Origin of the sequence: Streptomyces sp. NBC_01176 (assembly GCF_045039825.1) — a bacterium.
GTDB lineage: Bacteria > Actinomycetota > Actinomycetes > Streptomycetales > Streptomycetaceae > Streptomyces.
In genome coordinates this window covers 6031426-6088951 of record NZ_CP108600.1, presented here as the reverse complement: position 1 = coordinate 6088951, position 57526 = coordinate 6031426, and the positions used below count along the sequence as shown (strand labels likewise).

Sequence of the window (57526 nt, the reverse complement as noted above, 5' to 3'; positions counted from 1 at the left end):
GGTCGCCGGGGCACTACGAGCAGATGGGGGAGGGCGATCGGATGCCGCAGACCGATGCACGGCGGACCGGGACGGCACCGCGCGCCCGGCTCCGCCGGTGGACCGAGCTGCGCCCTTCCGCGCCCCGCCTCCGGCTGCGCTGGTGGACCGAGCTGCCGCTGATAGTCCTGGTGTACGCGTCGTACTCGGCGGGCCGGCTGCTCGCCCGGGGCGACACGGACAGCGCCGTCGGCCACGGCCTGGAGATCCTGCGCATCGAGAAGGCCCTCCACCTCAACGCGGAGCACCCGCTGAACCGGCTGTTCACACGCGAGGCCTGGCTCGGCGTGCCCGCCGACTTCTGGTACGCGTCACTGCACTACCTGGTGACGCCCGCCATCCTGATCTGGCTCTTCCGCTCCCGCGCCGTCGTGTACCGCGCGGCCCGCACCTGGCTGATGACGTCCACCCTGATCGGTCTGATCGGCTTCACCCTGATGCCGACCTGCCCGCCCCGGCTGCTCTCGGCGGGCCACGGCTTCGTCGACACGATGGCCCAGTACAGCTCGTACGGCTGGTGGGGCGGCGAGGCGAGCGCCCCCCGGGGTCTCGGCGGCATGACGAACCAGTACGCGGCGATGCCGAGCCTGCACGTGGGCTGGTCGCTGTGGTGCGGAGTGATGCTGTGGCGCTACGGCCGCACACGCGTCGTCCGGCTCGCGGGCATCGCCTACCCGCTGCTCACCACGATCGTCGTGATGGGCACGGCCAACCACTACTTCCTCGACGCGGTCGCCGGTGTCGCGGTGATGGGAGCGGGCCTGCTGCTCACCCCCCAGGTGACACGGCTCGCGGACCGCGTGAGGACACTCCTGACCACCCGGATCCCGTGGTTCGCGGGCGCCTCCCACGACGCGGGTTCCCCAATTGTCAGTGCCGGATGCCAGACTTCCACGGGTGAACGCATTCCCCGACAGCGCGAGTCCCGCACCGGACCGGGAGCCGACCCCGGTGCCCCACCCACGGACGCGGGGGACGGAGCTGCGGACTGGGATCTCCCCTCCTCCAGCGAAGCCGGGAGTCTGGGGAAGACTCGCTGAGCTGCGCGGCCCCGCCGTACCGCCCAAGGCCCTGGACGCGCGCGCTCTCGCGGCGCTCGCCGCGAACCCCGGATGCGAGCGGCGCGCGCTGCTCGACGGCGCGGGCGTCGACAAGGCGAAGCTGGCGGAAGGGCTGGGCTCACCGTCCTCCTTCGGCCAGTCCCAGTTCGCCTTCATGCGGGGCAACGCGTTCGAGGCGCGGGTCAAGGCGGACGGCGGCGCGGAGCTGCTGCGGCTCGTGCACGAGAAGCTGGACCCCGGCGCCGAGCCGCCCCGGGCCGGGACCGTCCCCGACCTGACCGCCGCCGGCCCCGAGGGCCGCACGGCCCGTACCGCGCTGGCGCTGCGCGACGCCACCGCCGCCGGCGGCTGGACCCTGCTCGACCACCCCATGGTCGCCCTCGACGTCGCGGGCTCCCCCGCCTTCCTCGAACCGGACGCCGTCGTCGTGCACCCCGACGGGACCTGGACGGTCGTCGAGATCAAGTCCTTCCCGATGCTGGACGGCTCGGCCGACCCGGCGAAGGTGGGCGCCGCGGCCCGCCAGTCGGCGGTGTACGTCCTCGCGCTGGAGGAGGTCGCCGCGCGTCTGGACCCGGTCCCCGAGGTCCGCCACCGCGTCCTGCTGGTCTGCCCCAAGGACTTCTCCAACCTCCCGACCGCGTCCGCCGTCGACGTCCGCAAGCAACGCGCGGTCACCCGCCGTCAGTTGGGCCGCCTCACCCGCGTCGAGGACATCGCGGCCGCCCTGCCCGAGGGCACCTGTTTCGACCCCAGCCTGCCGGCCGGCCGGCTGACCGCGGCGGTCGAGGCCGTCCCCGCGGCCTACGCCCCCGAGTGCCTGGCCGCCTGCGAGCTCGCCTTCCACTGCCGCGCCCGCTCCCGGGACGAGGGCGCGGTGACCTCGCTGGGGCGGTCACTGCGCGCGGAGCTGGGTGGTCTGACCACCGTGGACGACGTACTGGCGGCAGCCCGTGGAGACGCCGGGGACCCGCGTGATCCGGCGGTCGCCGCGCTGCGCAGAGCGGCCCGGCTGCGCGCGGAAGCCCTGCGGGGAGGGGAGTCGGCGCGCCCCACCGGCCAGGCAGCGCTTCCGGAGGTGGCCCCTTGTCGCTGATCGCCACCCTCGCCCGGCTGGAAGCCGTCGAGAGCGGCCGGGCGCAGCCCGTCGCCACCGTCCGGCACCGGCATCTCTCCGGCCGGCCGCTCGTCCTCGTACCCCTGATCACCGCCGGTGAGGCCGGCGCCCCCCTCGGCGCCCTGGTCGGTACGGACCGGGACGCGCCGCGGCTGCTGGTCGTGCCGCAGCCCCGGGACCGCGACCTGCGGTTCGCGTTCCTCGCCGAGCTCGCCGACGTCGTCCTGCCGTACCTCGACTCCTACGCGGACGTGGTCGAGGCGGCCGAGCGCAGCGAGACCGATCCGGAGACCGGGAAGCGGGTCAAGGTCGAGGTCGAGCTGTGCGCGGACGCGCCCCAGTTGATCGTGCCGAGCCGGGCCGGCGTGGAGTTCGTACGACTCCTCGGGCGCTCCATGCGGTTCCGGCGCACCGCGGAGCAGGAGCCGGAGGCCCCTCACCCGGCGCCGCCCCGGGTGCCGCTGCTCGGGCGGTGGCTGACGCACTTCGGGGAGCGGGCCCGGGTGCCCGGCTCCGCCCTGCTGCTCGCCCTCGGCGACGTGCTGTCCCGGCACTGGGCCACCGGTCAGAGCAGCCTGGAGGACCAGCACCTGGGAGCGCTGCTCGCCTGGATCGATCCCCCGGCGGGCGAGTCGGGCGCGCGGGCGGCCCTGGCGGCGGAGCTCCGGCGGGACTCCGGCGGCCAGCTCGTCCGCCCGCCCGCGGGACCGGCCACCGATCCCGCCTTCGACAACAAGCTGCTGGCCCCCGCCATCGAGCGCTACGACCGCGCGCGGACGGCACTCGCCGCCGCCGAGGACGGCCTGGAGGCGGACGACCGGCTCGGTGAACTCACCGCGGCCGAGCGGCAGATCCGCGCCCTGGTGGAGCGTGTCGCCCGGCCCACCTGGGACGCGGTGTGGCAGGGCCTCGACCTGCTGCGGACGCTGCCCGAGGGGGCGCACGCCGCCGACCGGTGGACCCGCGACCGCTGGTCGTTCACCGGTCACCGCGACCGGGTGGTCGCGGGCGAGCCACCGCAGCCGCGCCGCGACGACGCGGTCACGGCAGCGAACAAGCTGGCCACGCGCGAGCGCGAACAGGCCCGCCTGGACGCGCAGGAGGCCCTCGACGATCCGCTCGTCATGGCCGGCCGGCGCCTGGTCGGCGAGGCCTTCACGGGCGAGGTCATCGATGTCGTCATGACGTACAGCGAGAGCAGACGCCCGAGCCCCCGCCCCCTGGTGACCGTCCGCACGGACGACCGGCCGCATCTCGGTGAGCGCACGAAGGTCTACCGGTCGCTGGACGGCAAGCCGCAGGCGGCCGAGTTCGTCGGACACGCGGACGCCACGGTCCGGGCGGAGGCCCGCGGACACGCGGAGGCCCCCCGACACGCCGGAGACGGTGGCCCCGGCGGAGACGATGGCCCCGCCGGGGACGGTGGCCCCACGGGAGACGGCGAACCCGCGAGGGTCGTCGTCGGCCGGGACGGACCGGAGGAGGAGGGCGGTCTGCTCGTGCTGCGGATCGTCGACAAGATGGGCCGCGGCAAGGAGCCCGAGCCCGGATCCGTGCCGGAGAAGGGGGACCTCGTCTGCTTCACGCTCTTCGAGCACGAGCAGCGCGGCGGCGCGAAGCTGCCCGACCCGGAGGAGACACCGTGGACGCACGGCGGCCCGCCGGGCGACCCCGACGCCGTACCGCAGCCGGATCCGGTGACGGAGGAGGACATCCTGTGACCACGGACTTCGATCCCGGGGCCGCGGCCGCCCGCGCCACCGACGCGATCCTGCGCGACACCCTGCACGGCACGCACCGCGGAGTCGTCGTCGACTCCCCGCCCGGCGCCGGGAAGTCGACCCTCGTGGTGCGCGCGGCACTCGAACTCGCCTCCGCCGGACGCCCCCTGATGGTCATCGCCCAGACGAACTCCCAGGTCGACGACCTGGTGCTGCGGCTCGCCGAGAAGGATCCCGAGCTGCCGGTGGGGCGCCTGCACAGCAGTGACGCCGATCCGTACGACAAGGCGCTCGACGACCTGGGGAACGTCCGCAAGTCGGCGAAGGCCACCGATCTGGCGGGCCTCCCGGTCGTCATCTCGACCGCCGCGAAGTGGGCCCACGTCAAGAACGTCGAGCCCTGGCGGCACGCGATCGTCGACGAGGCCTACCAGATGCGCTCCGACGCGCTGCTGGCCGTGGCCGGCCTCTTCGAGCGGGCGCTGTTCGTGGGTGATCCGGGCCAGCTGGACCCGTTCGCCATCGTGGGCGCGGAGCAGTGGGCGGGACTGTCGTACGACCCTTCGGCGTCCGCCGTCACGACCCTGCTCGCGCACAACCCCGAACTGCCGCAGCACCGGCTGCCGGTGTCGTGGCGGCTCCCGGCGTCCGCCGCCCCGCTGGTCTCGAACGCGTTCTACCCCTACACGCCGTTCCGCAGCGGTACGGGACACGGTGACCGGCGGCTGGACTTCGGTGTGCCGTCGGACGGTTCCGGCCCCGACCGGGTCATCGACGAGGCGGCGGAGACGGGTTGGGGACTCCTGGAGCTGCCGGCCCGGCACACGCCGCGTACCGACCCCGAGGCGGTACGGGCGGTGGCCCAGGTCGTACGGCGGCTGTTGGAGCGCGGTGGCGCCGCGACCTCGGAGCGGTCCGCCGATCCGGTGCCGCTGACGGCCGACCGGATCGCCGTCGGCACGGCGCACCGGGACCAGGCGGCGGTGGTGCGGGCGGCGCTGGCGGAGCTCGGGGTCACGGACGTCACCGTCGACACGGCGAACCGGCTCCAGGGCCGCGAGTTCGACGTGACGGTGGTGCTCCACCCGCTCTCCGGGCGGCCGGACGCGACGGCGTTCCACCTGGAGACGGGACGGTTGTGCGTCCTCGCCTCCCGGCACCGGCACGCGTGCATCGTGGTCTGCCGGGCCGGGGTGACCGAACTGCTGGACGACCACCCCTCCACCGAGCCCGTCCAACTGGGCGTCACGGTGAAGTTCCCGGACGGCTGGGAGGCGAGCCACGCCGTGTTGTCGCACCTGGCGGAGCACCGGGTGGAATGGCGGCCCTGAACCCCGATCCGACCCGTTCCACGGGCCCCCTTGCGCGAGCGGGGGACAATGGACGGTGGCCCACCCACGAAACGGGCCCCTGAACCGTACGAGGAGGAGAAGACATGGCGGAGCCCACGCCGCGTCGGAACGAACCGCGGCTACGCCCCGCGCCCCTGCTCTTCGAGCCCGCGGAGGCGGCCGGTGACCCGGAGCACTTCTTCGATCTCGAGTCGATAGACGATCCGCGGGCTCTGCTGGCGCGGGCCACGGAGCTGACGCTCGCCTTCCGGGCGGCGGCCGACAGGGCGCTGGAGTTCCAGGCCATCGCCGCCGCACAGCTCGCCGACCCCCGCCGCTTCGACCGGCTCACGACGGCCGACATCGCCGAGCGCGCCGAGTGGACCGAGGACTACGCGAAGAAGATGGTCGAGTTCGGCCGTGGCCTGCTCCGGGGGGCGGACGGGAACGGACACGGGCACGGCGTGGGCGACCACGCCTAGCGGCACGGTGCGACGACCGGGGGACGCCCCCCGGTTTCCCGCCGGGACCTCCCCTGGCATCTCCGGCATCCCCGGCAGTCCCGGCCGTCGGCGGCCTCCTCGTGCCAGGTGGACGGCGCCCGCAGGATCTCCTGGCATACGCCAGCGGTGCGTGACATACCCCATTCGCACCCTCCCTGTCCCGATTTCCCGCAACCCTCGGAGACGGAGCGCTCACCGACGGTAGACCTTGTCCATGAGCAGCACACGGAACACCGCCGGCTCCTCCCCCCACGGCACCGGCGCCCCGCTGTCCGACCGGTCCGACGCCTCGGGCGTCACCGCGGAAGGGGCCGCCTGGCTCGCCTCGGCAGGAACGTATCCGCGCAGCACCCTCGCCCTCTGGGAGGACCGGCCGACCGCGCCGGTCGTCCTGCCCTGCGGCACCGCCTTCGATGTCGTCAACACGCCCGCGATCTTCGGTCGGCGGATGCTGGACCGGCTGTGGGAGGAGGGGCCGGGCTCCGGCCCGGTGGCCGTGTTCCGCGGGCGGATGCTGCTCTTCGGCGCGCCGGGCACCGCTCAGCGACTGCCGTCGCTCCTGGAGTGGGAGGAGTGGGGATCCCGCGGCGCCGAGGACTCATGGGGCATCCGGGACGCCGGCGCTCTCGGCGGCTTCGACGACCGCGACGACTTCGACGGCGGCATCGGCGCTCCGGCCGGTCCGGGCGGCCTGGGACGCGTCGGCGCGATCCCTCCGCTGCTCTGTCACGGCATCGGCGACGCGGTGACCGTCCCCGCCCTGAGGGACGGCGGCACGGCCGGCGGCGGCACCGGGCCGGATCCGGAGACCCGCCCCGATTCCCGCTGGCTGGTGGCCCCCGACACCCGGCATCCCTGGCTGCCCGGCGCCGAGATCCTGGTCTGGGCGGCCGTCCGTGCGGCCCGCGCGGCGGCCTCCGCCGCGGTGCGGATATCGATTTTTCCTCCCGCCGATCAGGATGCTAAGGTCTACGACGTCAGCAGGCGCCGCTAGCTCAGTTGGTTAGAGCAGCTGACTCTTAATCAGCGGGTCCGGGGTTCGAGTCCCTGGCGGCGCACGCTAGCGATGGCGAGGCTTGTTCGCAGACATGCGAACGCGCCTCGCCATCGCCATGTCCGCAGGGGTTCAGCCCGTCGTGATCTTCACCGTCCACTCCCCCGCGGCCGTCCAGTCCTCCACCTCGACGCGCACCTTCTCGCCGGGGACCGTGAAGCTCTCGCCGAGCCCTACCGGCGCGTCCGCGAGCGGCGGGTAGACCGACTCGCCCCAGCAGGACTCGGAGTGCGGGTGGGCGTCGATGACCTGGATCGGGCCGTCACCGGACGCGGCCTCGCTGCGGACGCGGTAGACGAGGATGCCCTGCGTGCAGGTCGTACCGTCGTTGCCCGCCGAGCCACGCGCCTCGAAGGCGAGCGCGCTCTCGGGCCCCGTACGGACGACCGCCAGCTTGGTGCCGCGCCCGGAGCCGAAGACCGGTAGGCCGGCGCCGACCGGCCCGGGACCGGAAGCGCCGCCGGGTGCGCCGCCGGAAGCGCCGGAGGTGTCCGCTTCCGCAGCGACCCCGGCCGCCGGAGCCCCCGCCGCGCCCACCCCGGCCGCCGGCGGCCCCGCGCCCAGCGGCTCCAGCGTCAGCCGTGTGCTCCCGTGGGCGCCCACGCACGCCACCTGCCGCGGCTCCAGCCACCCCAGCTTCCACTTGTGCCAGCCGAACAGGTCCGGCGCGAGGCCGAACTGGCTGCCCATGAGGTCCCAGTCGCCGACGTACGTGTCCCAGTCGCCCTTGTCGTCGGAGGGGCGGTGGTAGAGGTCGGGCAGGTCGAAGACGTGCCCCGTCTCATGGGCGAGGACGAGCCGGTCCGGCGGGTGCTTCTCGAAGACCGTGACGACGCGGCTGATGTCCTTGCCGTCGGCCCGCAGGGGGGTGTCGAGGTTGACGACCTTGGTCGCGTCGGAGTCGACGCCCGGCGCGTCCGGATCGGCGACGAAGTAGACGATGTCGTAGCGCGAGAAGTCGACCTGCCGGTCGGCCGCACCGATCGCGTCGCGCAGATAGGCGGCGCGGCGCGTGGCGTTCCAGTCGCGCCGCATGGCGTACGAGGTGGAGGAGTGCGGCATCCGGATCCAGTCGTGCTGGGCATGCGGACGCAGCGTGAACCTGCCGTAGGAGGCCCGCTCGAAGAAGCGGCTGGTGGAAGGGAAGTAATCGGCCGTCAGTTCGGCGGGCGTGGTGCGCGGCCGGGAGTCGGGGAAGGACAGGAAGACCAGCACCGCGTCGAGGGGACGGATGGGGCGCGGGTAGGCGGCGTTCCACGCGTCCAGGCCCTCCGAGTGGTGGGCGTCGGTCCGCTTCAGGGCGCAGGGGGCGAAGAGGGGTTCGGCGAGGGCGGGGCCCGTCACCAGGGACGTCGCGACCACCGCCGCCAGCGAGGTGAACGCGGCCGCGGTACTGCGCCAGCGGGAGGCCCCTTGGGGAGCGAGACCCAGCAGGAGCTCACGGGCGAGACTCCTCAGGGGGAGCTGACGCGGCACGTCGACCTCCGGATGCGGCTTTCGGGACACCACACCCAGCTTGGGTAGATTCGTACTACTTCGCCCTGTTTGTCTGCACCAGAAGAGTGAGGGGTCGCATGCCACCGACACCCCGGCCGACACCCCGAACACTCACGGAACGTCACATATGATCGCCTGACGAAGGATCCGGTCCAGATGCAGGCAGAAACGATCTGTCAGAACCGGTGGTTGTTCCGGGACACTGGAGAGTGGCTGCAAGGCCCCGAGACCAACCTCTATGATCGGCACACTTTCCTGCACGGACACGGCTTGTTCGGCCGTCCAGCACCGGCCGACCACTCCGAGAGACCCATACGAAGAACGAGTGCTTTGCGGGAGCGAGCGGTGAGCGGAACGTCCGAAGGGCCGGCGCCCGCGGCAGACCTCGACCGGCCGGCCGTCACAGAACGTCACACCACTACATCTCCTCGTACGTCCGCCGGATCGTCTTCCGGCGCGTCCGCCCCATCCGGCTCCCCATCCGGCTCGTACGTCCCGGCGGAACTGCTCACCGACCCGGCGGGGCCTCCCGGGACGTCCCCGCGTACGTTTCGCGCCGCCTTCGCCGCGGCGCCGCTCCCGATGGCCGTGGTCGACCGGGAGGGTCAGGTCGTCACCGCCAACGAGTCACTGGGCGCACTGCTCGGCTTCGGATCCGGCGCGCTCACCGGGCGGATCGCCGCCGATCTGGTGGACCTCGCCTCCGACGCCCGCACCTGGCACGCCTACCGGGAGGTGCTGCGCGGCCGGCAGGCCCGGCTGCGCTGCACCCGGCGGCTGAAGCACCCCGACGGGCACTCGCTGTGGGTCAAAGTGACGGTCGCTCCGCTGCCGCCGGGCGAGGAGGCGGTGCTGCTGTCCGTCACGGACCTCAGCCCCCGCCGTGAACTCCAGGCGCGGCTACGGCACTTGCAGATGCACGACCCGGTGACCCGGCTGCCCAACCGCACCCTGTTCTTCGAACGTCTGACGTCCGCGCTGGAGGCGGAGGCGTACGAGGAGGGCGGCACCGGCCGGATCGGGCTCTGCTATCTGGACCTGGACGGGTTCAAGGCGGTCAACGACACGCTCGGCCACCGGGTGGGCGACCGACTGCTCGCCGCCGTCGCCGAGCGACTGACGCGGTGCGCCGACGCGGCCGGCTCCGGCAGAGCGGCCACTCCGCTGGTGGCCCGGCTGGGCGGCGACGAGTTCGCGCTGCTCGTCGAGGACTCCACGGGCACCGACCAACTGGCGGACCTCGCCGGGTCCGTCCTGACGTCACTTCAGGCGCCGTTCGACCTCTCCGGCCGGCGACTGTCGCTCTCCGCGTCGATCGGGGTCGTCGAACGCCGCGCCGCCGGGACGACCGCGACCGGTCTGATGCAGGCCGCGGACACGACGCTGTACTGGGCGAAGGCGGACGGCAAAGGCCGCTGGACACTCTTCGACCCGGAGCGCAACGCCCACCGCATGACCCGCCAGGCACTCGCCTCCACCCTCCGGGCGGCCGTCGAGCGGGATGAATTCGCCCTGGAGTACCAGCCGTTGGTGGGCATGGAGGACGGCGGCGTACGCGGAGTCGAGGCGCTCGTGCGCTGGAACCACCCGCAGTTCGGGTTGCTGACGCCGAATCGGTTCATCGGGCTGGCCGAGGAGGACGGTTCGATCGTGCAGCTCGGCCGCTGGGTGCTGGCCACCGCCTGCCGGCAGGCGCGCCGCTGGCAGCTGGACCATCCGGACGCGCCGCCGATCTTCGTCAGCGTCAATGTCGCCGTACGGCAGGTGTGGGACTCCGACCTGGTCGCGGACGTCGGGGAGATCCTCGCGGAGACCGGCCTCGCCCCGCAGCTGCTCCAGCTGGAGCTGACCGAGTCGGCGGTGATGGGCTCGGCGGGCCGGCCGCTGCAGGCCCTGCAGTCCCTCAGCGACATGGGCGTGCGTATCGCCATCGACGACTTCGGCACCGGCTACTCGAACCTCGCCTACCTCAGCCGGCTGCCGGTCTCCGTCCTGAAGCTGGACGGTTCCTTCGTCCGCGGCTTCCAGTACGACACCCACGACGGCGGCTCCGCCCGGCCCAGTCCCGCCGACGAGGTCATCGTCGAGGCGCTCATCCAGCTCGCCCACCGGCTGGGCCTGACGGTCACCGCCGAGTGCGTGGAGACCGCCTCCCAGGCGTCCCGGCTGCGCGGCATCGGCTGCGACACCGGGCAGGGGTGGCTGTACTCCCGCCCGGTGGCGCCGGACCGTATCTCCGCGCTGCTGACGGCGGCCTGCGCTCAGGCCTGAGCGCCCTGCTCGGCCAGGCCCGCCGGGGCCTCCTGGCCGGCCCGGGCCTTCGGCAGCCCGTAGGCGTCCGCGATCAGTTCGTACGAGCGCAGGCGTACGTCGCCGCTGTGGGCGTTGCCCGTGATCATCAGCTCGTCGGCGCCGGTGCGCTTGTGGAGGTCATCGAGACCGGCGCGGACCTCGTCGGCGGTGCCGTGGATGACGTTGGCGTTCCAGGAGGTGATGAACTCCCGCTCCATCGGCGAGAAGGTGTACGCCTCCGCCTCCTCCGGGGTCGGGACCAGGCCGGGGCGTCCGGTCCGCAGGCGCACCATGTTCAGCGCGGCGGCCATCACCTGACGGCGGGCCTCGTTCTCGTCGTCCGTGGCGAGGGCGGAGACTCCGATCAGGGCGTACGGGGAGTCCAGCACCTCGCTCGGCCGGAAGGACTCTCGGTACAGGTCCAGGGCCGGGATGGTGTTCTGCGCCGAGAAGTGGTGCGCGAAGGCGAACGGGAGGCCGAGGACACCGGCCAGGCGGGCGCTGAAGCCGGAGGAACCGAGGAGCCAGATCGGGGGGCGGTGCGGGGACTGGACGCCGCCGGGCGAGGTGGCCTGCACCGGGCCGGGCACGGCGTGGATACGGCCGTAGGGGTGACCGTCGGGGAAGTCGTCGTCCAGGAAACGGGTCAGCTCCGCGAGCTGCTGGGGGAAGTCGTCTGCGCCTTCACCCGGGTGGTCGGTGCGGCGCAGGGCCGCCGCGGTGGCGCCGTCCGTGCCGGGGGCGCGGCCGAGGCCCAGGTCCACCCGGCCCGGGGCCATGGCCTCCAGGGTTCCGAACTGCTCCGCGATGACCAGGGGGGCGTGGTTCGGGAGCATGACGCCGCCGGAGCCGAGGCGGATGCGGGTGGTGTGGGCGGCCAGGTGGGCGAGGATCACGGCCGGAGAGGACGAGGCCACGCCCGGCATGGAGTGGTGCTCGGCGACCCAGTAGCGGTGGAAGCCGCGGGATTCCGCGAGGCGGGAGATGGCGACGCTGGTGCGGAGGGCATCGGTGGCGGTGCGGCCGGCGCCCACGGTGACCAGGTCCAGCACGGAGAGGGGTACGGGGGCGGTGCCCTGTGCGGTGCCTCGGATCTCGTCCGTGTCGTCCGTCGCGTCCACCGGGGTGCCTCCTGATTGCGTACGTGATGCGGTCCTTCGTGGTGGAACAGGAGACAGTCCCCGCTTATTCCCGCCCACCGGCCTTTCCTCGCCCCCGCCGCCCCTGCCCGACCCGTCCCCGGGGGCCGCGCCCCGGACCCCACCAAGGGGCAAGCGCCCCCTGGACCCCCGGATCGCCCGAAGGGCTCGTCCTCAAGCGCCGGACGGGCTGGATATGCCGGCCTGGGCTGCGGATTTTCTAGCCCGTCCGGCGATCGAGGACGAGGCCGTCCAGGCCGAACGGGGGTCTGAGGGCGCGGCCCCCAGGGACGGGGTCAGGACTGGACCAGGGGCTCCCTGGTGAAGAGGGTGCCGAGCGCGGGCGCGTTGACGCGGCGGTCCGCCAGCCGCAGTGCCTCCCAGACGCTGACCTGATTGGCGGTGAGGACCGGCTTCCCCAGCTCCTTCTCCAGTGCCGTCAGATGAGCGACCGTGTGCAGTGCCGTGTCCGGCAGAAGCACCGCATCGGCGTCGGAATGATCCCCGTCCCGGGCCAGCGCGAACACCTCCGCCTCACCCCACGTCCCGACCTCGGCCCCCGTCACGATCCCGGACGCCCGCACCGAGACCACCTCGGCCCCGGCCTTCCGGAGAAAGTCCGCGAAGAGTTCGGCCACGTCGTCCGGATACGTCGCGGCGACAGCGACCCGTCGCGCCCCGATCTCCTGCACGGCGTGCGCGAAGCCGAAGGACGTCGAGGAGGCCGGCAGGCCCGCCGCACGGGCCAGGGAGCGCACCTGTTCGTGCGCGCCCTCCCAGCCGTACACGAAACTGCCGCTGGTGCACGCCCAGACCACCGCCTCGGCCCCGGACAGCCGCAGCTCCTCGACGCCGGGCGAGAGCCGCGCCAGGGAGCCCATCTCGCGCAGGGCGTCCACCCGGTGCGCGTCCTCACCGATGTCCGTGTGGATCAACGGCAGCCGGATGTCGCTGCCCAGGAGTTGCTCCATACGCGGGTAGTCGTCCTCGGCCGAGTGGCCCGGGTAGAGGAATCCGAGTGCGGTCATGTCCAGCCTTCCTGTTCTTCCGGCAGTACGGGAGCCCGGTGCGCGGACTGTCCCCCGGAACCGGAGGGGCGGGGAAGGTGTCCCCGGACCAGCCGCTGGCGCGGGCCCACTGCCCGGGTACCCAGATGACGCAGCGCGGCCCACATCGTCACCTGGTTGGCCGAGATGACCGGGATGTTCAGTTCCGTCTCCAGCCGGGCGATGACGTCGTACGTCGGCAGATTGGTGCAGCTGATGAAGAGCGCGTCCGCCGGGCCGTTCCGGACGGCGCGGTGGGCCATGTCGACCACGTCGCGGTAGGGCACCTTCCAAATATGCCTGGTCAGGCCCATGAAGGCACGCCCGGTGACCTCCGCGCCCGCCTCGGCGAGGTACTCCTCCAGGGACTGGGTGACCGAGACCGTGTACGGCGTGACCAGCGCGATCCGGCGTGCGCCCAGCTCGGCCAGGGCCTCCAGCAGCGCCCCGGACGTGGTCAGCGAGGCCACCTCGCCCGCCCGCCTCATGGCCTCGCACATCGCCTGCTCGCCCGCGACCCCGCCCACGAAACTGCCCGAGGTGCACGCGTACGCCACGACCTCGGGCGCGACGGCGTTCAGCGCCCGGACCGCGTCGCCGAGCGTCTCGTGCTCGGAGACCAGGCGCGCCAGGTCCAGGCTGACCTCGACCGGCACGAACGGGGTGCGCGTGACGTGCAGGGAGACGTCGTCCGGGACCCAGCGCCACAGTTCCCGGTCGAGAGCGAAGTCGAAGGGGGCGACGACGCCCACCCCACGCTGCGGGCGGGGACCGCCCAGAAACGAGATGTCCAGGGAGACGTCCATGGCAGCACCGGCCTCACGAAGGCGAACGCGGACGACGAGACGAGGGGAGGAACAAGGAGGAGCGACGAAGAGCGAGGACGAGCGAGGAGGAGCGGGAACGGCGGTGGGGCAGGGCGGGGCGGAACACGGGACCCACGCGGAGGCGTCGACGGACAACAGACCGTGCGCGCGACCGTGTTGACGAAGGTAGGTTCGGGTGCGAGCGTGGTCAATCCGCGCATCTCAGACGGCTACGGCCCCGCCCGCTCCCCCGGCTTCGCCCCCCTCGGCCGCGTCTCGCGCACGCCCGGCCCCGCACGCTCGTCCCCGCAGGTTCGTCCTCTCAGGAAAGCGGACTCGCATTGCGAAACGGTTTCCCCCGCACGCCCCGCCCGGTGTCCGCGACCGCGTCCACGCCGCTGTCCGCCGCCGCGTCCGCGGACCGCGCCACGCTGCTCGTCCTGGACGCCGACCCGCTCCCCCGCCTCGGCAGGCTCACCGGCCGGGTGCGGATCGAGCACGCCGACGAGTCGACGCTCGCCGAGCGGCTGCCGCGCGCGGACGTGCTGCTGGTCTGGGACTTCACCTCGCGGGCGGTACGGCGTGCCTGGCCGGGCGAGGGCCGGCGGCCGCGCTGGGTGCACACGGCGAGCGCGGGCGTCGACCATCTGCTGTGTCCCGAACTCGCCTCGTCCGACACAGTGGTGACCAACGCGCGGGGCATCTTCGACCGGCCGATCGCCGAGTACGTCGCCGCCCTGGTGCTGGCGATGGCGAAGGACCTGCCGCGGACCTGGGACCTGCAGGGACGGCGGGAGTGGCGGCACCGGGAGTCGCAGCGGGTGGCGGGCACCCGCGCGTGCGTGGTCGGCTCCGGGCCGATCGGGCGGGCGATCGTCAAGTCGCTCAAGGCACTTGAGGTGACGACGGCGCTGGTGGGACGCACCCCGAGGACCGGGATCCACGGACCCGAGGAACTCGACCGGCTGATGGCACGCGCCGACTGGGTCATCTCGGCGGCGCCGCTCACCGAGGCCACGTACGGCATGTTCGACGCGCGGCGCTTCGGGATGATGCAGCCGTCGGCCCGCTTCGTCAACGTCGGGCGCGGGCCGCTGGTCGTCGAGGACGCGCTCGCCGAGGCCCTGTCGAAACGGTGGATCGCCGGCGCGGCCCTCGATGTCTTCCAGCACGAGCCGCTCGGTCCGGACAGCCCGCTGTGGGACGTTCCCGGCCTGATCGTGTCACCGCACATGAGCGGGGACACGGTCGGCTGGCGGGACGAACTCGGCGCGCAGTTCGTGGAGATGTACGAGCGCTGGGAGGCGGGCAGACCGCTGCCGAACGTGGTGGACAAGAAACGCGGGTACGTGCCCGGACACTGAACCGCCGAACTTCCTGGAGGGGCAGGCCGATGACCGAACTCACCGAGCTGACCGCGGTCCAACTCGTCGACGGCTATCGCAAGGGCGAGTTCGGCCCGGTGGACGCGACACGGGCCGCGCTGCGCAGGGCCGAGGAGGTGCAGCCGGCCGTGAACGCGTTCGTCCGCCTCGACGCGGACACGGCGCTCGCGCAGGCCGCGGAGTCCGCGGACCGGTGGCGGCGGGGCGAGCCCGTGGGGCTGCTGGACGGCGTTCCGGTCTCCGTCAAGGACATCCTGCTGCTGCGCGGCGGCCCGACCCTGCGGGGCTCGAAGACCGTCTCCCCGGCGGGCGACTGGGACGAGGACGCGCCGTCCGTCGCCCGGCTGCGCGAGCACGGCGCCGTCTTCCTCGGCAAGACGACGACACCCGAGTTCGGCTGGAAGGGCGTCACCGACTCACCGCTGTCGGGGATCACGCGCAACCCCTACGACGTGTCGCGCACGGCGGGCGGCTCCAGCGGCGGCAGCGCGGCGGCCGTCGCGCTGGGAGCGGGACCGCTGGCACTGGGCACGGACGGGGGCGGCAGTGTGCGCATCCCGGCCGCCTTCTGCGGGATCTTCGCGCTGAAGCCGACGTACGGGAGGGTGCCGCTGTATCCGGCGAGCCCCTTCGGGACGCTCTCGCACGTGGGGCCGATGACCCGGGACGCCGCCGACGCGGCGCTGATGATGGACGTGATCAGCGGGCCCGACGCGCGGGACTGGTCGGCGCTCGGGCCGGTCGGCGGTTCCTTCGTGGACGCGCTGGACGACGGGGTGCGCGGACTGAGGGTCGCCTACTCGCCGTCCCTCGGCGGGCAGGTCGCGGTCCGGCCGGACGTCGCGGCGGCCGTGCGGCGGGCTGTGGAACGGCTCGCGGACCTGGGCGCGTACGTCGTGGAGGCGGACCCCGACGTCAGGGACCCCATGGACGCGTTCCACGCCCTGTGGTTCGGCGGCGCGGCCCGGGTGGTCCAGCACCTCGCGCCGCGCCGGCGGGAACTGCTGGACCCCGCCCTCCGGGAGATCTGCCGGCAGGGCACACGCCTCAGCGGCCTGGACCATCTGGCCGCCGTGGACGTCCGGATGGACCTGGGCCGCCGCACGGGCCGCTTCCACGAGTCGTACGACGTGCTGGTGACGCCGACGGTGCCGATCACCGCGTTCGAGGCGGGCGCCGAGGTCCCGAAGGGTTCCGGACACCGGCGCTGGACGGGGTGGACCCCGTTCACGTACCCCTTCAACATGACGCAGCAGCCCGCGGCGTCGGTGCCGGTCGGTAGCGACGCCGCGGGGCTGCCCGTCGGCCTGCAGATCGTCGCCGCCCGCCACCGTGACGACCTGGTCCTGCGGACGGCGCACGCGCTGTACAGGGCGGGGGCGGCCGGGGTCGCCGCGCCGCCCGTCCTCGCTACGCCCGCCGGAAGCTGAGGCTCTCCCCCAGCGCGCCGGAGCGCCACAGGTCGTTGCAGGCCTCGGCCATGGTGTCGAGGCCTTCGACGATCTGGCCCCAGACGATGCCCGGCACCCAGCCCACGTCACCGTTGATCAGCAGGTTGTTGCGTTCGTAGAACAACGCGAGGTCGACGACCGTGGTGCCGGGGCGCACCTCGGTGTCGTAGCCGTACGCCTTGGTGCCCAGCTCGGTGCCCGCGAAGGCGAAGTAGCAGAGGTCGCCGGGGACGGGGGTGACCGTGGGGTTCTCCAGCGGGGGTTCGGTCGCCGCGAAGGGCGGGAACAGGGCGTAGATCTCGTTGCGCGCGTACTTGGCGTGATATACGTCACCGGCCAGGGGGAGGGCGTCCCACACCGCCGCGCAGGTGAGGGGTGCCCGCTCGTCGAGCAGTCTGGCCGTGCAGTGGACTCCCCGCTTGACCAGGGAGACTTCGATGTGCCGGTCGGTCATGCGCTCGGTCATGCGTTCCATGGTCTCGCCGGGGTCAAGGGCGCCTCGTCGACGGTCGGGGCGCACGGTGGCCGGAATGGATCGCGTGGTCCCGGGTAGCCGCGCCGCCATGGCTCCACCACTACGCAATGACGGAAGCGACGGGAACGGTGCGCGGACACGCGGCCCGAGCCGGCGTGCGCTGCTCACGGGCGTCTCGGCGCTCGGCGCGGTCGGCGCGCTGGGTGCCGCGGGCTGCAGCCGGGTGGCCACGGCCGCCGGCACGGACGGCGGCGATCTCCTCGGCCGGCTGAGGGCGCAGGGCGTCGTGCGGCTGGGCATCGCGGGCGAGATCCCGTTCGGCTACATCGACAGGAACGGTGAACTGACCGGAGAGGCGCCCGAACTCGCGAAGGCGGTCTTCAAGCGCCTGGGGGTCGACCGGGTCCAGCCGGTCCCCACCGAGTTCGGCTCGCTCATCCCCGGCCTCAACTCGCAGCAGTTCGACGTCGTGTCCGCCGGGATGTACATCAACGCCGAGCGGTGCGAGCAGGTCATCTTCGCCGACCCCGACTACCAGATGCTCGACGCGTTCATCGTGCGCAAGGGCAATCCGAAGGCCCTGCACGACTACAAGGACGTCGTGGCGAAGAAGGCCAGGTTCGCGACGGGCACCGGGTACGCCGAGATCCAGTACGCCGTCGAGGCCGGGTACAAGGAGAGCGACATCCTGATCGTGCCCGACCAGGTCGCCGGGCTGAACGCCGTCGAGGCGGGGCGCGTCGACGTCTTCGCCGGGACCGCGCTGACCGTCCGCGAGGTGGTGCGGAAGTCCCGCAAGGCGGAGAGCACGAAACCCTTCGCGCCGCTGGTCAAGGGCAAGCCGCACGTCGACGGCGGCGGCTTCGCGTTCCGTTCGGCCGAGACGCGGCTGCGGGACGCCTTCAACGGGGAGCTGCGGAAGATGAAGAAGAGCGGCGAACTGTTCCGCATTCTGCGGCCGTTCGGCTTCACCAGGGCCGAGATGACCGACATGACCGCGAAGGAGCTCTGCCGCGAATGACCCCGGGACTCTGGGAACTCGTACTCAAGGGGATCTGGGTCACCCTCCAGCTGCTGTTCCTCGGCTCGCTGGTGGCGGGGGCCGTCTCCTTCGTGGTGGGCGTCGCGCGTACCTCCCGGCGGTGGATCGTCCGCTTCCTCGCGGGCCTCTACACCGAGGTGTTCCGCGGGACCTCCGCACTGATCATGATCTTCTGGGTGTACTTCGTGCTGCCGCTCGCCTTCGGCTGGCAGCTCGTCCCGCTGTGGGCGGGCACGCTGGCGCTGGGGCTGACGTACGGGGCGTACGGCAGCGAGATCGTGCGCGGCGCCCTGAACGCCGTCGACCCCGCCCAGCGCGAGGGCGGCATCGCGCTCAGCTTCACGCCCTGGCAGCGGATGCGGCTGATCCTGCTCCCGCAGGCGATACCCGAGATGATCCCCTCCTTCTGCAACCTGCTGGTCGAGCTGCTCAAGGGCACGGCCCTGGTCTCGATCATGGGTATGGGCGATCTGGCCTTCAGCGGCAACCTGGTGCGGCTCGCGCTCCAGGAGAGCGCGGAGATCTACGCGTACATCCTGCTGATCTACTTCGTGATCGCCTTCGTGATCACCCGGCTGATGCGCGTCCTGGAGCGGCGGCTGAAGGCCGGGCTCGGCAGGGCGCCCGAGGGCCGTGTCCTCGCCCGGGAGCCGCGGCGCGCCGGGGCGAGCGGAGTGGGCGCGGCGAGCGGAGGTGCCTCATGACCCGGTACAGGACAGCCGATGACGGAGGTGTCGCATGACGTGGGACTGGAGCGCGGTCGGTGACTTCATGCCGCTCTTCCGGGACGGGCTGCTGGTCACCCTGAAGGCGCTGGCCCTCGGCTCGTTGATCTCCTTCGCCCTCGGACTGGTGTGGGCGCTGCTGATGCGGGCGCCGACCCGCTGGGTGCGCTGGCCGGTGGGGGCCGTCACGGAGTTCGTGCGCAACACCCCGCTGCTGGTGCAGCTGTTCTTCCTCTTCTACGTGCTGCCCGAGTGGAACATCACGTTCTCCGCGCTGACCACCGGGGTCGTCGCGATCGGGCTGCACTACTCGACGTACACGATGCAGGTCTACCGGGCCGGTATCGAGGGCGTACCGGCCGGCCAGTGGGAAGCGGCCACGGCACTCAACCTGCCCCTGCGGCGCACCTGGACCGCGGTGATCCTGCCGCAGGCGATCCGCCGGGTGGTGCCCGCGCTGGGCAACTACGTCATATCGATGCTCAAGGACACCCCGATGCTGATGGCGATCACGGTCCTGGAGATGCTCGGCGAGGCGCGGCTGTACTCGCAGGAGCACTTCCAGTTCACCGAGCCCCTCACGGTCATCGGGGTGGCCTTCATCCTCATTTCCTATCCGGCTTCCCTCCTTCTGCGAGCCCTGGAGCGACGTCTTGTCCGTTGACATCGACAACCAGACCCCCGACACCCCCCACCAGGAGACCCAGGAGCTGATCCGGTTCGACAAGGTCACCAAGCGCTTCGGGGACAACACCGTCCTGGACGGGCTCGACTTCCGCGTCGACCCCGGCAAGCACGTCACGCTGATCGGGCCCTCGGGCTCCGGCAAGACGACGATCCTGCGGCTGCTGATGACCCTGGCCAAGCCCGACGAGGGGACGATCACGGTGGCCGGGGAGCGGCTCTTCCCGGCCGGGGAGAAGCAGGTCCGTGAGGTCCGCAAAAAGATCGGGATGGTCTTCCAGCAGTTCAACCTGTTCCCGAACATGAAGGTGCTCCGCAACATCACCGAGGCGCCGGTCACCGTCCTCGGCCTGTCCAGGGACGAGGCCGAGGAACGGGCCCGTGAGCTGCTCGACCTGGTGGGCCTCGCGGACAAGTGCGACGCCTATCCGAGCCAGTTGTCCGGCGGTCAGCAGCAGCGGGTCGCGATCGCGCGGGCGCTGGCGATGCGGCCGCAGGTGCTGCTGCTGGACGAGGTGACGTCCGCGCTCGACCCCGAGCTGGTCGCGGGTGTCCTCGACGTCCTCCGTGACATCGCCCGCACCACCGACATCACCATGCTCTGCGTGACCCACGAGATGAATTTCGCCCGTGACATCTCGGACCAGGTGCTGATGTTCGATTCCGGCCATGTCATCGAGGCCGGGTCGCCGGAGCGGATATTCGGCGATCCGGAGCACGAGAGGACCCGGGAATTCCTCAGCGCGGTCCTGTGACTACAAGCAGTGAACGCGGGAAGGTGCGAGGTCCGGCCCCCGGGGCATGCCCGACGGGCCATGACCTTGGCATATGCCAGGGTGTCACGCCGCTGCTGAGAGCACCGCGGGGGACGAACATTCTGGTCAACAGCCCCTCCTTGTCCACCGTTTGACAGTTATCGTGGAGGAGCTCAGCTGTCCGGATCGAGGACCCAGGAAGCGCAGGGGGAAACCGTGGCGCTGATGAACGAGCCGACCGCGCCGTACCACTCGGCCCAGGACGCCCTGCGCGTCCTGGAGGCGGTGGCCCGGCACTCCGCCGGCATCACCGACGCCGAACTCGCCCGCAGGACGCGCCTCGGCCCCGACCGTCTGACCGCGCTGGTGCGGATGCTGCGCCGGGAGGGGTACGTCGAGCAGGTCACCGACGGCGTGTTCGTCGCCGGCGCCGCCCTCGGACGGCTGGACTCCGCCCACGGCCGTGACCTGGCGCTGCGCGAGAAGCTCCAGCAGACCATCGACCGGCTGCGCGACTCGGTGGGCGCCGCGATCTACATCAGCCGCTACATCGACGGCGAGGTGCAGGTCACCCAGTGCGCCGAGAGCCCGGCGACCCCCGCGGTCAACGAATGGGTCGACTTCCGCTCCTCGGCCCACGCCAGCGCCGTCGGCAAGAGCCTTCTCGGCCAGCTCGACCTCAACGCCCGCCGCGACCACCTCTCCCGTCACAGGATGGCCCGCCTCACCTCGCGCACCATCACCGACGAGCGGCTGCTGCTGTCCCGGCTCGACGCCCAGCCGCCGACGGTGCCGGTGCTCGACCTCCAGGAGTACGCGATCGGCACGGTCTGCGCCGCCGTACCCATCACCGCGGGCTCCTCGGTCGGCTGCCTCGCCCTGTCCCTCCCGGTCGAGCACGCCCACCGGCTGCGCCGGGCCGCGGACACCCTGAACCGCGGGGCGACCCCGGTGCTCGTGTCGCTCGCCCTCTAAGGGCTGTCCCGTGATCCCCGGTGGATCAGCGCGCGGCGTCAGACGCGGTGCATCGCAAGGCGGAGGGTCGTCCTCATACCGGGCGTATCCGGGCGATCCGACAACGCGGCGAGTGCCGTAGCTGTCGTCGTGCGCCCGCCGGGGATTTCGGGACAGCCCTTAGGGGCTGTCCGCGCCTTCGCGCCGCCCGACCGGTGGGCAGCGGCGGGCCCGACCCGGGTGGTCCGGAGCACCCCGCCGGACCAGGTAGTATTTCTTTCGTCGCCGACCGCGGAAGCGGAAGGCGGGAGTCATGCGCCGCTAGCTCAGTTGGTTAGAGCAGCTGACTCTTAATCAGCGGGTCCGGGGTTCGAGTCCCTGGCGGCGCACAGAATGAAGGCCCTCCACAGCTGTGGAGGGCCTTCACGCGTGTCCGGGCACCGGGGACGGTCAGCCCGCCGTGACGAACTCGGTCAGCACCCGCGCCAGCAGACCGGGGTCCTTCGCCCCGCACAGTTCGCGGGCGGAATGCATCGACAGCCCCGGTACGCCCACGTCGACGGTGGGGACCCCCAGCCGGGCCGAGGTGATCGGTCCGATCGAGGTCCCGCACGGTATGGCGTTGTGGGAGACGAACGGCTGCCAGGGCACCGACGCCCGCTCGCAGGCCGCGGCGAAGACGGCGACCCCGGTGCCGTCGGTGGCGTACCGCTGGTTGACGTTGACCTTGACGACGGGGCCGCCGTTGGGCAGCGGGTGGTGGTCCGGGTCGTGGCGCTCGGCGTAGTTGGGGTGCACGGCGTGCGACATGTCGGCGGAGACGCAGAAACCGCCGGCGAGGGCCCGGTGGAAGTCCTCGGCGCTGCCGCCCCGCGCACCGACGGACCGGCCCAGCACCCGCTCCAGCAGCGGTCCCTGGGCCCCCGACCAGGAGCCGCTGCCGACCTCCTCGTGGTCGAAGGCGGCGAGTACGGGCACGTAGGCGGGCGGCCGTACGGCGGTGGCCGCGGCGACCAGCGCGGTGATGCCCGCGTGCACGGAGATCTGGTTGTCGAGGCGGGAGGAGACCAGGAACTCCTCGTCCGCGCCGAGGTAGCCGGGCGGCTGGATGTCGTGCAGCATCAGGTCCCAGCCCAGGATGTCGGCGACGTCGGTGTCGGCCTCGTCGGCGATCCGGCCGAGCAGGGCGCCGGGCCGGGTGCCGCCGAGCCCCCACAGGGGGGTGAGGTGACGCTGCGGGTCCAGCGCGACACCTTCGTTGACGCCGCCGTCGAGATGGATGGCGAGCTGCGGCACGCGCAGCAGCGGCCGGTCGACACGGACGAGGCGACTGGAGCCGTCCCGCATCATCAGCCGTCCCGAGACGCCGAGGTCCCGGTCCAGCCAGGTGTTGAAGGGCACACCGCCGTAGACCTCCACGGCGATCTGCCGCCAGCCCGCCGTGCCGGTGTCCGGTTCCGGCTTGATCCGCAGGTTCGGGGAGTCGGTGTGGGCGCCGACGATCCGGAACGGCGTACGGGCCGGCGCACCCTCGGGGACGTACCAGGCGAGCAGCGCTCCCGCGCGGACGACGTACCGGCCGCCCTCGGCGCCGGCCACCCAGTCGTCCGTCTCGCGCAGTTCCTGGAAGCCCGCCTTCTCCAGGCGCTGGGCCGCGTTCGCGACCACGTGGTAGGGCGAGGGGCTGGCGCGGACGAAGGACAGCAGATCGTCGCTGTGACTGCGGTCATGCGTGGGGGACATGGGCGCTCATGCCTTTCGGGAAGACTGACGAGGGTGGAGGAGCGGGTCGGAGGGACCGTCCGGCCGAGTGCACGGTTCGGGGGACGGAGGCCGGTCGACGGCGGAACTCCCGGGCCGCGGCCGGGAGTTCCGCCGTCGCACGGGGAGGACCGAAGGAGGGGTCACCGCGGGACACGGGCCGGGGGCGCTCCCGCTCCCGGCGCCACCTGCCGAAGAACCCGGCGCCGTCGCGACGACTGGCGTGCACACCGCCCGGCCCCTCCCCGCCCGCGCCGTGGACCGCGGACGGCGCGGACGTCGCCCCGGTCGGCGGTCTCCCGTCCGGCACCGTGCTAGGCAGGGGCATGACAAAAGCCTGACCGGGATCCGCCCGCGGCATCACGCACGCGAGCCGTCACCGGAACCGCGCCATGAGCCGTCCGCAGCGTCCCAGCACCCCGAGTGGTCCGCGTGGCCCGCGTGGTCCGAGCGGTCCGCGTGGCCCGAACGGTCCGAACGGCCCCGGTCGTCCGGCGCCCCCGAATCCTCCGAGGGTCGCGCGGACGGCCCGTCGCGCCCGCGCGGGGCGGTGCGGCCCCGACGGCCTCCACGACCCGGATCAGGTGACGCATGTTCCCTCATTCCTCGACGCGGCGCCGTCCTCGGCACGGGCGACACGGGTGTCCGGGTGCATCCTCCCCCTGTCGGGCGGCGGCGATTCCTCCGCCGCCCGAGACCTCCGCACGACCTCCGCCCGCCTTGCGGACAGACCGGTACACACCATCGGAACGAGGCGGAACCCGAGCCGACTTCAGCCCTGCGTCACGGTCGGCAGCAGGCCCTCGCGCCCCCGCGCCCGGTACTCGGCCAGCAGTCCCCGCACATCCGCCGGCCCGAGCGGGCGGTAGACCGGCTCGCCGGCCGGCCGCCACCACACCGGGTCGGCAGTGCGAAAGCCCGCGCGCCGCAGGGCCGCCCGGTGGATCTTGTTCGTGGCGGTGACCGGCATCCGCTGCACGATCCGTACGAAGCGGGGTGCCATCTTGGTCCCCAGGTCGGGCTGCGCGGTCAGGAACGCGGCGAAGGCGCGCGGGTCGAAGGGGACACCGTCGCGCGGCGCCAGCGTCGCCATCACCTGGTCCCCCGCCACCGGGTCCGGCACCGCGTACACCGCGACGGCCGCCGCGCCCGGGTACCGGGCGAGGATGTTCTCGATCATCGCGGCGGCGAGGTTCTCGCTGTCGACGCGCAGACGGTCGTCCGTGCGACCGGCGAAGTAGAGGTAGCCGCCGGTGTCGCGGTAGAAGAGGTCGCCCGTCCAGTACCAGCCGTCGCGCCGCCGGGCCAGGTCGGCGGCCGGGTTGCGCCAGTAGCCCTCGAAGGGGCTGGCTCCGCGGTTCACCAGTTCCCCTATCGCCGCACTCCCGTTGAGCAGCCGGCCGTCCGGGCCGAAGACGGCCGCGGGGCATTCGGTGCGGGTCGCCGGGTCGATCACGGCCAGGTCGTCGCCGGGTGCCGCCCGCCCGATCGCGCCGGCCGGGGTACCGGGCGTGCGCTGGATGGCGGCCCCGCCCTCCGAGGAGCCGTACCCCTCCACCAGCCGCACTCCGAAGCGCTGTTCGAAGGCGGCCGCGTCGACCGCGCCGGCCTCCGTCCCGAATCCCGTCCGCAGGGGGTTGTCCCGGTCGTCCGGACGGGCGGGCGTGGCCAGCAGGTACTGCACGGCACGGCCCACATAGGTGAAGTACGTGGCTCCGCAGGCCCGTACGTCCGGCAGGAAGCCCGACGCGGAGAAGCGGCGCCGGAGCGCGACGCGCGCGCCGGCCGCCAGCGCGGGCGCCCAGTCGGCGATCACCGCGTTGCCGTGGAACATCGGCATGCAGATGTAGTGCGTGTCCTCCGGGCGCACCCCGAAGTGGTCGGCCAGTGAGCGTCCGGCGGCGGCCAGCCGGCCCTGGGTGCAGATCGCGGCCTTGGGGGCGCCGGTCGAGCCGGAGGTGAAGTAGAGGAGGAGACGGGAGTCCGGCGACACGGAGGGTGCCGCGTCCGGCTTCGCGCCCTCGTACGGCGCGAGGAGTTCCTCATAGGCCTCGGTGTCGGTGACCAGGACGCGTACGCCGGGCAGTTCGAGGCCGTCGAGGAGGGGCAGATGGGTCCGCCCGGTGACCAGGACACGGCATTCGGTGTGCAGGATGTCGCGGGCCAGTTCGGGGCCGCGCCGGGTCGGGTTGATCCCGGCGACGGCGGCACCGGAGAGGGCCGCCGCGCTCAGCCACAGGGGATATTCGGGGGTGTTGTCGAGCAGCACCCCGACGTGCGGCACGGCGCCGGGCGGCAGCAGATCGGCGAGGAGCGCCGCCCGCGCCGCCGCGCCCGCCGCCACCCGGTGGTGGCTGCGTACCCGCCCCTCGAACCACAGCCCCGGACGGTGGTCGCCCCACCGTTGCTGCACGAGTTCCGCGACGGTACACCTCATGGACCCCATGGAGGCGCACGGTAATTGACGTACCGTCAGAAAGGGAGCCCCGCGCCCTCGAACGCGTCCCCTCCGTTCCAGGCCGGGTCCCACATCGAGAAGAACTCGTGGACGCCCACCATGAAGCCGATGCAGACGAGGACGATCACCGTGCAGATGACCAGGGTGAAGACCGTGCCCGCCGCCAGCAGCCCCCGGCGCGGCGCGTGGGCCGTCGCCCTCTCCGGGCGATCGGCGATGTAGTGGACGGTGAGGATGTCGCCCTCGATGGTCGTCGCCGGGCCGTTCGGCTCCTCGAAGCGGATCGTACGGCCGTCGCGCGTCACGAACTCGTACACGTGGTGCAGCGTCGTGGAGACGGAGGTGTCACCACCGCCGCCGCTGGTCGTCGTGAACGACCGCACACAGCGCGCCTCCGCGGTCAGCCCGCTGTTCCACGCCCGGCTCATGTCCAGCGACCGGCGGACCACCACGACCGCCATGAAGATCACCCCGGCCATGATCACCGCCGGCACGGCATAGAAGAAGACGTCCATGACATTCCCCCGTTGTCAGGTGCAGCTCCACGCACGCCGTCATGGTCATGCCGACGTGCGTGGAACCTACCCGTGGGGGGTGGCCCGGCGCCTCAAGGGAGGCTCAGAACATCCGTGCTCGGTACCTTCAGAACGTGACGTCCGCGCACGAGTAGAACGCGTTCGCGGTGTCGGCGATCGTCCACACGCCGAGGATGACGTGGTGTCCGCTCAGACCGGTGGGCAGGGTGCCGGAGTGGGAGAGGGTGGACGGCGGGCGCTGCCCGTTGTACGGGACCGTCAGGAACGGTGTGGTGTTCAGGTCGGCCCGGGTCAGCGCGTGGTTCTGGTTCCAGCCGGGCTTGGTGACGAAGTACTTGAAATCGGTCGTGGCGTGCACGGCCGTGAACTGCCAGCGGAAGGTGTAGCTCTGGCCGCCGGTGACCTTGGTCGTGGGCCAGGCGCCGCCCGAGGGGGTCTTGGGCTGGTCGAGCTGGCCGAAGTTGGTGTGGTTCGCGGAGCAGATCCGGCCGTCCGCGGGGCCCGCCGCCGGGAAGCCCTTGGGCCCCTCGACGCTCTGGGGCTCCCACTGGATGTCACCGCAGTTGGCGACGGTGCCGCCACTGGCGCACATCTTCTGCCGGCTGAGGGGCTGGTCGGTGTAGCCGTGGGCGCCGGCACTGCCGGTGGAGAGCACGAAGGTGCCCGCGGTGGCGAGGCCGACGACGGCCGCGTACCACTTGGCGTTGTTCCTGGTCGTCCGTATGCGCATGCTGCCGCTCCTGGAGGACGTGGGGGAGGTTCTCGTGAGCCGTGCGCGCGTTTTTCAGGTCTAGACCAAGTCCCAGATTATTGCGGCTTCTTGAACATGTCCAGACCAATCACACACGTACCCCCGGACCTCTCGTCCGGATGAGGTGACGCCGGAACGCGGCGCCTCGTCAGCCGGGTCGCGTCCCCGTCCCGCCACCTGATCCGGACGACAGGGCCTACGGGGAGCCCTCCCGGCGGCCGGTGCAGAACGCCACCGTCAGATCCTTCACCAGCGCCTTGCGTTCGTAGTCGTCGAGTTCGACCAGACCGCGCAGGGTCAGCCGGGTGACCGTGTCCTCGACCGAATCGACGACGGAGTCGAGCACGGAGTCGCGGTGCTGGGCGTCCAGGGCCGCGATCCGGTGACGCTGTATCACGGCGGCGATCTCGGGTGCGTACTCGATCCGGGTCGGCTGCGCGGAGAACACCTCAAGACCGACCGGCGCCGCGTCCTCGACCACCAGCCCGGTCAGCGCCTCGCCGACGGCGTCGGAGTTGCGCAGGGTCAGGTCCTTGACCACCGAGGGCGGCAGGTCCGCCGGCAACCGCGTGAGCACCCGCGACAGCGCCGCCTCCACGCACTCGCGCAGGTACGTCTCATGGTCCTCGACCCCGAGCACGGCCCGCGCGGTGTCCTTGATCCGCCACACGACGAGCACCACCACCCGCAGCGCCACCCCGTTCGCGTCGACCACGGACATCGGCTCGCTGCGCCAGTGCCGCAGCCGTACGTCGGCCCGGCGCCGGATCACCAGCGGGTTGATCCACATCAGGCCGGTGCGCCGGACCGTGCCGCGATAGCCCCCGAAGAGACCGAGCACCCAGGCCCGCCCGGTCCGGCCGCGGGCCAGACCGCCGAAGCCGAACAGGCCGAGCGCGCCCGCTCCGGCGTACGCGCCCAACTGCGCGGGCCCGAGCCCGGCACCCGTGTGCCCGGGCAGCCCCAACGCCTGCCCCACGGCCGACGGCAGCGTCCCCGCCCACCACGTGCTGAGCACACATCCGGCCACCCCACAGGCCCCGGCCAGCACACCCGCCACCGCGGGCAGCACCCGCGCGGGCCGCTCCACCAGAGCCGGATCGACCTCCGGCACCGGGCGCGCGGGCCGGCCCGAAGCGCCCCGGCGGACCCGTGACGGTTCGCGCTCCCCGTTTCTCACCTGCGCCCGCAGGGGGACGGTGAGGTCCGGCTGCCGCTCCACGACGGCGGGCGCGAGCGGCACCGGCTCGGTCTCGTCCCGGAAGAGCAGATGGACGGGGATCTCGGTGGTCGCCTCGTTGTGGATGAGCCGGGCGGACCGGACGGCGCCGCTCTCCGCGGACTCATCGGGCTCCGGGGTGGGTGAAGTGGTCGAAGTCATTCCTGCCTCCGTGCCTGCGCGCGTGGAAGTGCGATCACGGACCGCGTCGGGACCGTGGGCCGTGCCGCCCCGTCAGAGTCCGCCGTGACGACTCGGGGACCTGCGCCGCGTCCGGGTTCCGTCCCGAGCCGCGGACCCGGTCACGAGAAGACCCGCCGCCAGGTCTCCGCGCCCGGGTAGCCGTCGGCCGCGCCGCCCCGCCAGCCCTGCGCCCGCTGGAAGGCCTCGACGGCGCGCCGGTCCGACTCGCCCCAGTCCGGCCCCGGCCCACCCGGGTAGTAGGCGCCGAAACCCTTCTTGACCAGCTGCTTTCCGAGCAGGGTGATGTACGCGTTGTGTGCGCCCGGCCGGAACATCCCGCGCCCGGGAAAGCCGGGAACGGCAGCGGACGGCGCCCCGTTGGCCCCCGTGGTGCCCACCGCCGTACCCACCGCCGTACCCACCGCTGTGCCTACCGTCGTACCCACCGCTGTGCCCACCGCGGGTGGGATGTCCCTGCCCTTCCCCTCCATCAGGTACGACCAGGTCCGCGGCCCCGGCAGCCCGTCCGCGCCGGCCCCCTTCCAGCCCTGGGCGAGCTGGAACGCCTGAGTGGCCCGTCGGTCCGCGTTCGACCAGCGCGGTCCCGGACCCGAGGTGTAGAAGCGGCGGCCGCCCCGCCCCACGAGGAGCCGGCCCAGCTGGGTGACATACGCGTTGTTCGTACCGGGGCCGAAGGCGGACGGGCCCGGGTAAGGAGTTGCCTGGGTACCCGGCGCCGAGGGCTGCGCGCCGCTCGCGCCGTCGGCCAGCCCCTTGTGACGGTAGGGCAGATAGTGGGCCGAGTTGCTCCAGTACGCGTACGGCGTGGACTGTCGGCGGGTGTGCGGGCGGGTCTGTTCGTAGGCGATGTAATACGTGTGCGTGTAGTCCGTCCAGCCGCCGAAAAGAACGACGTGCGAACCGTTCTGGGGATCCGCCGGATTGTGGAAGAGAAGAATGTCGCCGGGTTGCAGCTGATCGCGGGAAATGCGTACGCCGTACGTGCCGAGGCTGCCCGTCCATTCGTTTCCCGGCAGATTCCAGGCCATCGAGACGTATCCCGAGCAGTCCTGCCGGTATCCGTCCGACCAGTACGTGCTCATGCTGTACGGCACCTGCGCGGTGATCCACTTCTTGGCCCGGTTGATGATCTCCGCGCGGGTGGTGGCGGGCACCTCGACCCCGGTCCCCGGCTTCGCGGGACTTCCGGCCGACCCGTGCAGCGGGGCCTCGCCGCCCTGCGGCGTGTCGGGCTCGTCACCTGCGGGATCGCCCGGCCGGGCAGGTCCGTGCGCAGCGGCGACGACAGGCGCCGACGGGACCGCGACAAGGACCGCGCCCGCCGCCGCGGCGATCACGAAGGCCCGGTGCGCCGCCGGGCGGCCGACCGGTCCCGGGAGCACGGAAGGGGTCGGGAAGCGCCCGTGGCGCACGCATCCGGGGCAATCGCAGTCACTCGCGGGATCGAATTCCTCGAAGACCGGAGTCTCCATGCGTCGCCCCTCACCCTCCAGATAGAAATCTCCGCTTTTCTGCACAGTCGTCAGTTTCTCAACTGTCATCCGGTGGCGCATGTTGACGGTCCGAATGATGTACGCGGCCGACCATGGGCGGCCGGAACCGTTCCGCGGTCGGGAGCACCCGTTCGGATCGGGTAGAGTTCTCGGGTCAGCAGGCGCCGCTAGCTCAGTTGGTTAGAGCAGCTGACTCTTAATCAGCGGGTCCGGGGTTCGAGTCCCTGGCGGCGCACCGACAGAAGGGCCCCTCGCCACAGGCGAGGGGCCCTTCGTCGTACGGAGACATCCCATCTTCGCACAGACGTCCCAATTAGAGCGTATGACCGGTTAACAGCGCGTTTCGCACCTTGCGATCATGATGAGCGCCGTAGAACCCTGGGCGTCAAGGGACTGTCGGCACACGGCAGTTGGGGGCTTGGCCGGTTGCGTCCGTGGGGGGTTGGGGGCCCCGTACACGAACGGGTGTCGAGGGGGCGCCGTGCAACCGGATGGTCGCGTTTCCGCGCTCTTCACGCGTGTGGATGAAGGGCTGACGCTGCCTGCCAGCACGCGTCCGTGACGGTCGAGGGGGATCCGAGCGGGCGACAAGAACCGACGTACACGCACCCGACCGTGCGTGTGGGGGGAATGACTCATGACGTCGACGCCGACAGGCGCCCGACAGGACTTCGACGCGTCCGAGACAACCCGGCTCAGGGTGCCGGCACAACGGACCGGCTGCCCCGGCAGGATCGAGAAGACCCCGCCGAGATACGACTACGAGCACTACAGCAGGCTCGCGGGGCCTCTCACACGGCCCGATCCGAGCAAGCCGTACAAGGTGCGGTACCGCTCCCTGCTGTCCCAGGAGCCGCACCGCGTACGGGCCGCCCTCATGCTGGGCGCGGCACCACTGCTCTCACTGGTCCTGCTCGGCTGGCTGCTCCAGCCGGAGCACTGGACCGAACGCGACTACCCGGCCTACGACTTCCTGCCGGTGCTCGACATCGTGATGCTCGTCTCGATCGGCCTGATCGAGTTCTTCCGCTGCATGAACGTGCTCTCGAACGCACACGCGACCCTGGTCGCCCGCGACCCGATCCCGGTGGTGCCCGAGACCGGCACCAGAGTCGCCTTCCTCACCTCCTTCGTGCCCGGCAAGGAGCCGCTCGCGATGGTGACGAAGACCCTGGAGGCTGCCGTCAGGCTGCGCCACCGGGGCCTTCTGCACATCTGGCTCCTCGACGAGGGCGACGACCCCGAGGTCAAGGAGGTCTGCGAGCGCCTCGGCGTGCACCACTTCTCCCGCAAGGGTGTCGCGAAGTGGAACCAGGCCAAGGGGCCGCACCGCGCCAGGACCAAGCACGGCAACTACAACGCCTGGCTGGAGGCGCACGGCGACGCGTACGACTTCTTCGCCTCCGTCGACACCGACCACGTGCCGCTGCCGAACTACCTGGAGCGGATGCTCGGCTTCTTCCGCGACCCGGACATCGGTTTCGTGATCGGCCCGCAGGTGTACGGCAACTACGACAACCCCATCACCAAGGCAGCCGAGTCCCAGCAGTTCCTCTTCCACGCGCTGATCCAGCGGGCCGGCAACCGCTACGGCGCGCCGATGTTCGTGGGCACCTCCAACGCCGTACGCATCAGGGCGCTGAAACAGATCGGCGGCCTGTACGACTCGATCACCGAGGACATGGCGACCGGCTTCGAGATGCACCGCCACCGGAATCCGGCCACGGGGCGCAAGTGGCGCTCGGTCTACACCCCGGACGTGCTCGCGGTCGGCGAGGGCCCGAACGCCTGGACGGACTTCTTCACCCAGCAGCTGCGCTGGTCGCGGGGCACGTACGAGACGATCCTGAAGCAGTACTGGAAGGGCTTCTTCTCGCTGCCGCCGAGCAAGCTCTTCAACTACACCATGATGATCATCTTCTACCCGATGTCGGCCCTCAACTGGATCCTGGCCGCGCTGAGTTGCGCGCTGTTCCTGGGGCTGGGCGCCTCGGGCGTGAACATCGACCCGACGGTCTGGCTGATGCTGTACGGCAACGCCTCCGCGCTGCAGATCGGCCTGTACGTGTGGAACCGCCGGCACAACGTCTCCCCGCACGAGCCCGAGGGCTCCGGCGGCGTCGCGGGCATGATCATGTCGGCGCTCTCCGCGCCGATCTACGCCCGTTCGCTGATGGACGCCGTGCTGCGCCGCAAGAGCAGGTTCGTGGTGACCCCCAAGGGGGATTCGGCGAGCCCGGACACGCTGTTCGGGACCTTCCGGATCCATCTGTTCTTCGTCCTGGTCTTCGCCGGCTCGATCGTCGCCGGACTCCTGCTCGGGCACTCCCACCCCGCGATGATCACCTGGGCCTGCTTCGCCCTGCTGATCACGGCCTCGCCGATCCTCGCCTGGCAGTGGACGCTGCGCCGGGCCGGGAGGAAGCCCCCGGTCCCGCCCGAGGAGACCGCTCCCCTGCCCGCGCGGTCCTCCGCGCCCCGGCAGGAGCGGCACACCCCGCACGCGCCTGAGCACGAGCCCGGCCGGGCGGCGGCGCGGGGCGGCGCCGAACAGACCCTGCGGATGTCGCTCGGGGGGCGTGAGAAATGAGAGACGGTGCCCGTCGCCGCCGCGCTCGTCGTCTCGCGATGGGCGGGGCGGTGGTGCTCGCCCTGGCCGGGATGAACGGACCCTGGGTCTACCGCTTCAGCACGGAGAGGTACCACCAGTACACGATCAACAAGCCCGAGTACAAAGCCGAGAACGGCCACTGGGACGTCGTCCGGTTCCCCAAGCGGTACCGCCTGAACACCATCCACGCGGCCCTGCTGCACACCGGCAAGGTCCTGCTGGTCGCGGGCTCGGGCAACAACCAGGACAACTTCGACGCGAAGAAGTTCGACACGCGGCTCTGGGATCCGGTCAAGGGGACCGTCAAGCCGATCCCGACGCCGGCCGACCTGTTCTGCACGGGCCACACCCAGCTCGCCGATGGCAAACTGCTGATCGCCGGCGGCACCAAGCGCTACGAGACGCTGAAGGGTGACGTCACCAAGGCCGGCGGCCTGATGGTCGTCCACAACGAGAACCCCGACAAGCCGATCACGCTGCCCGCGGGCACCAGGTTCACCGGCAAGGAGAACGGCAGGACGTTCGTCTCCAAGGACCCGGTGCTCGTCCCGCGCGCGAAGAAGGTCTTCGCCAGGGCGACCGGCGCGTTCCTGCGCAACGACCCGGGCCTGGGCCGTATCTACGTCGAGGCGCAGAAGAGCGGCCCGAAGTACGAGACGGGCACCCAGGACAACTACCGGGTCCAGGGCCTGACGGGGCCGGACGCGCGCAACACGTACGGCATCGCCCAGAAACTCGCCCTGGACAAGAAGGATTTCCAGGGCATCAGGGACGCGTTCGAGTTCGATCCGGTCGCCGAGCGGTACATCGGGGTCGATCCGATGAACGAGGCCCGCTGGTACCCGACGCTGACGACCATGAGCGACGGCAGGATCCTCAGCCTCTCCGGCCTGGACGAGATCGGCCAGCTGGTCCCGGGCAAGAACGAGGTCTTCGACCCGAAGACCAGGAAGTGGACGTACACCAAGGGCATCCGTCAGTTCCCGACCTATCCGGCGATCAGCCTGATGCAGAACGGCGACATGTTCTACTCGGGCTCGAACGCGGGCTACGGACCGGACGACGTGGGCCGTGACCCCGGTATCTGGGACGTGGCGAGGAACAGGTTCACCCCCCTGCCCGGCCTGAGCGACCCCACCAGGATGGAGACGTCCGGCACGGTGCTGCTGCCGCCCGCACAGGACGAGAAGTACCTGGTGATCGGCGGCGGCGGAGTCGGCGAGTCCAGGCTCTCCAGCAAGAAGACCCGGCTCATCGACCTCAAGGACAGGAACCCGAGGTTCGTGGACGGTCCCGAGCTGGAGAAGGGCACCCGCTATCCGCAGTCCTCGATCCTGCCCGACGACACCGTCCTGGTGTCCGGCGGCTCCGAGGACTACCGCGGGCGCGGCGCCTCCGACATCCTCCAGGCACGCATCTACGACCCCCGTGCCAACACCTTCGACCGGGTCGCCGACCCCCTGGTGGGCCGCAACTACCACTCGGGGTCGATCCTGCTGCCCGACGGCCGCGTGATGTTCTTCGGCTCCAACCCGCTCTACGCGGACAAGGCCGGCACCAAGCCCGCCACGTTCGAGCAGCGCATCGAGATCTACACGCCGCCGTATCTCTACCGCGACTCGCGGCCCGGCCTGGCCGGCGGCCCGAAGACCGTCGCGCGCGGCGGCTCGGCGGCCTTCACCTCGGCGCACGCCTCGTCCATCAGGACAGCGCGCCTGATCCGGCCGAGCGCGTCCACCCATGTCACCGACGTCGACCAGCGCTCCATCGCGCTGGACTTCAGGAAGACGGCGACGGGGATCACGGTGACCGTGCCGAAGAACCGGAACCTGGTGGAGTCCGGCTGGTACATGCTGTTCGTGACGGACGACCAGGGAACCCCGTCCGAGGCCCAGTGGATCAGGGTTCCCTGATCCACCGGAGCCCGCCCCCGGTCCCGTACCGGCCGTCAGGCGCAGGCCTTCACTCGGAGGCCTTCGCCAGCTCCAGCGCGTACTCGGGCCACCAGTCGCCCGCCTTCGGACCCCCCTTGCAGGTGCCGTCCGACTCGCCGGGCCGCTTCACCCACAGATAGGCGTCGACGAGCGGATCGGCGGTCTTCGTCGTCGGGCTCTCGCCCAGCGCGCGTCCCGGCGGATTGCACCAGTTCTCGTCGGCCTCGCCCGCGGTGTACGGCCCGTTGCCGTTGCGGCTGGTGTCGATGACGAAGTGCTTGCCGCCGACCTTCGCGGACAGCTGCTTGCCGTACGCGACGGAGTCCCGGGTCGAGTAGAAGTTGGAGACGTTCACCGCGAAGCCGTCGGCCAGACCGACGCCCGCCCGTTCGAGCGGCTGGAAGATCTGGTCGGGGTGGCCCCAGCCCGCGTTGCCCGCGTCCAGGTACACCTTCGTGTTCTTCAGGGACTTGAGCCTGGTGACGGCCTCCTTCAGAAGGAAGTAGCGCTCCTCGTGCCACCGGCCCGGAGTGCACCGGTCGACCAGGTGCAGGATCGCGTCCGGCTCCAGGACCACCGTGGCGGGACGGTCACCGATCCCCCGGGCGACGCCGTCGATCCAGGTCCGGTAGGTGTCGCCGTCGGCGGCGCCGCCCTGCGAGAACTGGCCGCAGTCGCGGTGCGGGATGTTGTAGAGGACCAGTACGGCGGCCCGGTCGGCCCGCTGGGCGGCCTGTGTGAAGCCGCGCGCCTCCCGCTCCGGGTTCTCCGGCCCGATCCACTCACCGGTCGGCCGTTCCGCAATCTTGCGGATCTGCTCCGCGTCGTCCTTCCTGCCCGCCTTGGCGTACGCGGCGACCTGCTCGGCCGCGCTGCCCGCCGGGTTGACCCAGAACGGGCCGGAGTTCCTGGGCTGTCGGGTGATCCCGGATCCCGCACCGTCGCTCTCGTCCCCGCCGCCCCCCGCGGACGAACACCCCGCCAGCAGCAGCACCGCCCCCATCACCGCCATGGACGCCCGTGCCCCGGCCTCCTTGCCGCCGTACATGCAACTCCCCCTCGGATGCGCCGCATTGAGGGTCAATCGTGACATAGGCGTCTCCTCGCCCACGAGATCGCCCGAACCCTGTCGGAGAGCTGTTACAGGCCCGGACGCGCTGGGTAGGCGCCGCTGAGCGGGGGCCCGGCACAGCGGGACGGCACCGACGGGGACGACGGGGGAGCAGGGGGGACGACAACGGAATCGGGGTACGGGAGATGCATCCGAGCACCCGGGAGACACGGCTCGCGGCGGCACTGCTGGAAGCCGCGGACACCCTCTCCGACAGCTACGACACCGCGCACCATCTGCAGCGCCTGTCCGACCACTGCGTGGAGATCGTCGGCGCGCACTCCGCCGGGATCATGCTGGTCGCGGGCGCCGAGCGGGTCTCGTTCGTGGGCAGCAGCCGCCGCCAGGACATCGCGCTGGACCTGCTGACCGTCCAGGCGGCCCCGGACCGTCGCGGCCCCTTGCTGGACAGTTACGGCACGGGCAGGCCCGTCCCGCACATCCCGATCGGCGCCGCCCGGACCGCCGCCCGCTGGCCCGACTTCACCCGGCGGGCGCTGCGCCACGGCATCGCCGCGACCTTCGCGGTCCCGCTGCGCCGCCGCGAGACGCTGCTCGGCGCGCTCAACGTGTTCGTATCCCCGCCGTCCGGTCCCCCGGAGCCGCCCGGTCCGAGGGAGCCCCCCGGCCGACCGGAGCCGCCCGGCGACGAGGAGAGCGTACGGCTGGCGCAGCTGCTCGCCGAGGCGGCGGCCGCCGGACTGCACAACCAGCGGCTGCACGCGGAGTACCGCACGCTGGCGGGGCAGGCGCAGTCGGCGCTCTCCCGCCGCGTCCGTGTCGAGCAGGCGAAGGGCATACTCGCCGAGCGCTGGAACACGGGTGTGGACCAGGCCTTCCCGGCACTGCGCCGGTACGCGCGCCGGCACCGGATGCCGCTCGACGAGGTCGCGGCGCGGGTCGTGGCGGGCTCGTTGGACCGCGACGGCCTGGACGACGAACGGCCCCGGCCCGTATGACGCGGGCACAGGCCGCCCGCGGAGCGGCCGTCACCTGGGCGGATCACACAGCGCCACCAGGTGCCGTCCGACCTCCGACAGCCTCTAGGCCGGAACGCTCATCCGCTCTAGAGTTGCCTCGAACGCCCCCGGCCCCCGGCCGTTCGCGCCATGCCGGTCATCCGGATCACCGGGCTCCTGCCCGTGGTTCGCGCTGTCCGGAATGGTCTCGGAACCTCCCGCGCCGTCGCCGGGTTACTCCCGCAGCCCGTGCGCGCGCGGTCGAGGACCAGTCCGGTCGGCGGCCCCGGGGGGAGCGGGCCGCCGGCCGGGCCAGGTGCGCGGGGACCCCTGGGGCTCCGCCTGCGGGGTCCCCTCGGATTCAGAGGCCCTTTCCGGTGAGGTACGCGGACACGACCACGTTCGCGGTGTACGTACGGCGGGTCCGGTCGAAGGTGCCGCCGCAGGTGACGAGCCGCAGCTCGGCCCGCCCCGACTGCCGTGGCCCGTAGGCCTGTTGCGCGTCGAAGTGATCGCGCGGGAAGACCGCGACGTCGTCCACGGTGAACTCGGCGACCGTCCCGTCGTCGCGCATCACCCGGACCGTCTGGCCCGGCCGCATCGCGCTCAGCTTGTAGAAGACCGCGGGCCGGGTCTCGGTGTCGACGTGCCCCACGAACAGTGCGGTCCCGGCCGACCCCGGCTGCACTCCGGCGGCGTACCAGCCGACCACGCCGGGCTGCTCGTAGGGCGGCGGATCGATGGCGCCCTGGGTGTCGAGCCCGCGGGCCACGACCGGCGCCCGCACCCCCATGGACGGAATGTCGACGCGCTGGGGTCGTGCCCTGCCGAGCGGCTTCAGCGGGGGAGGCATCCGGACCTCCGGCGGCCGTCCCACCGCCGCGATGTCTCCGGTGGTCGGCGCCGACATCCCCAGCCGGACGTCGGTCACCTCCCGGCCCCACACCCACAGTCCGAGCAGCAGCAGCGCCCAGGCGACACCCGTCAGCAGCCGCCCCGCACCCGAGGAACGCTCCCTGTCCGGCATGTCACTCGGAGGTGTCTCGGCCGCGGCGGGCGCTGCGCAGCGCCACGGCCACCGCGGCGACGCCCGCGAGGACGAGACCGATCACCGCCTGCCGGGTCCCGGGACCGGTCTCCCGCGCGTCCACGGCCACCGTGTGGGTGCCGCTCCCGTCGGCGTGCGCGGTGCCGCCGCCACCCGCGTGCACCGGGGCGACGGGCGAGGCGGGGGCCGCGAGCGACTCCGGAGCGGACAGCGTGGAGAGCGGATCCGCCTGCCCGGTGACGGTCAAGGTGCCCTTGACCTGCCGCTGGCCCTGCCCGCCCTCGCAGCCGACCGTGACGTCATAGGTACCGGGCGACAGCGAGGTGCGGACCCGGGTCTCGCCGGTGAGCACCCCGCCCGAACCCGTGAGCCGCGCGTCCGAGACGAACGCGGTGGACGCGGCGGTGCCGGTGCTTCCCGCGCAGCCCTGCGCCCGCAGCCGGATGTCACTGCCGGCCGCGGGGGCCGCGGGTGTCACCGAGACGGCCGCCGCGTCACTCCGGGGAGCGGTCGGGTACGCGGCGGGGGTCAGCGCGGCCACGTACGCGGTGGGAGTCAGTGCGGCCGCGGCGACCGCACCCGCACAGAGAGTGAGTTTCCATGAACCCATCGTGAACCTCCAGATATCTGGAGACTCCCCCCGCGGACCGCCCGGCGCATCCGCTGACGCCCGCGACTGCTCCGGACGGGTTACAAATGGTTTAGGGGTGTGGTCACCCGTCAGATCCGGTCGACGAGGTCCGCGATCGAGTCGACGATCCTGGAGGGCCGGAACGGGTACTTCTCGATCTCGTCGCGCGTGGTGAGACCGGTCAGGACCAGGTAGGTCTCCATCCCCGCCTCCAGTCCGGCCAGCACGTCGGTGTCCATGCGGTCGCCGATCATCGCGCTGGTCTCGGAGTGCGCCCCGATGGCGTTCAGGCCCGTCCGCATCATCAGCGGGTTCGGCTTGCCCGCGAAGTACGGCTGCTTTCCGGTCGCCTTGGTGATCAGCGCGGCGACGGCGCCGGTCGCGGGCAGCGGGCCCTCGGTGGACGGGCCGGTCTCGTCGGGGTTGGTCGCGATGAACCGGGCGCCGCCCTTGATCAGCCGGACCGCCTGGGTCATGGCCTCGAAGGAGTAGGTGCGGGTCTCGCCGAGGACCACGTAGTCCGGCTCGTGGTCGGTCAGGACGTACCCGATGTCGTGCAGCGCGGTGGTCAGACCCGCCTCGCCGATGACGTAGGCGGTGCCGCCGGGGCGCTGGGCGTCCAGGAACTTGGCGGTGGCGAGGGCGGAGGTCCAGATGTTCTCCACCGGGACGTCCAGACCCATGCGGCGGAGCCGGGCGTGCAGGTCACGGGCGGTGTAGATGGAGTTGTTCGTGAGCACCAGGAACGGCTTCCCGGACTCCCGCAGCCTTTTGATGAAGGCGTCGGCGCCGGGGATCGGCACACCCTCGTGGATGAGCACACCGTCCATGTCGGTGAGCCACGACTCGATGGGCTTGCGCTCTGACATCTGCTGGATCTCCTGCCGTCCTGGCGTTCGTACGCACTGGATCCGGGGGCGCCGGAACGACGCTGTGCCGACGCCCCCCAGCCTAGTCAGGGCCGTACGGTCCCGACCTGGTCAGGCCTGTTCGATCCGCACCCCGTCGATCACCCAGTACCAGTTGTTGCCGCCGGTGTAGCGGAACCGGACGCGGGCCGTCCGCGCACCGGCCGGGACCTGGAGGGTGAGCGTCTCCGTGCGGGAGGGCACATCGGCGGTGTACGTCTTCACCGGGACCGGCGCGGCGTCGTCGTAGGAGACGAGCACCTCACCCTTCTGCGGCGCCTCCTGACGGTAGTACGTGGTGTACGTCAGCGTGGCCGTACGGCCGCCGGTGACCGGGTGGGCCGGGCTGATCAGGGTGGAGTCGAAGGTGCCCGAGACGCTCTTGTCGTTCCACTCGTCGCCGTCGGCGACCGCGAAGACGTCGCGGGCCCGGACGTTGGACTCGCGCTCCTGGTCGACCTGGGCCGCGGTCCAGAACTCGTCCGTGGTGAAGGACCAGCCGCGCCACTCCGTGACGCCGCCCGTGCCCATCGCGGCGTTGTCGACCGACCAGCCGGCGGGCGGGGTGTGCGTGAAGCCCAGGATGCCGGCGCCGATGCCGGTCTCGTCGACGCGCGTCCCCAACCGGGCGCGCAGCGCGTCGAAGTCGTCGGCCACCGGCTGCTGGAGAGGCCGTCCGTCCAGGCCCCACGCCGGGTCGATCGCGATGCCCAGGTGGGCGAGGGCGGAGGCCGCGACGTCGGGCATCTTGACGTCGTAGCGCACCGATCCGGCCGCTGTCCCGGTCCCGGTCGCGATCATGAAGGTCTGTCGCTCGGGCCGGCTGGAGCCGCCGTGGCCGCCCGCGTCGGTGTGTCCGTGGTCGGCGGTGATCATGATCAGCCAGTCCTCGTTCGGGTACGAGGCACGGCCCTTGACCGCGGCGACCAGCTGTCCGACCTGGGTGTCGACGCCATGGATGGCGTCCAGGTACTGGGAGCTGGCGGCGCCGTAGCTGTGGCCGGCGTGGTCGACGTTGTCGAGCTGGACGAAGACCGCGTCCGGGTTGGCGCCGCGCAGCGTCGCCACCGCGCGTGAGGTGGTACCGGTGTCGTACTCGGCGCTGGGGGTGGACACCCGGGTGTCCACCTTCGACGAGAAGACCGTGTCGGTGATCGGCGCCCAGGACGAGACGGCGTACGTGCTCAGGGACGGCTTCGCGGTCTCGATCCGGGTGAGGAAGTCCGGGTACTGCGCGAACCTGTGACCGGTGAAGGCGTTGTCCTTGACGTTGTGCTTGTCGGGCCAGACGCCGGTGATGATCGTGGACCAGCCGGGGCCGGACAGGGTGGGCGCGAAGGGGTTGGCGTAGATGCTGCTGGGCGCGGTGAGGCCCGCGGCCATCAGGGCGTCGAGGTTCGGGGCGTCGGCGTCCTTGATCCGGTTCAGCAGGGTGCCGTCCAGACCGATGACCAGGACCTTGGGCGTCCTGGCGGCGGCGCGGGCGAGGGCGGAGAGTGGCCCGGCGGAGGCCGCGAGGGCGGCCGCCGAGACGAGCAGCGAGCGACGGGACATGCGTGACGACACGTGGTCCTCCGTTGAGGGACGGTGCAGGGCACGAATGAGACGTGGAGCGCGAGAAGAGAACGAGAAGGGTGAAGCGGTGAGGACGGGTGAGGCCTCGGGCCGAAGGGCGGGCGGGCGTCAGCTGCCCGTGGCCGACTTCCAGTCCTCGACGTACGAGGTGAGGTTCTTGTCGATGTCGGACCAGTCCGGCTGGAAGACCTCGACCCCGTCCATGAGCTTGGTCAGGGCGATGGCGTTGGCGTCGGTGGCCTTGACGTCGCCCCGTGCGGAGAAGCCGCCGCCGATCTCGCTGACCTGCTGCTGCGCCTTGGCGGAGAGCATGAAGTCGAGGAGCCTGCGGCCGTTCTCCGTGTGCGGGGCCTTGGTGACGAGGCCCGCGGCGTACGGGAGCGCGAAGGTGGTCGGCTTCCCGGCGGCGTCGGCGGCCTTGTCGGTGGCCTGCGGGAACCAGATGCCGAGGTTCGGCATGTCCTTGGACTGCGCGTAGTTCATCTGGACGTCGCCGTTGGCGACCAGCAGTTCGCCCTTGTCGACCTTGGGGGCGAGCTTGCCGGTGGAGGCGGACGGGCCGACGTTGTTGGACTGGAGCTTCTTCAGGTAGGCGAGCGCCGCTTCCTTGCCGCCGAAGTCGTGGATCGCCTTGATGAGCACGGCGGTTCCGTCGCCGGCGACACCCGGGGTGGAGTACTGGAGCTTGTTCTTGTACGTCGCGTCGAGCAGTTCGTCCCAGTGGGTGGGCGCCTGCTTCAGCTCCTTCTTGTTGTAGACGAAGCCGAAGTAGTTGTTGACGACGGAGGTCCAGGTGCCGTCGGCGGCCTTGTCGGCTCCGTCGACCCGGTCGGAGCCCTTCGGGGCGTACTTCTGCAGCAGCCCCTTGCCGTCGGCCTGCTGGATGAACGGGGGGAGGGTGACGAGGACGTCGGCCTGCGGGTTGGTCTTCTCGCGCACGGCGCGCTGGACCACCTCGCCCGAGCCGCCCTCCACGTACTTGACCTTGATCCCGGTCTGCTTCTCGAAGTCCTTGAAGACCTGGTCGTACCAGCCGTCGCCGTTCTCGCCCTTGAGACCGTCGGCGCTGTAGACGGTGACGACCTTGGCGTCGGAGGCGGCGGAGTCGCCACCGCAGGCGGTGAGGGTGGAGGCGAGGGCGAGACCGCCGACGACGGCGGCGAGCGACTTGAGGAAGGTGTTTCTGGGCATGACGAGATGAACTCCTTGCGTGGTGGCGTGAGTCGGTGGGTCGGTGGATCAGTGGGGCGGCGGGGCGCCGGTGGCTCGGTGACGGGTCAGCGGTAGGTCGCCCTGGTGCGGATCCGGGAGACGGCGAACAGGACGATCACGGTGGCGGTCATGAGGACCACGGCGAGCGCGGAGCCGGTGAAGAGGGCGCCGCGGTCCGTGGCGGCGTAGATCTGGACGGGAAGCGGTGTCCAGTCCGGCGGGTAGAGCATCATGGTGGCGCTCAACTCGCCCATGGACAGGGCGAAGCAGAGGCCCGCCGCGGCGGTCAGCGAGGGCAGCAGCAGCGGCAGCCGCACCCGCCACAGCACGTACGAGGGCCGGGCGCCGAGTGAGGCGGCGGCCTGTTCGTACGCCGGGTCGAGACGCACGATGGCGGCCGACACCGACTGATGGGCGAACGCCGTGACAAGAACGGCGTGCGCGAGGATGACGATCCACCGGGTGCCGTTGAGCAGCACCGGCGGCTTGGAGAAGGCGACGAGGATCGCCAGGCCGACGACGACCGAGGGCACGGCGACCGGCAGCATGAACAGCGCGTCGAGGACGCGGGCGCCCCGTTTCCTGAGGGCGTGCGCGGCGAGCGCCGCCCAGGTGCCGACCAGCAGCGCGAGGACGCTCGCGGTGAGCGCCGTGACCAGGCTGGTGGTCAGGGCCTGGAGCGACTCGCCGCGGGTGGCGGCCGTGTAGTGCCCGGTCGTGAAGCCGGACGGGAAGACGCTCGACCAGTTGGTGGCGAACGACGCAGCCAGGACGACGAGGAGCGGCAGGGCGAACAGGGGCAGGAAGAGCAGGAAGAACACGGCCCAGGTGGCCCACCTCCCCCTGCGGCTATGCACCAGCACGACGGCTCACCACCCGGTACAGGCCGTAGAGGCCCACGGAGATCAGGACGTTGACGACAGCGACGACACAGGCGCCCGGGTAGTCGGACTCCAGGATGGCCTTGCTGTAGACGAGCATCGGCAGGGTCGTGACGCCCTTCGCCCCGGTGAACAGGACGATCCCGAACTCGTTGAGACACAGCACCAGGACGAGGCTGCCGCCGGCCGCGAGCGCGGGCAGCGCCTCGGGCAGGATCACCTGCCGCACGATCCGCGCGGGCCGCGCCCCCAGCGAGGACGCCACCTCCAGCTGGGCGGTCTCGATGCCCGAGAACGCGGCGAGCAGGGGTCGCATCACGAACGGGGTGAAGTACGTGATCTCGGCGAGCAGCACGCCCCACAGAGTGGTGAGGAACTGGAACGGCCCCTCGGCGGCACCGGTCGCGTCCGTCCACAGTCCGTTGGCGATGCCCACGCTGCCGTAGAGGAACAGCAGGGCGAGCGTGATGAGGAAGGACGGGAAGGACAGGAAGACGTCGATGAACCGGGCGACGGCCTTCCCGCCGGGGAACGGGACGAACGCGATGACCAGGGCGAGCGCGAACCCGAGGACGAGACACCCGGCCGTCGAGCCGACCGCCAGCCACACGGTGGTGCCGAGCGCGTCCCGGAAGGCGGTGGAGGCGAACACGTCGCCGTACGCCTGCGCCGAGGTGCCGCCCGTGTCCGGCTGGAAGGACTGCTGGACGACGAGGGCGAGGGGGTAGAGGAAGACGAGGCCGAGGACGGCGACGGGCGGCAGGGCCCAGGCCCACGGCGGTATCCGCCGGCGGGACCCGGCGGGCGCCGCCGTGGGGGCGGCGGCCACGGCGCTAGCCATCCGCGGTCACCCCCGCCGACAGCAGTACGGCGTCGTCGGGCGCGAAGTGCAGCGTCACCGGGTCGCCGTGGACGGGGGGTTCGCGCAGCTCGCGGAGGTCCGCCATCACCCGGTGGCCCGCGACGTCGACGTACAGCCGGTGGGTGGATCCGCGCCACTGGACCTCGCTGACGGTCCCGGCGACCTGGTTGGGTCCGGGCCCGAGGCCGACGAGGTGGGGCCGTACGCACAGGGTCGCCGAGGCGCCGGGCGCGGCGTCCGCGGTGTCGACCTTCAGCTCGGTCCCGGCGAGGGAGACCGTCCCGGATCCGACGGTCACGGGCAACAGGTTGGCGTTGCCCACGAAGGACGCCGTGAACGCGGTCCGCGGTGTCCGGTACAGCTCCTGCGGGGTCCCGCAGTCGCGCAGCCGCGCCCTGTCCATGACCGCGATCCGGTCGGCCAGGGTGAGCGCCTCGACCTGGTCGTGGGTGACGTACAGGATCGACACGTCCGGCAACTCGCGGTGCAGCCGGGCGAGTTCGGCGAGCATTCCGGAGCGCAGCTGCGCGTCGAGGGCGGACAGCGGCTCGTCGAGCAGGAGCACGCCGGGCCGGATGGCGAGCGCCCGCGCGATGGCGACGCGCTGCTGCTGTCCGCCGGACAGCTCCCGGGGGTGGCGCCGGGCGTAGGCCGCCATCCCGGTCATCTCCAGAGCCTCGGCGACCCGCCCGCGGATCTCGTTCCGGGCGACCTTCTGCGCCCTGAGCCCGAAGGCGACGTTGTCCTCGACGCGCAGGTGCGGGAAGAGCGCGTACTGCTGCACCACCATGCCGATGCCACGCCGGTGGGGCGGCAGGTCGGTCACGTCCCGGTCGCCGATGAACACCCGCCCGGCTGCGGGCCGTACGAATCCGGCGACGGCCCGCAGCGCGGTGGTCTTCCCGGATCCGGAGGGCCCGAGCAGCGCCATGACCTCGCCGGGTTCGACGGTCAGGTCGAGGGCGTCGAGGACCGTGGTGCCGTCATAGGCGACGGACACCCGGTCGAAGCGGATACCGCTGGTCATCGCCCGTCCCCGCCGGCCCGGTCGGATCCGAGGAGCAGGGCGGGCAGTTCGGCCACGGAGCCGAGCACGTGCCCGGCTCCCGCGGCGCGCAGTGCCGGGTCGTCGTGCGCCCCGGTCAGCACGCCGGCGACCAGGCCGGCCCCGGCGCGTACCCCGCTGAGCATGTCGTACGAGGTGTCGCCGACGACCGCGATCTGCTGCACACCCTCGGCGGCCCCGGTCCGCAGGAAGGCCTCCAGGACCATGTCGGGGTACGGCCGTCCCCGGCCGCCCGCGTCCGCCGGGCACAGCGTGAGCGCCACCAGGTCCCGCCAGCCCAGGGCGTCGAGGATCGCGTCCTGGGTGACGCGGGCGAACCCGGTGCTCAGTACGACGGTCCGGCCGGACTCGGTGAGCGCCTCGATCGCCTCGCGCGCTCCGGCGATCGGCGCGATGCGCCCGCCGTCGACGAGTTCCCCGTAGGCCTTCTCGAAGGCGGAGTTGGCCCGCTGGGCGAGGGGTTCCTCGCCGAACAGGTGCCGGAAGACGGAGATCTTGGACTCGCCCATGGTGGCCCGGACGTAGTCCAGCTTCTCGGCATGGTCCGCGGATCCGGGCTCGACGCCCAGTTCCCCGGCGGCCACGGCGAACGCCCGCTCCACCAGGCCGCCGTCGGCGACGGTGGTGCCGGCCATGTCGAGGACGACGAGCCGTGTGTCCGTGGTCACTTCCCTCACCATCTCTTTCACCATCCCAGTTCGTTGGCAGTGGTCTCGGCGATCGCCGGTGAACAGGTCATTCCGCGCCCGCCGGGCCCGGTGACCAGCCACACCCCGTCCCGCACCCGCTGCCGGTGCACGACCCGGCTGGTGTCCGTGCACTGCGCGTACACCCCGGCCCAGCGGCGCCGGATCTTCGGCAGCGGGCGTCCGAGGAAGGACTCGACGACCTCGGTGAGGTGGTCGTAGGGGTCTTCGAGGGTGTCGAAGGCGAAGGGGTGTTCGTACTCGTGGGTGTCGCCGATGGTCAGTCCGCCGTCCGCGCGCTGCACCATGAGCAGTTGCATCCGGTGCTCGGCGGCGGTCGGGGCCTGGGGCTGGAGCGTGTTGAGCTCGTCGAGGGCGGGGCTCCGGTAGGCGGGGTAGTACCGGAAGCTGTCGGCGTCGGCGACCGAGGTCGTGAGCGGCTCGCCGAGCGGGTCGGTCTGCATCATCTGCAGCCGTACGCGCCGCACGGGCAGCTCGGGACCGGCCAGCTCCCGGACGAGGCCGCCGAGCCAGGCGCCCGTGCACAGCACGACGACGTCACCGGTGTGCACGTCCCCGTGGTCGTCGCGCACGGCGTGCTCGCCGATCACGTCCCGGACCTCGCGACCCGGCAGGAAGGTGTAGTCCGGGGACCGCAGCAGCTCTTCACGCAGGGCGAGCTGGGCGGTGCGGGGTTCGACGGCCGCGTCGCGCTCGCAGTACAGGGCGGCGTCGAACGTCCCCCGCAGGGCCGGGTTCACCGCGCGCGCCTCGTCGGGCGTGAACAGCTTGTAGCCGCGGGCGGCGGCGTCCGTACGGGCCAGGGCGGCCTCGGCGACGGCGAGCTCGCGCTCTCCCCGCAGGGGGGTCAGCGAACCGTTGGCCCGGAAGCCGAGGCCGGGCACGCGTGCGCCGATCGACTCCCACAGTTCTCGCGCCCGCAGGGCGGTCTCGAGTTCCTCTCCTCCGGCGCGACCACTCACCCAGATCTGCCCGAAGTTGCGCAGCGAGGCCCCGCGGGCCTCCGCCTCACGCTCGATCTGGACGACCTCGTGGCCGCGCTCCACTGCGTGCCAGGCATGCAGGGTGCCCACCACTCCGGCTCCGACAACTATCACTCTCACGACGGCAACGCTCCTCGGTACGGGGGAATCGGAAGGGTCCGGACTGCAACCAGATGGTGAACTGCCCATCACGTTTGGGCTAGACCCGTTATCGTCTCGTTATAAAAAGGGGCGGGCCGGAGCCCGCCCGAACATGGCTCGAATCATCCCCCCAGGTGGGCCGTGAAGGAGAAGCGGTCCCCCCGGTACAGCGTCCGCACCCGCTCCAGCGGCCGCCGCCGGGTGTCCCGCGAGACACGGTGGATCAGGATCATCGGGAGGGCCGGCGGCGTGCCGATGAGCAGTGCCTCGCGCGGGGTGGCCAGCACGGTCTCGATGCGTTCGTCCGCGTCGCCGAACGCGATCCCGAGCCGGTCGTGGAGGTACGCGTAGAAGGACGAGTCCGGCGTGAAGTCGCGGTCGAGGTGCGGTACGCGCGCCACCGCGACATAGGTGCTCTCCAGCCCGACCCGCTCGTCGTCCGCGAGCAGCACACGCTCCATGTGCCAGACGGGCTCGCCGCGGGTGAGCCCGGCCTCCGCCGCGAGGGTCTCGGAGCAGGGGAAACGATCGAGGCTGATCAGCGTACGGCCGGGGGTGCGCCCCTGCCGCCGGACGCCCTCGGTGTAGCTCGCGAGGGAGAGCGGCTGCTCCAGTTTCGGCCCCGCGACGACCGTCCCGCGCCCCTGCCGCCGCAGCTTCCCTTCGAGCAGCAGCTCGCGCAGGGCCTGGCGTACGGTCTCGCGGGCGACCTCGTACTGTTCGGCGAGGTCCCGCTCGGTCGGCAGGAGGCCGCCTTCGCCCAACTCCTCGATCAGCAGGGCGATGTGCGCCTTCACCGCGTAGTACTTGGGGATGCGGCCGTGCTCCGGGATGCCGGAGCGGACGGGGGCGCCGGGGGCCTGGTCGTTCGGGTAGTCCACGGGTGGGATGGTCGCAGATGGGACGCGCGGCCGTGCCCGCGGGAGGGCTCAGCGGCGATCGGGCCAGGCCCGGAGGAAGCGCTCAGCGGCGTCCGGACCGGGACCGGAGTGAGGACTCAGCGGCGATCGGGCCGGGCCCGGAGGAAGCGCTCAGCGGCGTCCGGACCGGGACCGGAGTGAGGGCTCAGCGGCGATCGGGCCAGGCCCGGAGGAAGCGCTCAGCGGCGTCCGGACCGCGCTCGGCGGGCCACGACGAACAGGGCGACGCCGGTCGCGAACAGGCCGATGACGCCCGCCGCGCCGAACCCGTGCGGCGTGCCGGGCCCGGTCTCGGCGAGCTCGTCCGCGGCGGAGAATCCACCCGTACCCCCGTCGCCGCCCGTGCCCCCGTCGCCGCCGGTGCCACCGGTGCCGCCGCCGCTGTCACCACCACCGGACCCGCCCCCGCCCCCGTCCCCGCCGGTGGCGGAATCGGTACCGGCACTGGCACCCGTACCGGCACTGGCATCGCCGGTCCCGCCGCTGCCGCCGCCCTGGTCGGGGGTGGTATCGCCCCCTCCGTCGCCACCGCCGCTCCCCCCTCCTCCGGTGCCGCCGCTGTCGCCCCCGCCGGTGGCGCCGCCATCGGTGCGGCCGTGGTTCTCCGCGGTCCCGGGCACGTCGGGGTCACCGCCGGCGATCCGGAACCGGTAGTCGTTGGACTCCCCCACCCAGTCCCCGTCGTCGCCGTGCCGCTGGACCACCGCCGCGTTGGCGACGACGTCGTTCGGCACCGCGTCCGAGGTCACGGAGAGCCGGACCTTCACGGTGACCGTCCGGCCCGGCCCCACCGTGAACCCCGGGAACCCGTCGTCGAACGCCCCCACGTTCTCGTCCTCGTCGCTCTTCTCGAACACGACCGGGTGCGGCTTCTCTCCCTCGTAGAACTCCAGCCGCGCCTGCTTGGGCTGCAACGCCCGCTTGCCGTCCACCAGCACGACGACCGGATGGATGTTGCCGCAGGTGTGCGCCGTGGTGTTGGTCAGGTCGATGTACCAGGTCCCGAAGCCGCCACCGGCCTCGAAGGTGCCGGGCCCCCCGTGGATCCGGGTCTTGACGGGGAAGGCGCGGGTGTCGGAGGCGACACAGGTGGGACGGGAGTCCGCCGGGACGACGAGCGCGTGCGCGGGGGCGGGCGCGAGAACCAGGGCGAGGGCGAGGACGGGCGCGGCGGCGGTCGGGGCGAGCGGGAGGGGGTGGGGGTTCAGGACGAGCGGGAGGGACGGGCGCGGTCGCATGAAAGGCCTTTGCCGATCGAGGACGGTGGGGACCAGGAGCGTCAGGCGGTAACGGGCAACGGCACGCGAGACCCTGCCACTCCCGCCCGGCGGCCTCGCGCCGCCACGCCCGCCCGTGGCCCCGATCGGCCGCGGAAGTCCCCTCGAACAGCGGACCGCGGCGCCTCTCAGCCCTCTCCCCGGCCGAACAGCGGGGCCAGCAACAGCTGCGCCGCCCCCTCCGCCACCCCGCGCGCCCCACCGGGAGCGACCCGCACCGGAACCGTGTCCGTGCCCTCCCGCCGGGCCCGCTCCCCCAGCACCGCACCGACCCCGCGCACGAAGGCCTCCTGATGAGCCGCGACCGTACGGCCGCCGAGCAGCACCAGATCGATGTCCAGCAGCCCGACCAGATTCGCGGCCCCGGCGCCCAGCACCCGGGCCGCCTCGTCCACGGCGCCGCGTCCCACCGCCGCAAGGCACAGCGCCTCGACGCAGCCGCGGTTGCCGCAGTCGCACAGGGGGCCGTCCAGCTGAATGACCTGGTGCCCGAATTCCCCCGCCCCGGTCCGGGCGCCCCGGTGCACGGCCCCGCCGAACACGAGCCCGGCGCCGAGCCCCGTACCGAGATGCAGATAGGCGAACGCGGCCTCCCCACCCGCGTGCACACCCCCGCCGTCCCGGCCGCCCTCGCCTCCGTCGCCCCGCGCTCGGGGACGGTCGCCGGCGTGGTCCCCGGCACGGTCGCCGGCTCCGTGACGGTGACTGTGACTGTGGCTGTCGCCGTCACCGAACCCGAACCCGGCACCCGGTCCGAGCCCCGGTTCACTCCCCGGCGCGCACCCGCCCACCGCCAGCCCCAGCGCGGCCGCGTTGGTGTCCTTGTCCACCACCACCGGCACCCCGAGCCGCCCCGCCAGCGCGTCCCGCAGCGGGAACCCGTCCCACTCCGGAAACCCCGTGACCCGGTGCAGCACCCCCCGCGCGTGGTCGAGCGGTCCGGGCAGCGCGACGCCCACCCCGAGGACGGACACCCCGGCTTCCCCGATCAGCGCCTCGACCTCGCGCGCCGCCCCTTCGACGACGGCCCCCGCCCCGGCCCCCAGACCGAGCGGCACCCTCCGCTCGGCGACCACCGTGCCCGCGAGATCGCAGAGCACCGCCGTCAGCTCGTCCCGGTCGAGGTGCAGCCCGACCGCGTGCCCGGCCTCGGGGACGAGCCGCAGCACGGTACGCGGCTTGCCGCCCGTCGAGGCCCGCTGTCCCGCCTCCGCCGCCAGCCCGTCCGCCCGCAGCCGGGCGGTGATCTTGCTGACGGCCTGCGGGGTCAGCCCGGTGCGCTCGGCGAGTTCGAGACGGCTGATGCCCCTCGTGCCCGCCGTCCGCAGCAGGTCGAGCACGAGCGCCCCGTTGTGACTGCGCAGGGCGAGCAGATTCGCCCCCGCCCCCTCGAGCCGCCCCGGCAGGCTCGCTCCCGACTCCGCGCTGGTCCTGTTCACGTACGCCATTGTCCCCCGCGCTTGCACTTTGGCAACAGCGTTGCCAAAGTGGAGTCATGACAGGAAGCACGACTGACACAGGTCCTGAAGCAGGTTCCGCCCCCGGCGCCCCCCTCCGCGTGGCCCTCATCGGCTACGGGCTCGCGGGCTCCGTCTTCCACGCCCCGCTGATCGCCGCGACCGAGGGCCTGGCCCTGGACACGATCGTCACCTCGAACCCGGAGCGGCAGGAGCAGGCCCGCGCCGAGTTCCCCCAGGTGCGCTTCGCCGCCACCCCCGACGACCTCTGGGCACGCGCCGACGAGCTGGACCTGGTCGTCATCGCCTCTCCGAACAAGACCCACGTCCCGCTCGCGACCGCCGCCCTCGAGGCGAACCTCCCGGTCGTCGTCGACAAGCCGCTCGCCGGCACGGCGGCCGAGGCCCGGGAGCTCGCGGCTCTGGCCGACGAGCGCGGCCTCCTCCTCTCGGTCTTCCAGAACCGCCGCTGGGACAACGACTTCCTGACCCTCCGCAAGCTGCTCGACGAGGGCGAGCTCGGCGACGTATGGCGCTTCGAGTCCCGTTTCGAGCGCTGGCGTCCGCAGCCCAAGGGTGGCTGGCGCGAGTCCGGCGACCCGGCAGAGATCGGAGGTCTCCTCTACGACCTCGGCAGCCATGTCGTCGACCAGGCGCTCGTCCTCTTCGGCCCCGCCGCGTCGGTGTACGCCGAGGCGGTCGTCCGTCGTGACGGCGCCGCGACGGACGACGACACCTTCATCGCGATCACGCACACGAGCGGTGTCCGCTCCCACCTCTACGTATCCGCGACCACCGCGCAGCTAGGCCCGCGCTTCCGCGTCCTCGGCTCGAGGGCCGGTTACGTGAAGTACGGCCTCGACCCGCAGGAGGCGCAGCTGCGCGAGGGCGGGCGGCCCGGCACGACGGCCGAGTGGGGTGTCGAGCCCGAGTCCCTGTGGGGCCGCGTGGGTTCCGGCGAGTCCCCGCTCACCGGAGGCGGCCGGCCCGAGCCCACGCTCCCGGGCGCGTATCCCGCGTACTACGCGGCGGTGGCGGCCGCTCTGCGCGACGGCGGACCGAACCCGGTCACCGCGCTGGAGGCGGCGGCAGCGCTCCACGTGCTGGAGGCGGCGCACCGCTCGGCCCGCGAGAACACGGTGGTGGCCCTGTGAGCGCCCCGGACATCGCGGAACTGGAGGAGCAGGAGCGCCGGCTGGTGCTTCCCCGGTTCACCCACGACGACGCGTGGACGCTGGGCACGCTGCTCGTCGAGCTCGCGCGTGAGCGCCGTGCCCCTGTCGCCGTCGACATCCGGCGGGGCGGCCAGCAGCTCTTCCACGCGGCGCTGCCCGGCTCGACGCCGGACAACGACGCCTGGATCGACCGCAAGCGCCGGGTCGTCGAGCGCTACGGCTGCTCCTCGCTCCTGGTCGGCACCCGCTTCCGCGCCAAGGGCACGACCTTCGAGGAGTCCTCACGCCTCGACCCCGACACGTACGCGGCCCACGGCGGCGCGTTCCCGGTCACGGTCGAGGGCGCGGGCGTGATCGGCACCGTGGTGGTCTCGGGCCTGCCCCAACTGGACGACCACGCGATGGTGGTGGAGGCCTTGACCCACTTCCTGACCCCCTGACATGGGAGCCCGTGCCCCACGTCCGGGGCACGGGCTCTTCCGGTCAGGGGAACACACCCCACGGGAAGCCCACACGAACGCGCCTTCAGGAGCGCGGGGCGCCTTCAGGGGCGCGGGGAACTGCGCGCCCAGCCCCTACCCGCCCGCAGCTGACCCACCACCCGCAGCTCCCCGCACCCCGCCCACCTCACCTCACCTCACCCGGCGGAGCCCCTACGCCTTGCCGAAGACCTGCCGCTGCCGCCCCAGACCCTCGATCTCCAGCTCCACGACATCCCCCGCCCGCAGATACGGCTTGGGCTCCGGCTGCCCCAGCGCCACCCCCGCCGGCGTACCGGTGTTGATGACGTCACCCGGGTACAGGGTCATGAACTGGCTCACGTAGCGGACCACTTCGGCGACCGGAAAGATCTGCTCGGCCGTCGTGCCGTCCTGCTTGAGCTCGCCGTTGACCCACAGCCTCAGCGCCAGGTCCTGCGGATCCGGGACCTCGTCCGCGGTCACCAGCCACGGCCCCAGCGGGTTGAACGTCTCGCAGTTCTTGCCCTTGTCCCAGGTGCCCCCGCGCTCGATCTGGAACTCGCGCTCGGAGACGTCGTGCGCGACCGCGTACCCGGCGACGTGCGCGAGCGCCTCCTCGTGGGACGCCAGATAGCGGGCGGTACGTCCGATCACCACCGCCAGCTCCACCTCCCAGTCGGTCTTGACCGACCCGCGCGGCACGAGCACGGTGTCGTGCGGCCCGACCACCGTGTCCGCCGCCTTGAAGAAGATCACCGGCTCGGCGGGCGGCTCCGCGCCGGTCTCCCGGGCGTGGTCGTGGTAGTTCAGGCCGATGCAGACGACCTTGCCGATACGGGCGAGCGGCGGCCCGACCCGCAGCCCCGCCGCGTCCAGCACGGGCAGCTCCCCCGACTCGGCGGCCGTACGGATCCGGCCGAGCGCCGCGTCGTCGGCGAGCAACGGCCCGTCGATGTCCGGGACGACACCCGACAGGTCCCGGAGGGTTCCCTCGGTGTCGAGCAGCGCGGGCCGCTCCGATCCCGCCGTACCGACTCGCAGCAGCTTCATGATCACAATCTCCCTCGATCGCGGGCAGCCTCCCATGGGTGCAGCCATCGGAGGACTGGTCGATCCTCCAAGCTGCACGTCCAGTCCGCAAGACCCCGTTCACGGACTGGACCGCCCGCCACCGTACGTCACCCCGGCCCGACCGGCCCGCGCCCTCAGGGGTACAGCACCGCCCGCTCCACCGCGCTCCACGTCGTACTGGTCACGACGTACAGCGCGGCGGCCAGCGGCACCCACGCCACGGTGAGGAGCGTGACGTAGGAGAGGAACGGCATGACCGCGCCGACCGCGCCGAGCCCGGGGACCTGCTGCTCCCCGCCGGTCTCCGGCGCCGCGGCGGCCGTCGTCCGCTTCGTACGCCGGTAGTTGAAGGTCGCCACCGCGGCGACCACCGCGAACAGACCGAGGTAGACGAGCCCCTGGGCCCCGAACACCCCGCCGTCGCCGAGCGCGTCCCCGTACCGGTGGCCGAGTGGCGCGCCGAACAGCCGGTGGTTCAGCAGCCCGTTGGGTCCGCCGCCGATCGTCGTGCTGGAGAACAGGTGGTAGAGGAGGAAGAAGGCCGGTATCTGCAGCAGACCGGGCAGGCACCCGGCCAGCGGCGACACCTTCTCCCGCGCGTGCAGTTCCAGCAGTGCCTTCTGGTACCGCTCCGGGTTGCCGCCGTGCTTCTCGCGCAGCTCGGCGACCCGCGGGCGCAGCGCGGTGCGCGCCCGCTGCCCGCGTGCCGACGCCCGGGACAGGGGGTGCACGAGCAGTCGTACGAGCGCGGTGATCACGACGATCGCGGCGGCGGCCGCCGAGGCGTGGAACAGCGGCTCCAGCAGGTCGGCGACCTGCTGGACCAGAGTGGCGAAAGCGGACATGAGTGTGGACATGGAGGAGCCCTCCGAGGGTCTCGTCGTGCCGGAGTCGAAGCAGCTGTCGGCATGACGACCCGCGTGAGCCACGGCGGTCGCACGGAAGGTGCGGAGCGTACGGAAGGGGGGCCGTGGCCTACGCGGTGGTCGCCGGGAGGGCGGTTCCTGGTGCCCGGGGACGGCTGCGTCCGGCCGCGTCGGGATCACGCTGCGGCAGGAAGGCCGTACGGTGCTCGCGGTCACGGAGGGCCGTACGGACTCTCGTGCGCGGGACGACGGGGGCGCAGCGCGCGGCGAGTACGGCGCAGACCGCGAGGGCGGAGCCGACCGCCGTGGTGGCGGCGAAGGCGACCGCGACGGCGGCCGAGAGGCCACCGGCGTCGAGCAGGACGACCTCGGCCAGGAAGAGGAGGACGAGGGGCCGGGGATGGGGGAACGACGCGACGGCGGAGCGCACGGTCGCCCGGCGACGGATCATCGGCCACTCCCCCTCTCGCGCGTCCTCAGGTCCCGCCGGGTCGGGATCGGGTCCGGGCCCGGCACCTCTTCGACGTCCGGGAGGGGCACGATGGTTCCGCGGGCGGGGCGTTCACGTTCCCGGTGGCGGCGCTTCTCCGGGACGCCCGGGTCCCACGGGGAGTTGACAGTGCTCACCGGGGCTTCATGGACCGCAGCTTCCCCCACACCACCAGGCGGTACGTGGAGGTGTACTCGGGGGTGCAGGTGGTGAGGGTGAGGTAGTACCCCGGCTCGCTGTAGCCGTAGGACGGCCGGACGCTGCTGCGCGGCACCGGGTCGATGACACCGCCGTCCCGCGCGGAGGTCCGCGGCAGCGTCCTGTCGACCACGTAGGTGAAGACGGCGGCCGCGGTCTCGACGCGGACGGTGTCCCCGGGCCGCAGCCGGTTGATGTACCGGAACGGCTCCCCGTGGGTGTTCCGGTGCCCGGCGAGCGCGAAGTTCCCGGCCTGGCCCGGCTGTTGGGAACCCCTGTAGTGACCGACGTACCCCTTGTTGAGGACGTCCCGCTTGCTGACGCCCTCGGCGACGGGGACCCGGAGGCCGAGACGGGGGACGGTGAGGACGGCGTACGCCTGGGACCAGCGAGGCGCGGCGGCAGAGGTGCCGGCGGACCCGGCCCGCCGTTCGCGCTCCGGGGCCCCGGCGCTCCCGTCCCCGCCTCCGGTCTCCGTCTCCGCCGCACCGGCCCCTTCGGCTCCCTCGGAGGGACCGGCCTGCCCCGGCGTCCCGGGTGCGCCCCACTCCCGTTCCAACGCCCGCACCTCGCGATCGGCGTGGTGCTGGGCCTGCCGGTTGGTCCACCACAGCTGGTGGACGACGAGGAGCAGGAGGACGACACCGACGGTGACGAGAAGTTCGCCGCCGGTCCACAGGACGCGTCGGCGCAGGGCACGCCGGCGCAGAGTGCTGTGCCGCACCACGGGAACCCGCACGCGCACCCCTCTTCTGCCGGTTCGCCTCCCCGGCCCGCAGACCTCAGCCCGGTCCGCCCGTCGCCCGCGCCCGCGGCCGCACCGGGGCCCGCACCGGGGCCCGCACGATAGGGCGTACCCCCTCAAGTCACCAGTCCTGTACGCCCCTTCCCGTCCGAGCCGCTTCGTACAGCCGTTTTAGAAAGGGGTGTCGCAACCCTCGACAACCCCACGCGCCACATCCGATGCTTCCTGAGGGCACCGGCGGGACCGGTGTCATCGACCGGACAGGCCGACGCCGCGGGGACGCGCGGCGGTTGAGCGGTACGGAAAGGTGGAGAGCCGTGATCCGACGCAGAACACTGCTGGCCGCAGCGGGCGGTACGGTCCTCGGTGGCGCTCTGGCGACAGGAACCGCGCACGCCGACGCGACCATCGCCGTCAACCCCAGTGCCACGTACGGGACATGGGACGGCTGGGGCACCTCGCTCGCATGGTGGGCCAATGTGTTCGGGGCCCGGGACGACTTCGCGGACCTCTTCTTCACCACCAGGTCGGTCACCTACAACGGCGCCGCGCTGCCGGGCCTCGGTCTGAACATCGCCCGCTACAACCTCGGCGCGTGCAGCTGGAACAGCGTGGGCGGCGAGACCATGGCCGCCTCCGCCGGCATCCCCGCGTACAAGCAGATCGAGGGCTACTGGCAGGACTGGAACAACGAGGACCCGACCTCGTCGGCCTGGAAGTGGACGGCGGACGCCACCCAGCGCGCCGCCCTCACCAGGGCGACCGCGCGCGGCGCGACGAGCGAGCTGTTCGCCAACTCCCCGATGTGGTGGATGTGCCTGAACCACAACCCGTCGGGCGCGTCCGGCGGCGGCAACAACCTCCAGTCCTGGAACTACCGCCAGCACGCCTCGCACCTGGCCGCGGTGGCCCTGTACGCCCGGAACAACTGGGGTGTGGACTTCTCGACGGTGGAGGCCTTCAACGAGCCGTCCTCCAACTGGTGGACGGCCACCGGCACCCAGGAGGGCTGCCATGTGGACGCCTCCGTCCAGTCCGCCGTCCTGCCCCACCTGCGCAGCGAACTCGACCGGCGCGGCCTCACGGGCACCAGGATCTCGGCGTCCGACGAGACGAGCTACGACCTGGCGCGTACGACCTGGAACTCCTTCGGCCCGACGACGAAGGCACTGGTCGACCGCGTCAACGTGCACGGCTACCAGGGGTCGGGCGGCCGCCGTGACCTCCTCTACACGGACGCCGTGACCACCGGGGGCAAGGCCCTGTGGAACTCCGAGTACGGCGACGGCGACGGCACCGGCCTCACCCTGGCGAGCAACCTCCTCCTGGACTTCCGCTGGCTGCACCCGACCGCCTGGGTCTACTGGCAGGTCATGGACCCGACGGCGGGCTGGGGCATGATCAAGTACGACGCGAGCACCCTCACGGCCGGCGCGGTCGAGACGAAGCTCTATGTGATGGCCCAGTTCAGCCGCCACATCCGCCCCGGGATGACGATCGTGGACACGGGCGTGGACTACGCGGTGGCGGCGTACGACGCCACCGCGAAGCGCCTGGTGATCGTCGCGGCGAACAAGTCCACGTCCGCCCAGACCCTGACCTTCGACCTCACCCGCTTCACCACCGTGACCGGCTCCGCGGGCGGCCTGGTCCCCCGCTGGAACACCGTCACCGGCGGTGGCGGCGACCTCTACACCGCGCACGCGGACACGCGTCTGAACAGAAAGTCACTGAGCGTGCCGTTCGCGGCGGGGGCGGTGCAGACACTGCAGGTCGACGGCGTGGTGGCCTGAGCCGGGCGCGCGAGCGGGCGCCCGCCGGGGAGGGGCGCCCGGCCCTGTCCTCCCGTGCCCCGAGACGGTTACCGGCCGCCCGCGCTCACCCTCTGGCCAGCGGATCTCTCCATTTCGTAAGACGACGGCAGTACGGTGTCACCCATGCGCCCCGACACGCCTGCCGAGAACGTCGACCACACCGCCGAAGCCGCACGCCTGGAGCGGACCGCCGGCCTCTATCCCGAGGACGCCGAACACCTGCTCCTGCAGGCCGCGGCCCACCTCGAACTGGCCGGCGACCGCCCCGGCGCCAGCGCACTCTACGACCGTCTCCTGTCCTCCCCGACGCCCCTGGAGCGCCCCCACCTGGTCCGCGCCCTGAAGGCGTCGAACCTGTGGGAGTACGGTCACGAGGCGGAAGCGCGCGCGATCATCGACGGAGTGCGCGCCGCGTCCCCGCGCGACCCCGCCCCCTGGGTGATCGTGGCCGAGGCACTTGAGTCGCACGACGAGCTGGAGGCGGCGCAGGAGACGTTCACGGAGGGCGCGACGCTGCTCCTGACGGACGTGACGGACCCGCCGTACGCCACCCGCCCCATCCTCTTCGGCCGCCACCGCGTCCGCCGCATGCTGGGCGTCACCCACGACGACTGGGACGCCCTCGCGGACACCCTCCACTCGTCCCCGGTCTCCCTCGACGAACTCCACGACCCCAAGCGCGTGTGGTCGCTCGGCTCGGAGAACCCGGCGGAGCTCCAGGCGGAGATCAGCCGCCTCCGCGCGGAACTGGGCGCCCACCGGGAGGCCCTCTCCCGCCCGTTCCCGGTCGCGGTCCTGCACTGGCCCGCCGACGAACTGACGGAACTCCTGGCCGCGTATCCGTCCCTCGCCGCGGAGTACCCGTCGCACGAGGAACACCTGGCGACGATAGAGGCGTCCCTGCGCGAACTGTCCGCCTCCGGC

At 72.2% G+C, this 57526-nt stretch carries 50 protein-coding genes and 3 tRNA genes (1 of these 53 cut by a window edge); 24 read left to right on the top strand and 29 right to left on the bottom strand.

The window, feature by feature from the left end:
- Window positions 1-41: 41 nt before the first annotated feature.
- From OG199_RS26285 to OG199_RS26255, 7 genes are all read left to right on the top strand, one after another.
- Window positions 42-1079, top strand: coding sequence for a phosphatase PAP2 family protein (locus OG199_RS26285; RefSeq protein ID WP_405831554.1), 1038 nt, complete (start codon window positions 42-44; stop codon window positions 1077-1079).
- Entirely contained in the window at window positions 991-2196 is a 1206-nt protein-coding gene (locus OG199_RS26280) for a hypothetical protein (protein ID WP_405831553.1), read from the top strand. The genes OG199_RS26285 and OG199_RS26280 overlap by 89 nt, the downstream gene beginning before the upstream one ends.
- On the top strand, window positions 2187-3938 hold the full coding sequence (locus OG199_RS26275) for a hypothetical protein (protein ID WP_405831551.1): 1752 nt from the start codon (window positions 2187-2189) through the stop codon (window positions 3936-3938). Before OG199_RS26280 ends, OG199_RS26275 begins: the two co-directional genes overlap by 10 nt.
- The gene (locus tag OG199_RS26270; RefSeq protein ID WP_356797388.1) at window positions 3935-5269 is read left to right on the top strand and encodes an AAA domain-containing protein; all 1335 of its coding nucleotides are present in this window, start codon (window positions 3935-3937) and stop codon (window positions 5267-5269) included. Before OG199_RS26275 ends, OG199_RS26270 begins: the two co-directional genes overlap by 4 nt.
- Before the next feature lie 104 nt (window positions 5270-5373).
- The gene (locus OG199_RS26265) at window positions 5374-5751 is read left to right on the top strand and encodes a hypothetical protein (RefSeq protein WP_405831549.1); all 378 of its coding nucleotides are present in this window, start codon (window positions 5374-5376) and stop codon (window positions 5749-5751) included.
- Between the two features lie 235 nt (window positions 5752-5986).
- The gene (locus OG199_RS26260; RefSeq protein WP_356797386.1) at window positions 5987-6766 is read left to right on the top strand and encodes a bifunctional DNA primase/polymerase; all 780 of its coding nucleotides are present in this window, start codon (window positions 5987-5989) and stop codon (window positions 6764-6766) included.
- A tRNA-Lys gene (locus OG199_RS26255) sits at window positions 6757-6830 on the top strand. Before OG199_RS26260 ends, OG199_RS26255 begins: the two co-directional genes overlap by 10 nt.
- Before the next feature lie 68 nt (window positions 6831-6898).
- On the opposite strand, the gene OG199_RS26250 is transcribed toward OG199_RS26255, so the two are convergent.
- A complete protein-coding gene (locus OG199_RS26250; protein WP_405831548.1) occupies window positions 6899-8332 on the bottom strand; it encodes a M6 family metalloprotease domain-containing protein in 1434 nt (477 codons plus the stop codon).
- Window positions 8333-8668: 336 nt separating this feature from the next.
- Here OG199_RS26250 and OG199_RS26245 point away from each other — a divergent pair, with 336 nt between their 5' ends.
- Complete coding sequence (locus OG199_RS26245; protein WP_405831546.1) at window positions 8669-10594, top strand: putative bifunctional diguanylate cyclase/phosphodiesterase; 1926 nt, start codon at window positions 8669-8671, stop codon at window positions 10592-10594.
- On the opposite strand, the gene OG199_RS26240 is transcribed toward OG199_RS26245, so the two are convergent.
- From OG199_RS26240 to OG199_RS26230, 3 genes are all read right to left on the bottom strand, one after another.
- Window positions 10585-11736 carry an LLM class flavin-dependent oxidoreductase gene (locus OG199_RS26240; protein WP_405831544.1) on the bottom strand — a complete coding sequence of 384 codons (1152 nt, stop codon included), beginning with the start codon at window positions 11734-11736 and terminating at the stop codon, window positions 10585-10587. The genes OG199_RS26245 and OG199_RS26240 overlap by 10 nt on opposite strands.
- A gap of 314 nt (window positions 11737-12050) precedes the next feature.
- Complete coding sequence (locus OG199_RS26235; RefSeq protein ID WP_356797378.1) at window positions 12051-12782, bottom strand: decarboxylase; 732 nt, start codon at window positions 12780-12782, stop codon at window positions 12051-12053.
- On the bottom strand, window positions 12779-13606 hold the full coding sequence (locus tag OG199_RS26230) for an aspartate/glutamate racemase family protein (protein ID WP_405831542.1): 828 nt from the start codon (window positions 13604-13606) through the stop codon (window positions 12779-12781). Before OG199_RS26230 ends, OG199_RS26235 begins: the two co-directional genes overlap by 4 nt.
- 374 nt (window positions 13607-13980) lie before the next feature.
- Between OG199_RS26230 and OG199_RS26225 the strand changes: the two genes are divergently transcribed.
- Both OG199_RS26225 and OG199_RS26220 read left to right on the top strand, forming a co-directional pair.
- Window positions 13981-14970, top strand: coding sequence for a D-2-hydroxyacid dehydrogenase (locus tag OG199_RS26225; RefSeq protein ID WP_356797374.1), 990 nt, complete (start codon window positions 13981-13983; stop codon window positions 14968-14970).
- A 29-nt stretch (window positions 14971-14999) separates the two neighbouring features.
- Window positions 15000-16421 (top strand): amidase, encoded by a 1422-nt coding sequence (locus tag OG199_RS26220; RefSeq protein WP_405831539.1) that lies wholly within the window; start codon window positions 15000-15002, stop codon window positions 16419-16421.
- On the opposite strand, the gene OG199_RS26215 is transcribed toward OG199_RS26220, so the two are convergent.
- The gene (locus tag OG199_RS26215; protein ID WP_356797494.1) at window positions 16402-16896 is read right to left on the bottom strand and encodes a DUF3830 family protein; all 495 of its coding nucleotides are present in this window, start codon (window positions 16894-16896) and stop codon (window positions 16402-16404) included. The two genes, OG199_RS26220 and OG199_RS26215, sit on opposite strands and share 20 nt — an antisense overlap.
- Before the next feature lie 109 nt (window positions 16897-17005).
- Here OG199_RS26215 and ehuB point away from each other — a divergent pair, with 109 nt between their 5' ends.
- The 6 genes from ehuB to OG199_RS26185 all read left to right on the top strand — a co-directional run bounded on the left by ehuB (window position 17006) and on the right by OG199_RS26185 (window position 21466).
- Entirely contained in the window at window positions 17006-17938 is a 933-nt protein-coding gene (gene ehuB, locus OG199_RS26210; protein ID WP_356797370.1) for an ectoine/hydroxyectoine ABC transporter substrate-binding protein EhuB, read from the top strand.
- Window positions 17935-18663, top strand: coding sequence for an ectoine/hydroxyectoine ABC transporter permease subunit EhuC (ehuC, locus tag OG199_RS26205; RefSeq protein ID WP_356797368.1), 729 nt, complete (start codon window positions 17935-17937; stop codon window positions 18661-18663). The genes ehuB and ehuC overlap by 4 nt, the downstream gene beginning before the upstream one ends.
- Window positions 18664-18697: 34 nt before the next feature.
- Window positions 18698-19348, top strand: coding sequence for an ectoine/hydroxyectoine ABC transporter permease subunit EhuD (gene ehuD, locus OG199_RS26200; RefSeq protein ID WP_168528279.1), 651 nt, complete (start codon window positions 18698-18700; stop codon window positions 19346-19348).
- Complete coding sequence (ehuA, locus tag OG199_RS26195) at window positions 19338-20123, top strand: ectoine/hydroxyectoine ABC transporter ATP-binding protein EhuA (protein ID WP_356797366.1); 786 nt, start codon at window positions 19338-19340, stop codon at window positions 20121-20123. Before ehuD ends, ehuA begins: the two co-directional genes overlap by 11 nt.
- A gap of 216 nt (window positions 20124-20339) precedes the next feature.
- On the top strand, window positions 20340-21098 hold the full coding sequence (locus tag OG199_RS26190) for an IclR family transcriptional regulator C-terminal domain-containing protein (protein WP_356797364.1): 759 nt from the start codon (window positions 20340-20342) through the stop codon (window positions 21096-21098).
- Window positions 21099-21392: 294 nt separating this feature from the next.
- Window positions 21393-21466, top strand: a tRNA-Lys gene (locus tag OG199_RS26185).
- Window positions 21467-21527: 61 nt separating this feature from the next.
- Here OG199_RS26185 and OG199_RS26180 read toward each other — a convergent pair.
- The 6 genes from OG199_RS26180 to OG199_RS26155 all read right to left on the bottom strand — a co-directional run bounded on the left by OG199_RS26180 (window position 21528) and on the right by OG199_RS26155 (window position 29478).
- On the bottom strand, window positions 21528-22820 hold the full coding sequence (locus OG199_RS26180; RefSeq protein ID WP_401804123.1) for a M18 family aminopeptidase: 1293 nt from the start codon (window positions 22818-22820) through the stop codon (window positions 21528-21530).
- Window positions 22821-23610: 790 nt separating this feature from the next.
- The gene (locus tag OG199_RS26175; RefSeq protein WP_405831535.1) at window positions 23611-25284 is read right to left on the bottom strand and encodes an AMP-binding protein; all 1674 of its coding nucleotides are present in this window, start codon (window positions 25282-25284) and stop codon (window positions 23611-23613) included.
- A gap of 26 nt (window positions 25285-25310) precedes the next feature.
- The gene (locus tag OG199_RS26170; RefSeq protein WP_356808778.1) at window positions 25311-25811 is read right to left on the bottom strand and encodes a DUF3592 domain-containing protein; all 501 of its coding nucleotides are present in this window, start codon (window positions 25809-25811) and stop codon (window positions 25311-25313) included.
- 127 nt (window positions 25812-25938) lie between these two features.
- A complete protein-coding gene (locus OG199_RS26165; RefSeq protein ID WP_356808779.1) occupies window positions 25939-26562 on the bottom strand; it encodes a lytic polysaccharide monooxygenase in 624 nt (207 codons plus the stop codon).
- 217 nt (window positions 26563-26779) lie between these two features.
- Complete coding sequence (locus OG199_RS26160; protein WP_356808780.1) at window positions 26780-27964, bottom strand: SPFH domain-containing protein; 1185 nt, start codon at window positions 27962-27964, stop codon at window positions 26780-26782.
- Window positions 27965-28104: 140 nt separating this feature from the next.
- Window positions 28105-29478, bottom strand: coding sequence for a peptidoglycan-binding protein (locus OG199_RS26155; RefSeq protein WP_405831533.1), 1374 nt, complete (start codon window positions 29476-29478; stop codon window positions 28105-28107).
- 182 nt (window positions 29479-29660) lie between these two features.
- Between OG199_RS26155 and OG199_RS26150 the strand changes: the two genes are divergently transcribed.
- The 3 genes from OG199_RS26150 (at window position 29661) to OG199_RS26140 (ending at window position 34023) form a co-directional block, all read left to right on the top strand.
- Window positions 29661-29734, top strand: a tRNA-Lys gene (locus OG199_RS26150).
- Window positions 29735-30136: 402 nt separating this feature from the next.
- Window positions 30137-32089 (top strand): glycosyltransferase family 2 protein, encoded by a 1953-nt coding sequence (locus OG199_RS26145; protein WP_405831532.1) that lies wholly within the window; start codon window positions 30137-30139, stop codon window positions 32087-32089.
- The gene (locus tag OG199_RS26140) at window positions 32086-34023 is read left to right on the top strand and encodes a galactose oxidase-like domain-containing protein (RefSeq protein ID WP_405831531.1); all 1938 of its coding nucleotides are present in this window, start codon (window positions 32086-32088) and stop codon (window positions 34021-34023) included. The genes OG199_RS26145 and OG199_RS26140 overlap by 4 nt, the downstream gene beginning before the upstream one ends.
- A 49-nt stretch (window positions 34024-34072) precedes the next feature.
- Here the strand turns inward: OG199_RS26140 and OG199_RS26135 are convergent, their stop codons facing one another.
- Window positions 34073-35092, bottom strand: coding sequence for a glycoside hydrolase family 6 protein (locus OG199_RS26135; RefSeq protein ID WP_356798596.1), 1020 nt, complete (start codon window positions 35090-35092; stop codon window positions 34073-34075).
- A 209-nt stretch (window positions 35093-35301) separates the two neighbouring features.
- Between OG199_RS26135 and OG199_RS26130 the strand changes: the two genes are divergently transcribed.
- Window positions 35302-36114: an ANTAR domain-containing protein gene (locus OG199_RS26130; RefSeq protein ID WP_356798585.1), complete on the top strand. Its 813-nt coding sequence runs from the start codon at window positions 35302-35304 to the stop codon at window positions 36112-36114.
- Between the two features lie 361 nt (window positions 36115-36475).
- Here the strand turns inward: OG199_RS26130 and OG199_RS26125 are convergent, their stop codons facing one another.
- The 13 genes from OG199_RS26125 to OG199_RS26065 all read right to left on the bottom strand — a co-directional run bounded on the left by OG199_RS26125 (window position 36476) and on the right by OG199_RS26065 (window position 49773).
- Window positions 36476-37141 carry a class F sortase gene (locus OG199_RS26125; protein ID WP_405831530.1) on the bottom strand — a complete coding sequence of 222 codons (666 nt, stop codon included), beginning with the start codon at window positions 37139-37141 and terminating at the stop codon, window positions 36476-36478.
- A gap of 1 nt (window position 37142) precedes the next feature.
- Window positions 37143-37772, bottom strand: a complete 630-nt coding sequence (locus OG199_RS26120; RefSeq protein WP_405831528.1) for a hypothetical protein — start codon at window positions 37770-37772, stop codon at window positions 37143-37145.
- Window positions 37773-37882: 110 nt separating this feature from the next.
- On the bottom strand, window positions 37883-38662 hold the full coding sequence (locus OG199_RS26115; protein ID WP_351716562.1) for an HAD-IIA family hydrolase: 780 nt from the start codon (window positions 38660-38662) through the stop codon (window positions 37883-37885).
- A 111-nt stretch (window positions 38663-38773) separates the two neighbouring features.
- The gene (locus tag OG199_RS26110; RefSeq protein WP_405834670.1) at window positions 38774-40255 is read right to left on the bottom strand and encodes an alkaline phosphatase family protein; all 1482 of its coding nucleotides are present in this window, start codon (window positions 40253-40255) and stop codon (window positions 38774-38776) included.
- A gap of 129 nt (window positions 40256-40384) precedes the next feature.
- On the bottom strand, window positions 40385-41467 hold the full coding sequence (locus OG199_RS26105; RefSeq protein ID WP_356798579.1) for a 2-aminoethylphosphonate ABC transporter substrate-binding protein: 1083 nt from the start codon (window positions 41465-41467) through the stop codon (window positions 40385-40387).
- Between the two features lie 86 nt (window positions 41468-41553).
- Complete coding sequence (locus OG199_RS26100) at window positions 41554-42351, bottom strand: ABC transporter permease (protein ID WP_405831526.1); 798 nt, start codon at window positions 42349-42351, stop codon at window positions 41554-41556.
- Window positions 42338-43210, bottom strand: coding sequence for a 2-aminoethylphosphonate ABC transporter permease subunit (locus OG199_RS26095; RefSeq protein ID WP_405831524.1), 873 nt, complete (start codon window positions 43208-43210; stop codon window positions 42338-42340). The genes OG199_RS26100 and OG199_RS26095 overlap by 14 nt, the downstream gene beginning before the upstream one ends.
- Window positions 43203-44258: an ABC transporter ATP-binding protein gene (locus OG199_RS26090; RefSeq protein WP_405831523.1), complete on the bottom strand. Its 1056-nt coding sequence runs from the start codon at window positions 44256-44258 to the stop codon at window positions 43203-43205. The genes OG199_RS26095 and OG199_RS26090 overlap by 8 nt, the downstream gene beginning before the upstream one ends.
- Window positions 44255-44977 carry an HAD family hydrolase gene (locus OG199_RS26085; protein WP_405831521.1) on the bottom strand — a complete coding sequence of 241 codons (723 nt, stop codon included), beginning with the start codon at window positions 44975-44977 and terminating at the stop codon, window positions 44255-44257. Before OG199_RS26085 ends, OG199_RS26090 begins: the two co-directional genes overlap by 4 nt.
- Window positions 44978-44982: 5 nt before the next feature.
- A complete protein-coding gene (locus tag OG199_RS26080) occupies window positions 44983-46107 on the bottom strand; it encodes a TIGR03364 family FAD-dependent oxidoreductase (protein WP_351716568.1) in 1125 nt (374 codons plus the stop codon).
- 143 nt (window positions 46108-46250) lie between these two features.
- Window positions 46251-47009 carry a GntR family transcriptional regulator gene (locus OG199_RS26075; protein ID WP_356798569.1) on the bottom strand — a complete coding sequence of 253 codons (759 nt, stop codon included), beginning with the start codon at window positions 47007-47009 and terminating at the stop codon, window positions 46251-46253.
- A gap of 218 nt (window positions 47010-47227) precedes the next feature.
- Complete coding sequence (locus OG199_RS26070; protein WP_405831519.1) at window positions 47228-48286, bottom strand: hypothetical protein; 1059 nt, start codon at window positions 48284-48286, stop codon at window positions 47228-47230.
- Between the two features lie 167 nt (window positions 48287-48453).
- A complete protein-coding gene (locus OG199_RS26065; RefSeq protein ID WP_356798567.1) occupies window positions 48454-49773 on the bottom strand; it encodes an ROK family transcriptional regulator in 1320 nt (439 codons plus the stop codon).
- Between the two features lie 47 nt (window positions 49774-49820).
- On the opposite strand from OG199_RS26065, the gene OG199_RS26060 reads away from it, so the two are divergent.
- Together OG199_RS26060 and OG199_RS26055 are read left to right on the top strand one after the other, a co-directional pair.
- A complete protein-coding gene (locus tag OG199_RS26060) occupies window positions 49821-50936 on the top strand; it encodes a Gfo/Idh/MocA family oxidoreductase (protein WP_356798565.1) in 1116 nt (371 codons plus the stop codon).
- Entirely contained in the window at window positions 50933-51397 is a 465-nt protein-coding gene (locus OG199_RS26055; RefSeq protein WP_356798563.1) for a heme-degrading domain-containing protein, read from the top strand. The genes OG199_RS26060 and OG199_RS26055 overlap by 4 nt, the downstream gene beginning before the upstream one ends.
- 213 nt (window positions 51398-51610) lie before the next feature.
- On the opposite strand, the gene OG199_RS26050 is transcribed toward OG199_RS26055, so the two are convergent.
- The 4 genes from OG199_RS26050 to OG199_RS26035 all read right to left on the bottom strand — a co-directional run bounded on the left by OG199_RS26050 (window position 51611) and on the right by OG199_RS26035 (window position 54782).
- Window positions 51611-52468 (bottom strand): fumarylacetoacetate hydrolase family protein, encoded by an 858-nt coding sequence (locus OG199_RS26050; RefSeq protein ID WP_356798561.1) that lies wholly within the window; start codon window positions 52466-52468, stop codon window positions 51611-51613.
- Window positions 52469-52623: 155 nt separating this feature from the next.
- A complete protein-coding gene (locus OG199_RS26045; RefSeq protein ID WP_405834668.1) occupies window positions 52624-53334 on the bottom strand; it encodes a YidC/Oxa1 family membrane protein insertase in 711 nt (236 codons plus the stop codon).
- A 130-nt stretch (window positions 53335-53464) separates the two neighbouring features.
- Entirely contained in the window at window positions 53465-53806 is a 342-nt protein-coding gene (locus OG199_RS26040) for a DUF6412 domain-containing protein (RefSeq protein WP_405831516.1), read from the bottom strand.
- Between the two features lie 172 nt (window positions 53807-53978).
- Window positions 53979-54782, bottom strand: coding sequence for a class E sortase (locus tag OG199_RS26035; RefSeq protein ID WP_356798557.1), 804 nt, complete (start codon window positions 54780-54782; stop codon window positions 53979-53981).
- A 323-nt stretch (window positions 54783-55105) separates the two neighbouring features.
- Here OG199_RS26035 and OG199_RS26030 point away from each other — a divergent pair, with 323 nt between their 5' ends.
- A complete protein-coding gene (locus OG199_RS26030) occupies window positions 55106-56581 on the top strand; it encodes a beta-1,6-galactanase (protein ID WP_405831514.1) in 1476 nt (491 codons plus the stop codon).
- Between the two features lie 144 nt (window positions 56582-56725).
- A protein-coding gene (locus tag OG199_RS26025) for an SEC-C domain-containing protein (RefSeq protein ID WP_405831512.1) crosses the window boundary here: on the top strand, window positions 56726-57526 show its 5' portion. It continues 216 nt past the right edge of the window; the window shows 801 of its 1017 coding nt (coding positions 1-801); its start codon is at window positions 56726-56728; its stop codon lies off the right edge, out of view.

Coding starts and splice junctions, on each gene's coding strand:
- OG199_RS26065 (WP_356798567.1), bottom strand. CDS start 49,773: ATGGCGTACGTGAACAGGACCAGCGCGGAGTCGGGAGCGAGCCTGCCG.
- OG199_RS26170 (WP_356808778.1), bottom strand. CDS start 25,811: ATGGACGTCTTCTTCTATGCCGTGCCGGCGGTGATCATGGCCGGGGTG.
- OG199_RS26215 (WP_356797494.1), bottom strand. CDS start 16,896: ATGACCGACCGGCACATCGAAGTCTCCCTGGTCAAGCGGGGAGTCCAC.
- OG199_RS26095 (WP_405831524.1), bottom strand. CDS start 43,210: ATGGCTAGCGCCGTGGCCGCCGCCCCCACGGCGGCGCCCGCCGGGTCC.
- OG199_RS26110 (WP_405834670.1), bottom strand. CDS start 40,255: ATGTCCCGTCGCTCGCTGCTCGTCTCGGCGGCCGCCCTCGCGGCCTCC.
- OG199_RS26175 (WP_405831535.1), bottom strand. CDS start 25,284: ATGGGGTCCATGAGGTGTACCGTCGCGGAACTCGTGCAGCAACGGTGG.
- OG199_RS26145 (WP_405831532.1), top strand. CDS start 30,137: ATGACGTCGACGCCGACAGGCGCCCGACAGGACTTCGACGCGTCCGAG.
- OG199_RS26050 (WP_356798561.1), bottom strand. CDS start 52,468: ATGAAGCTGCTGCGAGTCGGTACGGCGGGATCGGAGCGGCCCGCGCTG.
- OG199_RS26220 (WP_405831539.1), top strand. CDS start 15,000: ATGACCGAACTCACCGAGCTGACCGCGGTCCAACTCGTCGACGGCTAT.
- OG199_RS26070 (WP_405831519.1), bottom strand. CDS start 48,286: ATGCGACCGCGCCCGTCCCTCCCGCTCGTCCTGAACCCCCACCCCCTC.
- ehuB (WP_356797370.1), top strand. CDS start 17,006: ATGGCTCCACCACTACGCAATGACGGAAGCGACGGGAACGGTGCGCGG.
- OG199_RS26130 (WP_356798585.1), top strand. CDS start 35,302: ATGCATCCGAGCACCCGGGAGACACGGCTCGCGGCGGCACTGCTGGAA.
- ehuC (WP_356797368.1), top strand. CDS start 17,935: ATGACCCCGGGACTCTGGGAACTCGTACTCAAGGGGATCTGGGTCACC.
- OG199_RS26165 (WP_356808779.1), bottom strand. CDS start 26,562: ATGCGCATACGGACGACCAGGAACAACGCCAAGTGGTACGCGGCCGTC.
- ehuD (WP_168528279.1), top strand. CDS start 18,698: ATGACGTGGGACTGGAGCGCGGTCGGTGACTTCATGCCGCTCTTCCGG.
- OG199_RS26230 (WP_405831542.1), bottom strand. CDS start 13,606: ATGGACGTCTCCCTGGACATCTCGTTTCTGGGCGGTCCCCGCCCGCAG.
- OG199_RS26090 (WP_405831523.1), bottom strand. CDS start 44,258: ATGACCAGCGGTATCCGCTTCGACCGGGTGTCCGTCGCCTATGACGGC.
- OG199_RS26235 (WP_356797378.1), bottom strand. CDS start 12,782: ATGACCGCACTCGGATTCCTCTACCCGGGCCACTCGGCCGAGGACGAC.
- OG199_RS26105 (WP_356798579.1), bottom strand. CDS start 41,467: ATGCCCAGAAACACCTTCCTCAAGTCGCTCGCCGCCGTCGTCGGCGGT.
- OG199_RS26265 (WP_405831549.1), top strand. CDS start 5,374: ATGGCGGAGCCCACGCCGCGTCGGAACGAACCGCGGCTACGCCCCGCG.
- OG199_RS26115 (WP_351716562.1), bottom strand. CDS start 38,662: ATGTCAGAGCGCAAGCCCATCGAGTCGTGGCTCACCGACATGGACGGT.
- OG199_RS26125 (WP_405831530.1), bottom strand. CDS start 37,141: ATGCCGGACAGGGAGCGTTCCTCGGGTGCGGGGCGGCTGCTGACGGGT.
- OG199_RS26120 (WP_405831528.1), bottom strand. CDS start 37,772: ATGGGTTCATGGAAACTCACTCTCTGTGCGGGTGCGGTCGCCGCGGCC.
- OG199_RS26045 (WP_405834668.1), bottom strand. CDS start 53,334: ATGTCCGCTTTCGCCACTCTGGTCCAGCAGGTCGCCGACCTGCTGGAG.
- OG199_RS26140 (WP_405831531.1), top strand. CDS start 32,086: ATGAGAGACGGTGCCCGTCGCCGCCGCGCTCGTCGTCTCGCGATGGGC.
- OG199_RS26285 (WP_405831554.1), top strand. CDS start 42: ATGCCGCAGACCGATGCACGGCGGACCGGGACGGCACCGCGCGCCCGG.
- OG199_RS26155 (WP_405831533.1), bottom strand. CDS start 29,478: ATGGAGACTCCGGTCTTCGAGGAATTCGATCCCGCGAGTGACTGCGAT.
- OG199_RS26135 (WP_356798596.1), bottom strand. CDS start 35,092: ATGTACGGCGGCAAGGAGGCCGGGGCACGGGCGTCCATGGCGGTGATG.
- OG199_RS26180 (WP_401804123.1), bottom strand. CDS start 22,820: ATGTCCCCCACGCATGACCGCAGTCACAGCGACGATCTGCTGTCCTTC.
- OG199_RS26040 (WP_405831516.1), bottom strand. CDS start 53,806: ATGATCCGTCGCCGGGCGACCGTGCGCTCCGCCGTCGCGTCGTTCCCC.
- OG199_RS26060 (WP_356798565.1), top strand. CDS start 49,821: ATGACAGGAAGCACGACTGACACAGGTCCTGAAGCAGGTTCCGCCCCC.
- OG199_RS26085 (WP_405831521.1), bottom strand. CDS start 44,977: ATGGTGAGGGAAGTGACCACGGACACACGGCTCGTCGTCCTCGACATG.
- OG199_RS26260 (WP_356797386.1), top strand. CDS start 5,987: ATGAGCAGCACACGGAACACCGCCGGCTCCTCCCCCCACGGCACCGGC.
- OG199_RS26160 (WP_356808780.1), bottom strand. CDS start 27,964: ATGACTTCGACCACTTCACCCACCCCGGAGCCCGATGAGTCCGCGGAG.